This window comes from Azospirillum sp. UFLA03-27 (genome assembly GCF_059803775.1).
Map to the genome: position 1 here is coordinate 1 of NZ_JAUQTX010000021.1, position 41,515 is coordinate 41,515.

A 41,515-nucleotide genomic window follows, 5' to 3' on the forward strand; every position below is an offset into this window, starting at 1 on the left:
GTTATAGTCTCGTGGGCTCGGAGATGTGTATAAGAGACAGTCCTTGCCCAGCACCGGGGCCAACTCCTCCAGCCGCGCCCCGGCGGTGGTGAAGTCACCCTTGTGGAACAGCGCCAGCGCCTGGCACAGCCGGGCATGGTCGCCGCCGCCGCGGTTCAGCCAAGTCTGCGCGCTCTCCAGCGCTTCGGCCGGGCGCTTCTCGGCGAGCATCAGGCAGGCCTGGAACTCCCGGTTGTGATCGATGGCGGGAGCGGCCAAGGCGGGGCTGACGGAGAAGAGCGCCAGCGCGGCCGTGATGAGGTAAGCGTTGCGTCGGTTCATGGCGGCCTTACACTCCGCCATTGCCGCTTCCGACGCAAGGACCCCGCAAGACATGGCTTCACCCCGTCTGTTCGTCTTCGGCCTGGGTTTCACCGCCCGCGTGTTCGCCGACCGGCTGAAGGCCGAGGGCTGGCGGATCGCCGCCACCTGCCGCGGCGAGGACAAGCGCGCCGCCCTGGAGGCGCAGGGCATCGAGGCGTTCCTGTTCGACCGGGGCCGCCCACTGGAGGACGCCCGCGCCGCCCTTGCCGGCACCACCCATCTGCTGGTCAGCGTGCCGCCCGACGAACGGGGCGACCCGGTGCTCGACCAGCACGCCATGGATCTGGCGGACCTGCGGACGCTCGACTGGGCCGGCTATCTTTCCACCACCGGAGTCTACGGCGACACCAAGGGCGACTGGGTGGGCGAGGCGGCGTGGCTGCGCCCGACCGGCGAGCGGCAGAAACGCCGCGTCGAGGCGGAGCGCGGCTGGCTGAACCTCTACCGCCAGTATGGCGTGCCGATGCATCTCTTCCGGCTGGCGGGCATCTACGGGCCGGGGCGCAGCGCGCTGGACAACGTGCGCGACGGCACCGCCCGGCGGGTGGACAAGCCCGGACAGGTGTTCAGCCGCATCCATGTGGAGGACATCGCGGCGACGCTGCGCGCCTCGATGGACAAGCCGACGCTGGGCGCGGTCTACAACGTCGCCGACGACCTGCCCTCCCCCTCCCACGAGGTGGTGAGCTACGCCTGCGGCCTGCTGGGGGTCGAGCCGCCGCCGCTGGTGCCCTTCGAGGAGGCCGGGCTGTCGCCGATGGCCGCCAGCTTCTACACCGACTGCCGCCGGGTGAAGAACGACCGCATCAAGCGCCAGCTCGGCGTGACGTTGACCCACCCGGACTACCGCGCCGGGCTGGACGCGCAATTCGCCGCGGAGAGCGGGCGGTAGAGTCGCGGCGGCGCGAATCGCGCGTCCTCCCGCCCCGGCCGCATTCCCCCTACGGCAGCACCCCGCGGGGGCGTCACGGGCCTCCGGATGGGCCGGAATTGGCGTTTCCGGTGAGCGCCCGACCGCGCCGAACGAATTTGGTTCGGCAAAACCGACGTTGTGGTATCATGCGCGCCCGTTCCGGCCCGCTGGATTGTGGCCGGACCGGCATGGGTACGCCTGCGAATCGCAAAAAACACGACCTGCCGAGACGACGACCAGCATGAACATCATCATCGAACGCGCCGCCCTTCTCCGGTCCCTTGGTCATGTGCAGAGCGTGGTGGAGCGCAGGAACACCATCCCCATTCTGTCCAACGTGCTGCTGCGGGCGAGCGACGGCGAACTGTCGCTCGCCGCCACCGACATGGACCTGGAGATCGTCGAGACGGTCCCGGCCACGGTGACCCGCGCGGGCGGCACCACCGCCCCGGCCCACACGCTGTACGACATCGTGCGCAAGCTGCCGGACGGCAGCCAGGTGGAGCTGGACATCGGCGGCGACGGCACGATCCTGACGCTGCGCGCCGGCCGGTCGCAGTTCAAGCTGTCCTGCCTGCCGGTCGACGATTTCCCGCAGCTCTCCGGCGGCGACCTGCCGCACCGCTTCGACCTGACGGCGGGCGACCTGCGGGCGCTGGTCGACCGCACCCGCTTCGCCATCTCGACCGAAGAGACGCGCTACTACCTCAACGGCATCTACCTGCACGCCGCCAAGGCCAAGGCCGGCGGGTCCGAACTGCCGGTGCTGCGCGCCGTGGCGACCGACGGCCACCGTCTGGCGCGGGTCGAGATGCCGCTGCCGGAGGGGGCCGCCGGCATCCCCGGCGTCATCGTTCCGCGCAAGACCGTGAACGAGATCCGCAAGCTGATCGACGAGGCCGCCGACCGCATCGAGCTGTCGCTGTCGGACAACAAGATCCGCTTTGCCTTCGATTCGGTGGTCGTGACCTCCAAGCTGATCGACGGCACCTTCCCGGATTACGAGCGGGTCATCCCGGTCGGCAACGACAAGACGATGGAGGTGGACGCCAAGCTGTTCGCCGCCGCCGTGGACCGCGTCGCCACCATCTCCACCGAGAAGAGCCGGGCGGTGAAGCTGTCGCTGACCCGCGGCACGCTGACCCTGTCGGCCACCAGCCCCGAGGCCGGCAGCGCCACGGAGGAGCTGGAGGTCAATTACCAGGAAGGCCCCCTGGAAATCGGCTTCAACTCTCGCTATCTGCTTGATATCACGCAGCAGATCGAGGGTGAGGGCGCACGCTTCTCGCTGGCCGACGCCGCGTCGCCGACCATCGTGCGCGACGTCGCCGACCCCACGGCCCTTTACGTGTTGATGCCGATGCGTGTGTGACCGGTCCGGACGGATCGGCGCTTTTCGGGCCGGTGCGCTCCGGACCCCGTGTTTGACGGGGTGCGGCGGCCCGGTCCCCGCATCCCGGATCGGACGCTTTGCTCGACGCCAGACAGACTTCGCCCTGCCCCGCCCCCGTGGTGGACACTCCGGCCGCTTTGGCGGTGACGCGCCTAACCCTGACCCGCTTCCGCGGCTATGACAGCGCGCGCCTGGAGCCCGACCACCGCCCGGTGGTGCTGACCGGGCCGAACGGCGCCGGCAAGACCAACCTGCTCGAAGCGGTCAGCTTCCTCGCCCCCGGACGCGGGCTGCGCGGTGCCAAGCTGGCGGAGGTCGAGCGGATCGGCGGCGGCGCTGGCAATGGCACCAGCGCCGGCTGGGCGGTCGCCGCCGTTCTGGACACCCCCACCGGCCCGGTGGAGATCGGCACCGGCCGCGAGATCGGCCCCCAGGCGGCGTCCGGAGCCGAGCGCGACCGCCGCGTCGTCCGGGTCGACGGCCACCCCGCCAAGGGCCAGACCGTGCTGGCCGAGCATGTCGCCGTCGTCTGGCTGACCCCGCAGATGGACCGGCTGTTCCTGGAGGGCTCCAGCGGGCGCCGCCGCTTCCTCGACCGCCTCGTCTTCGGCTTCGACCCTGCCCATGCCGGGCGGCTCAGCCGCTACGAGCACGCCCTGCGCGAGCGCGCCCGCCTGCTGCGCGAGGGGCATCGCGGCTGGAACGGTGACGAGGGCTGGCTGAGCGGGCTGGAGGACCAGATGGCGACCACCGGAGTCGCCGTGGCCGCCGCCCGCCGCGACGTGGTGCAGCGGCTGCGCGCCGCCTGTGGGCGGGCCGTCGGCCCCTTCCCCGGCGCCGACCTGACGGTGCAGGGCGCGGTGGAACGCTGGCTCGACGACGGTCCGGCGCTGGCCGCCGAGGACGCGCTGCGCCGTTCCTTGCGTGACAGCCGGCGGGCCGATTCGGACAGTGGCGGGGCCACGCTGGGGCCGCACAAGAGCGATCTCGCGGTGCGCCACGCCCAGAAGGACATGCCGGCGGCGCTCTGCTCCACCGGAGAACAGAAGGCGCTGCTGATCGCCATCATGCTGGCCAACGCCCGGCTTCTGGCGGCGGAGCGCGGGGCCGCCCCGCTGCTGCTGCTGGACGAGGTGGCCGCCCATCTGGACCCGCAGCGGCGCGAGGCGCTGTTCGACGAGATCCTGGCGCTGGGCGCCCAGGCCTGGATGACCGGGACCGACGATTCGGTCTTCGGGCCGCTGGGCGGTGCGGCCAAACGCTTCCACATCGAGGATGCGACCGTGACCCCGGCCTAGCGCTCAAAAAAGGGCTCAAAAGCCCGGAAAATCACCGACCGAAGTACGGTATTCCGCCGAAACCCAACGCAGTCTGCTATAGTCGAGCCATGGCACAGGAAGCACTGAAGAACGACCTCCCGCAGCAGGATTACGGCGCGGAATCGATCACCGTCTTGCGCGGGCTGGACGCCGTGCGCAAGCGTCCGGGCATGTACATCGGCGACACCGATGACGGCTCCGGACTGCACCACATGGTCTACGAGGTCGTGGACAACGCGATCGACGAGGCGCTGGCCGGCTACTGCGACGCGGTCGTGGTGCAGCTCAACGCCGACGGGTCGGTCACGGTGCGCGACAACGGGCGCGGCATCCCCACCGACATCCACTCCGAAGAGGGCGTGTCGGCGGCGGAGGTCGTGATGACCCAGCTCCACGCCGGCGGCAAGTTCAACCAGAACTCCTACAAGGTGTCGGGCGGCCTGCACGGCGTGGGCGTGTCGGTGGTGAACGCCCTGTCGGAGACGCTGGAGTTGCGCATCTGGCGCAACGGCCGCGAATGGTTCATGCTTTTCCGCCACGGCGTTGCCGATGCCCGTCTGGCCGATGTCGGCCCGGCCCCGATGGTCGACGACGGCAACGGCGGGCAGAAGCCGCTCTCCGGCACCGAGGTCACCTTCCTGCCGTCCAAGGAAACCTTCACCAACACCGAATTCGACTTCGCGACTCTGGAACACCGGCTGCGCGAGTTGGCCTTCCTGAACTCCGGCGTGCGGCTGGTGCTGACCGATGCCCGCGGGGTGGAGCCGCGGGTCCAGGACCTGCATTACGAAGGCGGGCTGGAAGCCTTCGTGAACTGGCTCGACCGTTCCAAGGTGCCGCTGCACAAGCCGGCGATCTCGATCAAGGCGGAGCGCCCGACCGAGCATGGCGGCGTGGTCACCGTGGAATGCTCGCTCCAGTGGAACGACAGCTACCACGAGACGACGCTCTGCTTCACCAACAACATCCCGCAGAAGGACGGCGGCACCCACCTCGCCGGCTTCCGCGCGGCGCTGACGCGGGCGATCAACAACTACGCCAACGAGTCGGGCATCGCGAAGAAGGAGAAGGTCAACCTCTCCGGCGACGACGCGCGCGAGGGGCTGACCTGCGTGCTGTCGGTGAAGGTCCCCGACCCGAAATTCTCCAGCCAGACCAAGGACAAGCTGGTCTCCTCCGAAGTCCGTCCGGTGGTCGAGGCGGTGGTGGGCGAATGCCTCGCCCAGTATTTCGAGGAGCATCCGGCGGACGCCAAGCGCGTCGTCCAGAAGGTGGTCGAGGCCGCCGCCGCCCGTGAGGCCGCCCGCAAGGCGCGCGAGCTGACCCGGCGCAAGGGTGCGCTCGACATCGCCTCCCTGCCCGGCAAGCTGGCCGACTGCCAGGAGCGCGACCCGGCGCTGTCCGAACTCTTCATCGTGGAGGGCGATTCGGCGGGCGGTTCGGCCAAGCAGGGCCGGTCGCGCCAGTTCCAGGCCATCCTGCCGCTGCGCGGCAAGATCCTGAACGTGGAGCGGGCGCGCTTCGACAAGATGCTGTCCTCGGCCGAGATCGGCACGCTGATCGCGGCGCTGGGCACCGGCATTGGGCGCGACGAGTTCAACCCGGACAAGACGCGCTACCACAAGATCATCATTATGACCGACGCGGACGTGGACGGCAGCCACATCCGCACGCTCCTGCTGACCTTCTTCTTCCGGCAGATGCCGGAGCTGATCGAGCGCGGCTATCTCTACATCGCCCAGCCGCCGCTCTACCGCATCAAGCGCGGCAACGCGAAGGAGCGGTACCTGAAGGACGACCGGGCGCTGGAGGAGTATCTGATCGAGGCGGCGCTGGGCGACCTGTCCGTGCGCCCCGCCGACGGCTCCCTGCTGACCGGCGAGCCGCTGCGCGAGATGGTCGAGCAGGCGCGCGGCGCCCGCCTGCACATCGAGACGCTGGCCCGCAAGGCCGGCAACCTGTCGGTGGTGGAATCGGCGGCGGTGAGCGGCGCCTTGTCGGTCGCGCTGTCGCAGGACACCGCCCAGGCGCAGCAGGCGGCCGAGACGGTCGCCGCCCGGCTGAACACGCTGGACGTGGAAGGCGGCTGGCGCGGCGAGAGCCTGCTCCAGGGCGGTTACGCGCTGGTGCGGACGCGCCGCGGCGTGACCCACCGCCACCATCTGGACGCTGACCTGCTGAAGAGCGCCGAGGCCCGCAAGCTGGACGCCATCGCGGCGGACCTGAAGCGCGTCTACGCCGAGCCGGGCCGTGCCTTCGAGAAGCAGAAGGAGAGCCGCAGCCTGACCGGCCCCGTCGCCCTATTCGACACGGTGATGGAGCTGGGCCGCCGCGGCGTGACGATCCAGCGCTACAAGGGGCTGGGCGAGATGAACCCCGACCAGCTCTGGGAAACCACTTTGGACCCGACCAAGCGCTCGCTGTTGCAGGTGAAGGTCAACCACGCCGATCAGGCGGAGGAGGTCTTTTCCACTCTGATGGGCGACATTGTGGAGCCGCGCCGCGAGTTCATCCAGGAGAACGCCCTGAAGGTCGCCAACCTGGACGTGTAAACGGCTGTTGTTGGCTTCCGGATAACCATCCACACTGAACTATATAGAGGTCAAAAATTGAATTTTTTGGCCTCTTTCTTTTTCTACGTGCGCGCGGCATACGTGTTTAAGGTATATTATCCTATTAAGAATTTCTCAGGTTTCGTGCGCTGGCGCAAGGAATTCTCTGTTCGCGGTCGTCGGCGTGCCGGGAACCGGCCGCTCTTCGGCGCCTCGGGAGCGCCCCCACCTTCAGCCGGTGTGTCGGCAAGCACGCCGAACGGCGGCTCAGGCCGCCAGACCTCCCGCACCCAACCCGCTTTATAGTTGACAAGGAGAAGTCATGCAGTAAATCTTGCATCATTCACAGGATAACCCATGACACTTTTACTTTTCCTTCGACCTAACAGGCAAAATCTAAATAAACGTGCAGGAAATATCTGCTGACTCTGTGATTTCAAAAAATATATTCTTTGACTTCTTTGGCGGGTGCCGACTAGCGTCATGCCATCGAGACGACATCGGAAGCGATCCCGCGTTTAGCACCCGCTGGCAGCCGCCATCTCAGGCCTTGAGCCGAAGCATGGCGCCACACCCCCAGCCCGTGCACCAGCTGGTGAAGGCGCCCGGTTGCCGCTCGCGGTGCCAAGCCCCCCCAAGGGATCGTCCCCGCCACTCGATCGGTCTAACTCAGCTCACCCAGCTCACTTTTCATTCGCAAGGCGCCAGCCTTGCCCCGAGCTAGGTTTTGTCGCCAAAGGGGTTGCATGGGGCTGATCTGATCACATTTGGACCGGGTGCCGATCAGAACCATATTGACCGATGCAATGTGGCATCGGCTCTCCCCCTTGTTGCCGCCGCAGAAGCCCAGAACCGGGCGTCCGTCCCTTGATCACCGGTGTTTCATCGAGGCCATTCTCTGGCTGGCCCGCACCGGGGCACCCTAGCGCGATCCGCCGGAGGACGTGATGAACTGGCGGAGCGCTTGGCGGCGTCTGCAACGCTGGACGGCTGCCGGGATCTGGAGCCGCATCGTTGCGGGACTGCGCGCCATGACGGCGGATGCGGGTTGGGACGCGCACCTGCTCGACAGCAGCGTGATCCGCGCTCACGCCCATGCCGCCGGAGCGCGGCGTGCGTCGGGCGAACAGGCCCTTGGTCGCTCGCGTGGTGGCTTCTCGACCAAGCTGCACCTGCGTGCCGACGCCAAGGGGAGGCCCGTGGCGCTGCATCTGACCGGCGGCGAGCGCCACGACCTGCTTGGCGTCGGTCCGCTCTTCGAACAGGGCTCCCTGCGCACTGGCAAACGCGGTCGGCTGCGCTGGAAGCCCAACGCCGTGATCGCTGACAAGGCGTACTCGGCCATGTGGCTGCTCGAAGCGTTGCGCCGCAAGTGCATCGTGCCGATCATCCCCAACCGTGCCGATCAACCTGCAAATCCGGACTTCGACCACGACGCTTACCGGTGCCGGAACCTCGTCGAGCGGTTGGTCGGAAAGCTGAAACAGTTCCGCCGCGTGGCGACCCGTTACGATAAGCTCGACGCCCACTATCTCGCCTTCGTCCAGATCGCCTCGGTTATGGTCTGGCTACGCAGCTTTGGCGACAGGACCTAGGCAGAGCAAGGACGTGGCGGGCGGCACCGTTCTGCGGATTACGCCGCCAGTGACGCGCCGGCGACCTCGGCCCAGACCTGGAATGCCTGGGCGCGGGCATTGCGATAGTCGGCGACGGAGCGGTGGTCGCGGCGGAGATGGAACAGGTTGACGATCGGATCGTGAATGGCGAGGAAACGCTGGACTTGAGCGGGGTCTTTGAAGCGCTTTCTTTGCCGTTCACGCCGACAGGTGGGTTGGTGGGAGTTCTCGGCCCGATTGTTCAGTCCCTTGTGCTGGCGGTGCTCCACCCTCGGCATGATCGCCCGCTTGGTGGCGGCGTAGGACTTCAGCTTGTCGGTGATCAGCACGCGCGGCGCCCGGCCCTGCTTCCTCAGCAGCTTGCGCAGCAAACGCTTGGCCGCCTTGGCGTCGCGCCCGCCTCCGTCGACCATGGCAACTGAGTGGTCGACAAGTTGACAATGCCGGTTCAGGACGTCTTGTCCGCCGTCTGGCGCCGGTATTCCTCAACCGGCAACCCGCCCATGCCCCAGTTCTCCATGGGAACCTCGTCGATTACGACGAAGGTCGCCGCGTGCGGCTTGTTCAGCACCTCGAACAACAGGTCGCTGACACCCTTGATCAGGGTCGCCTTCTGCTCCGGCGTTGCGCCGGTTGCGCCGGGGCTCGTGCCCTCGCGGGTGATCTGGATGTTCACGTACGGCATCGGGTGTTCCTTTCCGCTTGATGGCGTTACCGCCAGGGCCTTACCAGCGACCGGCGTGCTGGCCGCCGTCGACGTGCAGCGTTTCGCCGGTGACGAAGTTCGCGGAGTCCAGGTAGAGCACCGCGTCCACGATGTCCTGAATCTCGCCCAGGCGGCCGACCGGGTGCAGAGCGGCCAGGAATTCGTGCGTTTCCGGGGCGTGCATCGGCGTCTTGATGATGCCCGGCGACACCGCGTTCACGCGGATGCCCTTGCCGGCGTATTCGATGGCGAGCGAGCGGACCACCGCGTCCAAGCCGCCTTTGGTCAGGGAAGCCAGCGCCGCGGGCACGCTGGCCAGCGGCTGTTCCACCAGCGTGGTGGTGATGTTGACGATGTGCCCGCTGCCCTGGTTCAGCATCTGCGTCGCGACCAGCCGGGACACATGGAAGAAGCCGGTCAGGTTGGTGGCGACGACCCCCGCGTAGTCGGCCGCGGTGTATTCGGTGAAGGGCTTGGCGATGAAGATGCCGGCATTGTTGACCAGCGTGTCGATGCGCCCGAAGCGTTCGCGGGCGGTCTCCACCAAGCGCTTGGCGGTCTCCGGGTCGGCGACGTCGCCGCCGACGGTCACGACGTTCGGGTCGTCGCTGGCCTTGATGGAGCGGGAGTTGGCGACGACCGCGAAACCGCGCTGGCGGAAGCCCGCCACCAGACCCGCACCGATGCCCTGCGACGCGCCGGTGATCAGCGCAACCTTCTGCGTGCTCATGATGGATCCTTTGGGTTCGAACAAGGGTCGTGTGTGGATGGCCCGCCACTCACGGGTCGTTTCACGCCCCTTGGCGTGGATTGAAATGATGAGAATTTCTGTTGTGAGGCGGGAACCGGAGGACCGTCGAAACTCGCGACCGCCCTGTCTTGCCGCTCCGCTTTCGCATTGAAAAATGCGGCAGGACGCGTAGAACGGCAAACGAGCTTTCCTCATCGAATCGACAAGGTGGATTTGTCGATGTCGCGACCGTTGCTGCCCCTCAGCGGGTTCCGCGCCTTCGAGGCCGCCGCCCGCCACCTCAGTTTCGCCCGGGCCGCGGACGAATTGCGCGTCACCCCGGCGGCGATCAGCCATCAGGTGCGGACGCTGGAGGATTATCTCGGCGTGCCGCTGTTCCGACGCAGCGGCCGGCGCGTGCTGCTGACGGAGGCGGGGCAGATCCTGCTGCCGGACCTGCGGCGCAGCTTCGACCTGATGGAGGCCGCAATGGGGCAGGTCAAGCGGCTGGCCGCGGGCGGCATCCTGACGGTCAGCATGTCGCCGTCCTTCGCGGCCAAATGGCTGATGCCGCGCATCGAGCATTTTCGGACGCGCCACCCCGACATCGATCTGCGCATCGACGCGGACGTGCGGCTGGTGGATTTTTCCGCCAACGAGGTGGACATCGTCATCCGCTATGGTCCCGGCTCCTACCCCGGCCTGAAAAGCGTGCTGCTGTTCGAGGAGGAGCTTTTTCCGGTGTGCAGCCCCCGGCTGCTGTCCGGCGCCGTTCCGTTGCAGCGCATCACCGACCTGCGGCAACACACGCTGCTGCACGACGAGACGATCAATTTTGCGGGGCCGATCCCGTCATGGCGGGTCTGGCTGCAAACGGTCGGGCTGGAGCAGGCCGTCGACCTCAACCGGGGACTGCGCTTCAATTCCTCGGTGACGGCGACCCAGGCGGCCGTCGATGGGCATGGGGTGCTGCTGGGGCGCAGCCTGATCGTTGCCGACGATCTCTCGGCCGGGCGGCTGGTCCGCCCCTTTGCGGAGTCCTGCCCGGCGGGGTTCGGCTATTACCTCGTGTATCCGCCCCAGGTCGCGTCGCGAGCGAACGTCCACGCCTTCGTCGACTGGATCATCGAGGAAGCGGCCGGGGAGGAAACCGGCGGAAAGGGGTGACGGGGGGCCGTCACTCCCCTTTGCTCACCTCCAGCAGTGTGTCGCGCAGGTTCGCGACGGCCTTTTGCAGCTTTGCAAACTCATCGGGCGGCAGGCCGGTCTGCTTGACGAGGGTCATGTTCAGGCCCTTCTCACGCAGGCGGCGGCCGGCGTCGGTGAGGCCCACCCGGACCTGACGTTCATCCTCCGGATCGCGCTGCCGGGTGACGTAGCCCATCACCTCCAGCTTCTTGAGGATCGGTGTGAGCGTGTTGGATTCCAGGAACAGCTTTTCGCCAAGCCCCCGAACCGTCAGGTTGTCTTCCTCCCACAACGCCACGATGGTGATGTACTGGAGATAGGTGAGGCCGAGTTCCTCAAGGATTGGCCGGTAGGCCCGCCCGTAGGCGAGGTTGGCTGAATAGATCGCGAAACACAGAAAATCAGCCAGTTTGGGGCTCGCCGGGTCGTCTGGCATCATTGGGGGAGTCATCGTCATCCTCTCCAGCACACGAAAATGTGAAGGGCCTGGAGCTTATATAACTCGCATCCGATGAAATCGTAAGGTTGACTCTCCCGCGCCCTCTGCGTAGATTTCAATCGTATCCGATATGATCGGATACGTCATAAAAATAGCTTTTTCCCGCAAGGACACCACCATGCCCCAGCTGACCAAAGTGATTTACACCGGCCGGACCCACACCTCCGCCGGGGGACGGGACGGCACCGCCCGCAGTGACGACGGCCGCCTGAACATCGCCCTGTCCTCCCCCGGTTCGTCGGGTGGCGGCACCAATCCGGAGCAGCTGTTCGCCGCCGGCTGGTCGGCGTGCTTCATCGGCGCCATGACGTTTGCCGCCCAGAAGATGCAGATCACGCTTCCAGCGGACCTCGCGGTCAACGCGGAGGTGGATCTCGGCACCACCGGCACCGGCTACGGCCTCGCGGCCCGTCTCAACGTCAGCCTGCCGGGGCTCGACCGCGGAACCGCCGAAACCGTGGTGCAGACCGCGCACGGAACCTGCCCCTATTCCCTGGCGACGCGCGGCAATATCGACGTCTCGATCACCGTCGTCTGAGAACGCGCCCACGGTCCAGGATCGAAGACGGTCAAATCGGAACGCTGTCGCGTGAACCGATCCGCAGTTTGAAATCGCATGCGATTTACTCGTTTCCGCTTTCATGCCTCCCTCAGCCCCGTTGCTCCATCCCACCGGAGACAGACAGATGCCCGAGGCCATCAACCGCGACCGCCGCCGTTTTCTGGGCACAGCGGCCATGACTCTTGCCGCAACGCAGATCGGCCTTTCCGGGCCAGCCACCGCGCAGGCCGCCGAAGCGAAGCCGACGACGCGCCCCGTCAAGCCGGGAACGAACACGCCGTTCGGTCCGCTGAAGCAGATCGACGCGGGCGTCCTGAACATCGGCTATGTGGACGCCGGCCCTGCCGATGGCCCTGTGGTCGTCCTGCTGCACGGCTGGCCCTACGACATCCACAGCTTCGTCGACGTCGCGCCCGCGCTGGCATCGGCGGGCTACCGGGTGATCGTGCCCTATCTGCGCGGCTATGGCACGACGCGGTTTTTGTCCGGCGAGACCTTCCGCAACGGTCAGCCGTCGGCGCTCGCCCTCGATACCATCGCGTTGATGGACGCCCTCAGGATCGAGAAGGCAACGCTCGCCGGCTTCGATTGGGGCGCGCGGACCGCCAACATCGTCGCGGCGCTATGGCCGGAGCGGACCAAGGCCATGGTATCGGTCAGCGGCTACCTCATCGGCAACCAGGAGGCCGGCAGGAAGCCGTTGCCGCCGGAGGCCGAACTCGAATGGTGGTATCAGTTCTATTTCGCCACGGACCGCGGCCGGGCCGGCTATGACCAGTACCGGCACGACTTTGCCAAGCTCATCTGGCGGCTCGCCTCGCCGAAGTGGGAGTTCGACGACGCCACGTTCGACCGCTCCGCGGTGGCCTTCGACAACCCCGACCACGTCGCCATCGTCATCCACAATTACCGCTGGCGGCTTGGCCTGGCTCCGGGCGAACCGAAGTATGACGAACTGGAACAGCGGCTTGCCGCAGCTCCGGTGATCGCCGTGCCGACCATCACCATGGAAGGCGACGCCAACGGCGCCCCCCACCCGGACGCCGGCGCCTACGCCACGAAGTTCTCGGGCAAATACGCGCACCGGCTCATCGCCGGCGGCACCGGCCACAACCTGCCCCAGGAAGCCCCGCAGGCCTTCGTGGACGCGGTCGTCGACGCTACCAAGCTCTGACCGGTTCTGGCGCACGCGTTCCCCCCGCCATCACCCCTTCACCGGAGGCGAGCGGCGCAGGCTGCCGCTCCCCCCAAGGAAACGATGATGACCCTTCTGGTTGTTGCCTACCTCGGGGGCATGCTGACCATTGTCAGCCCATGCATCCTGCCGGCTCTTCCCTTCGTCTTTGCGCGCGCGGAAAAGCCGTTCGTCACGAGCACTCTGCCGATGCTGGCCGGCATGGCCATCACCTTCGCCGCGGTCGCGACGCTGGCGGCGGTCGGAGGCGGCTGGGCCGTCCATGCCAATGACCTGGGCCGCCTCGTCGCGCTTGCTCTGCTCGCCGTGTTCGGCGCAGCGCTGGCCTCCCCGCGGGTCGCCGGCATCCTGACACGGCCGGCCGTCGCCTTCGGGAATCGCATCCTGCATACGGCAGGCGAGCCCGGTTCCGCCCCGACCTTCGGCGGATCGCTTCTGATCGGGGTGGCGACCGGGCTGCTCTGGGCACCCTGTGCCGGGCCGATCCTCGGCTTCGTGCTGACCGGTGCGGCCCTGCAGGGCGCCAACGTGCAGACCACGCTTCTCCTCCTGGCCTACGCGGCCGGGGCGGCCACGTCGCTGGCGCTGGCGCTGCTGGTCGGCGGCCGGCTGTTCGGTGCCATGAAGCGGTCGCTCGGCGGCGGAGAATGGGTTCGCCGGGGCCTTGGCGTGGCTGTCATCGCGGGGGTTGCCGCCATCGGGCTTGGCCTCGACACCGGGCTTTTCACCAACCTGTCGAGCACCAACACCGACCGGATCGAGCGCGCCCTGCTCGGCAATTTTGGTTCGGAGGATCAGGAGTTGGGCCAGGAATTTGGAATGAGCATGGTGGCGAGCGACGCCGTGGTCCAGACGGCGGGCAGGCCGTTCCAGAGCGCCCTCCCGGTGAAGGGAACGTTCCCGTCGCTCGACGGAGCGGCAGAGTGGCTGAATTCGGCGCCGCTGTCGACGGAAGCGCTGCGGGGCAAGGTGGTCCTGGTGAATTTCTGGACCTACTCGTGCATCAACTGCATCCGCGCCCTGCCCTATGTCCGCGCGTGGGCGGACAAGTACAAGGATCGGGGGCTTGTTGTGATCGGCGTGCACACGCCCGAGTTCGCTTTTGAACGAAACGTCCAGAACATCCGGAAGGCGCTGACCGATTTCCAGATCGACTATCCGATTGCGGTCGACAGCAATTTCAAGGTCTGGCGCGCCTTTCGGAACAGCTATTGGCCAGCGCTGTACTTTATCGACGCCAAGGGCCGCATCCGGCACCACGCGTTCGGCGAGGGCAACTATCAGGAATCCGAAAAGGCCATCCAGGAGCTTCTGGCGGAAGCCGGCGAACGCAGCGCGTCCAACGACGTCGTGACGCCCGACGCCAAGGGTGCCCAGGCAGCGCCGGACCTTGCCCACATCCGATCCTCAGAAACCTACATCGGTTATCAGCAGGCGTCGAACTTCGCCTCCCCGGAAGGGATGGGCGGCGACCGCGCCCGAACCTACACGACCAAGCCTCTGAGGCTCAACCAGTGGGGCTTGGCCGGCAACTGGACGGTCGGTGCCGACCAAGCGACCCTCAACCAAGCCGGGGGCGGGATCACCTATCGATTCAGCGCGCGTGACCTTCACCTGATCCTTGGGCCAGACGCGGATGGCCAGCCGGTCCGTTTCCAGGTGACCATCGACGGCAAAGTGCCGGGCGAGAACCATGGCGCCGACATCGACGCCGAAGGGCATGGCACCGTCACTCAGACCCGCCTGTACCAACTCGTGCGGCAGAGCCGCGACATCGGGGAGCGCACGTTCGAAGTCCGCTTCCTGGATCCGGGTGTCGCGGCTTTTGCCTTCACCTTTGGCTGAGCGCCGCGCCGATGGAGATCCTGAAGGAGATTTCCGCCATGATGAAACTCGCTATCATCCTCGTCCTCGGGCTGTCGGTCCTGGCAGTCCCTTGCGTCTATGACACCGACCCCCGTGAGCCGTCACCGTTCACGGCCTTCTTCATCCGGAACTGATGGTCCTGCCGCAGCGCTTCGTTGCAGAAGCACCTCCACCTGCCGGTCCATGACCGCGGCGGTCTGCTCATCACGACTGCACCGGAAGCCGGAGACAATACAAAATACAATTTTCCGGCACCATCCCGAACCATCAGCAGCCAATGTAAACCGGCTTGCGTTTTTCCGGCAAAGGCCTGCCGCCCCTCGCGGCGGTCAGCCGTGTCGCGCGACGTTGGCGCCTAAATCATCGGAGGCTGGCGGTGTCGAGGGTTTGGCGAGTATAGGGTCGCCGTTGGCGTCGCGGCCCTCAACCGTATGCTCGACCTTGGACGCCCTGAATCCGTTCGCGTTGCCTGAGCGCCAACGGGGGTGGGGCGATCTCTTGCTCCGCTCACCTCGCTGCAACACGCCGTTGGTAGCGCCAAAGCCAGTCACCTCAGGAGGACGAGACCAATCCCGGTGCCGATCAAAGCACCCGCCCACACCAGATCGAAATTCACCCAGCCACGGCGCAGGATACCGAGCCCGACGGTCTCGAAGACCACCAGCCCCACGATCGCGATTACCACCAGCATGGCCGCCATATGCACCAGGACGACAGCCAGCCCGGCGGCCGCCGACCCGAGTGCGGCAATCATGCCCGTCATCTCGGCTCCCGGTCCACACAGCGACAGCGCCATCAGTTGGGCCGGCGCGAGCATGCCCAGCAGCAGGGGCAGGATCATCAGCCCGGCCCCGTGCGCCGATGCCATCAGGAACGACCACAGCGCCAGCCCGGCAAAACCTGTGCGCATGCCGACCCGCACCCGATGCCGGTAGCCACGCACCAGCCGATAGCCACCAAGGCCGATCAGCACCGTCACCGTGGCCAGCTTCAAGAGATCCGGCGCGATGACCGGTTGGACCATGGTAAAGCCGATCACCACCACCAGCACGGATAGCGCGTGGCCCAGCGCGATGGGCGGCAGCGCCTTGACCACCGCCCCGCAGCGGCCTTCCTGAAGTCCGAGAGCTACGGCGAAGAGCCACCCCATGGCCGGGTTGACTCCGTGAAAGGCGCCGAGGCCGATCAGCGCCAGCCACTGCCACGCATCGCTCATGGATAGCAGTACGAGTCCGAGGACGCGTCGCCGCCTTCCAGCCGGATCTGGTGTCCGCGGAAACCGTCGTCGAACCGCAGGAAGAACCGCTCGTCGATGCTCAGGCCACCCTCCGGGGAGGCGTCGAGCTTGACCATCCAACTCTTGATGCCCTCGGGATAGAACTGCTCATCCCAGCTCCGGTACAGCGAGTTGGTGAAATAGACCCGTTTGCCGTCACGGCTGACCTCGACCATCTGGGGGCCGCCGTTCAGGTCTCCTTCAGCACTTGGATGTCGGCTGCGCCCGACGATCCCGCCCAACCGGACCGAGCCGGTCAGTTTGGGTCGGAAGGGGTCAGAGACGTCGTAGCGTTGCATCTCTCCGGTGCCCCAGCACGACACGTACAGCCAACGGTCGTCCAGCGACAGGTCGATGTCGGTGACCAGCGGCGGCACCGCCTTGAAGCCTTTGAGAATGGGCGGCAGTTGATCTGGATCGGCCGGTTCAGCCGGGATGTCGATGACTTTCCGCATTGCCCACTGTTCACCGTCGCGATGCCACAGCCAGATCGACGAGGAGAGATCCTTCAGATTGACCACAGCGTTCATGAAGCCATGCGCCTTGGTCGGATCGTGCGCCGGGCGCAACTCCAGTGCCAGCTGATACTCCGGACCCAAATCGATGGTCTGCCGGTGCCGGCGGCGGTGCAGGTCCCAGAAGTGGACTCGTCGACCATACTTCGCACCCAGCAGAAGTTCCGGGTTGAGGCCGTCCTCGATCATGTCGGGCGTACCCCATTCGCTGGTGATCATCGTATCCTGGCCGAGATGCCACCAGACGTCGTAAGAGAGGAACTGCGGGCCGCGGTCGATCTCCCATTGGCCGAGCACGTCGAATGTCTCATGGTCGATAAGGAATACACCGCCCGGCCCACCGCCATTGCCCCCGCCGTTGCCGAGCGCGCTGACATAGATGCCCTCGGGACCGCAGTGCAGCGTGTGGGGGCGGGAATAGTTGGCGCGGGAGGCCAGTTGTTCCGGCTCGATCACCTTGGCGATCTTTGGATGGGCTGGGTCCGCCTTGGTGTCCACGATGTGAATGCGCGAGGACCGCAGCCCCGGTACGATGAGGTAGCGGCGCTCGACGTGCGGATGAGGCGCATAAGGGCACAAAGCGGAACTGCAGGCGTTCCAGCCGAAATGATGCAACTCGTCACCGACATTTGGCATGTCGAGGCGGCTGATGATCCGGCCGTACCCCGAAGAGCCGGGATCGACGTCGACGACACCGAGGGCATCCGGGCGGGCGGCGGTGTCCGTGTTCAACATCGCCACATAGGCCAGCCGCTCCGGGGGAGCTTGCATCGCCATACGTGGAGACGGATAGAAGCTGGGATCGGGGGTCCAAGTGGCCATGGAGGAACCTCTCAAGTCGCCACGCGCCTAACAAGGAGGGTATCGCGACACGGAGGTTCGTGATGCGAAGGAAAGGGGCTTGTCGGTTCTTCCATAAGTGGGTTTAGTCATCCCTATTTTGGTTCAGAATAATTGGGATAAACGCATGGTGGTCAGGTGGTGCTGGAACCCTGGCGCGTCTTATGCGCCATCCACATCCATAGGTCCCACGCCGATGGCCTGATCTGCGGGCTCCGTGAACGCGAGGACGGCCTTTCCATACCCATCCGCGCTGCGGACTTGCCGCATCCAGAGGCGTATTTTGGCACCTTCGCACCTTAACTTTCCCATGGAGGGGTGCCATGACCACGTCGGCAGCGAAAACCATCGATTTCAGTGACCTGAAACGAGCCATCGAATGCAGCGATGCCGACACACTGGTCCAGTTTTATACCGATGATGCCGAGATGATCATCGTCGATCGCAACCGTCCGCCCAGCGCGCCGATGACGCTGTTGGGCAAAGAAGAAATCACGGCATTCTGGCGCGATGTCTGCTCCAGGAACATGACGCATCGTGTCGGTCGAGAGGTGATTGGGGCGGACCGCGCCGCCTTCGTTGAGGAGTGCGCCTACCCTGACGGGTGCCATGTGATGTCGGCGATGACCCTCGAGCTGCGCGACGGTCGGATCGCCCGGCATCTTACTGTTCAAGCATGGGATGAGGTCAGCTGCGCGCCTGCTCGAACTTCCTGAAGCCTCCCTCCTATCCCATTGAGGGTTCCGTCAGCTCTACGCCAGGGCTGGCGAGTGGGCACAGGGCGGCCGGCCACCGGCGCGGTTGGTTAGGCGACGGCGAGCATGTCGCGCAGAGCCGCGACTCTCCGGACATAGACGGCCCGTCGCCGGGCGGCCGGGACGTGCTGCTTGCGCTTGGTCGCCGGCCGCAGGACGTTGCGCACCTCATCATGAACGCGGCAGAAGCGGTGAGCGCTGTTCGGCTGGTGGAAGCCGCGCATCGGCCGTGCGCGCCCTTTCAGCCCGCGGTGATGTTGCTCCAAATGGTTGTTTTGCACTTGGGGGCGGTTGAGCGGTCGGCGACGCCGGGCGATGACCGCCAGGTCGTCGGGGCCGAGGGTGTCATGGCGGCTGAGGCTACTGGTGAAGTCAGGGCGCGCGGCGGACTTCCCCCGGCGGCCCAGGCGGCATGGTCACAAACGCTCGGCGTGTAGGCTGAGCCGTCCACCAGTGTCAGCAGGCATGTCATTGCCCATCCTCCCTCAATGGGCCGGCAGGCGCTCCATGGCACCCGGTTTGTCGTGAATCGCCAGCTTGTCCACGATGGTTTCGCTGGCATGGTTCAGGCCGACGATTTCGACCTCGGCCCCTTCCCGGCGGAACTTCAGCACCACCATGTCGAGCGCGGAGACGCTGGAGATGTCCCAGATGTGGGCGCGGCTGACGTCGATGGTGACCGTCTCCAGTGCCTCGCGGAAGTCGAAGGCGGCGGTGAAGCTCTCGGCCGAGGCGAAGAACAGCTGTCCCTCGACGGTGTAGGTGCGTGCGGTGCCGTCATCCGACAGGACGGAGGTGACGCGGAACAGTTGGGCCACCTTGTCGGCGAAGAACAGGCCGGACAGCAGAACGCCGATCAGGACGCCGATGGCGAGATTGTGCGTCGCCACCACACCAACGACGGTCGCCACCATGACGATGCTGGAACTGCGCGGGTGCGTCCTCAGGTTCTTCAGCGAAACCCAGCGGAAGGTGCTGATCGATACCATGATCATGATGGCCACCAGCGCCGGCATGGGGATGAGGCGCACCCAGTCACCCAGCGCGACGATCAGGAACAGCAGGAAGACGCCGGCGCAGAAGGTGGAGAGCCGCCCCCGGCCGCCCGACTTCACATTGATCACCGACTGGCCGATCATCGCGCAGCCGGCCATGCCACCGATGAAGCCGGTGGCGACGTTGGCGATGCCCTGTCCGATGCACTCGCGGTTCTTGTCGCTGCCGGTATCGGTCAGATCATCGACGATGGCAGCCGTCATCAGGGATTCAAGCAGCCCGACCACCGCGATCCCGGCGGAATAGGGCAGGACGATCCACAGTGTCTCGAAGGACAGCGGCACCTGGGGCAGCAGGAAGACCGGTAGGGTTGAGGGCAACTCGCCCATGTCACCCACGGTGCGCACATCGAGGCCGAACGCGACCGACAGCGCAGTCAACACCAGGATGCACACCAGCGGCGATGGGACCGCGCGCGTCACCCGCGGCACCAGATAGATGATGGCGAGGCCGCCAGCGACCATGGCGTAGGTAAGCCAAGTGACACCGATAAGTTCCGGCAACTGAGCCAGGAAGATGAGGATGGCCAGGGCGTTGACGAAGCCGGTCATGACCGATTTCGACACGAAGCGCATGAGGACGCCCAGCCGCAACAGGCCACAGCTGACCTGCAGCACGCCGGCCAGCACGGTCGCGGCCAACAGGTATTGCAGACCATGGTCCTTCACCAGGGTGACCATCAGGACCGCGGTGGCCGCGGTTGCGGCGGAGATCATTCCCGGCCGGCCACCGACGATCGCGATGATCACAGCGATGGAGAAGGAGGCGTAGAGCGCGACTTTGGGATCGACTCCTGCGATGATGGAAAATGCGATGGCCTCCGGGATGAGGGCCAGGGCGACGACCAGCCCGGCAAGCACGTCACCGCGCACGTTGCCGAACCACTCCGTACGGAGTCGTTGCAAATTGAATGTCATGAAGCTCGTGGAAAAGGAGGGGCACGGCGGCTCCAAAGAAGCCAGCCGGCATCACGGCAGGATGTGTGAAGGCGCAACGCCCGCCACATGACGACCATCCCCAGGCGACCCAGCGGGGTCGGAGGACACTAAAGCGGATCGGTCAAGGCGGCGTATTGCGGTGCAGCATGCACCTTCCCTACCAGATCACGCTGATTGGGGCAACCAGGGACATGAAAGGATTACTGTGTTTCGACACTCCGCAGGAGCCCGACCCCGCTTGGGATGTCATCGGACGAAGCCTTCCGTTGCGGTCCGGCATAGCTTGGAGGACAGAGGCTCTTGGTTTGCCCCATTAACGTATAATCACGCCTGTCCTATGGCGCATCCCCATTACGGGCCACACACAATATTAAAATTACAAAGACTATAAAAATGAAATAACCTAACTATTTTTATGGTGCGTTCATCCCAAAATTGTCATTCTGCAACATGCAATCTTCTGATCAATGCTTCATCCGATTGGAGGGGGCATGTCACTAACGAAGATCGCTGTCTTCACAGCCACAATGCAAAACACGGGCGCTGAACTTTGGGTCACCGACGGCACGCCGTTGGGGACGCGCCTTATTGCCGACATCAGACCCGGCGAGGAGGGAAGCGCTCCCCAGGACGCTGTCGTTGCCGGCGGCAAGGTATTCTTCACCGCCGACGACGGCCTGCATGGACGCGAACTCTGGGTCACGGATGGCACCAGCAGCGGGACCCGGATGTTCGACGCTGCGGCCGGTGCCGCATCAGGCACCCCGGACGACCTGACTGTGGTCGGCAACCGGCTGTTCTTCACTGCGGACGATGGGATCCACGGCCGTGAACTGTGGGTGAGCGACGGAACCGCGTCGGGGACGCGGATGGTCGCTGACCTCATGCCGGGGATACAAGGGTCCTCCCCATCGGCGTTGACAGCTGCACACGGCCGGATCTACCTGCACGCAGACGGTGACACTCAGGATGGGATCTGGAGTTCCGATGGCACCGCCGCCGGAACTCTCCTCTTCCATGAGATGGCGCCGCTGCCCTCCTGGTCCTACGGCATAACGCTGGTCAGCATGAATGACGGAGGGGTGGCCTTTCACGAGGGGACGGCGTCCTGGCCTTCCAAGCTCACCTTCGTCAATGCCAACGGCACCGCGACGGCATTTGCGAACCTCATCCCCGACAGCGGGGCCGTCCGCTATTCCTCCTCGCCCGAGGGGATCGTGGTGTCAGTCACGAATGTGATCGACTGGACCGGGAGCATGGAGTGGCCTACCGCCGTCCGTCATTCAACCTTCTGGGTCACCGATGGCACGTCCGAGGGCACGCGCTACCTTGGCGACCTGACCATGCAGGGCTGGGACCTTGAGCGGATCGCCGGCGTGCGTAACGGCCATGTGGTGTTCACAACCGACATGGATACCTACCGGGTGGAACAAGGTTCTGCCTCGCTGATCGGAATTCTGGAAGAGGCTACTGGCAAGGTAAGCTTTCTGCCGAGCCAGGAACTCGCCAACCCGCTCGGATGGCTCGATACGGGACTGCCCGGCGATGATGGAGATCGCCTTCTCTTCTTAGACGAAAGCTATTGGTCGGGCTCGCAACGCCTGCTGGCGAGCGATGGCACACCTGGGGGCACCGCCGAACTTCATCAGAACGATTGGATGTACCAGGACATTGAGATTGCCGGCGGCCGGGCCTTCTTTCTGACGGACCAGAGCGGGGCCAATCCCGCTGCTCTGTGGGTGACCGATGGCACGCCCGAAGGCACACACAAGGTGCAGAACACATCGGGGGGAGGCTTCGGCGACAAGCTCCTCGGGGATCTTGATGGCCACATGCTGGGGTTCGATCGTGATTACGTCGCCAAAACCGATCGGTTCTTCCTGTCCGACGGCACGACGGACGGCACCATCGTACTCGCGGAGCTTCCCCCTGGAATAGGGAACGACTATTGGGATCACACGGCCAAGCTGCTCGGTGTCATCGCAGCACCGGACGGTATCCACCGAGGATCTGAAGGCAACGACACGTTGCTGGGCGGAGATGGTGCGGACCGGATTCATGGATTGGGTGGTGACGACCACATCTTGGCCGGTGCCGGGGACGATCGGTTGAACGGCGGCGCCGGCGCAGACTTCATCGACGGGGCGGAAGGTGCCGATCGCCTTTATGGCATGTCCGGGCGGGATGTCCTCGTGCCGGGGGCTGGGCGGGACATCGTGGATGGTGGTGTCGGCGATGATGTGCTGCTTGCCGAGCGGGACGGCGAGAGCGACCAATTCTTCTTCGCCCCAGGCAGCGGCGCTGATGTGCTGACTGCCCTTGACCCGCTGCTGGACGTCATCATTCTGAAGGGATTCGAGCAGGACATCGGTACGGCGGCATGGCGGGCAGAGCACGTCATCGAATTGGGGGGAAGCGTGCATGTCGATCTCGGAGGCGGAGACAGCATCCTCGTCCTGGACGCGATGGCACAGGACCTCCGCTTTACGGTCATCGACCCAAGCCTCTAACTGGAATGGCCCGAGATCCTTGGCGGTCACACCCGAGATTCTGGCCCGTTCTGGGACCGGATTTCCTGAGACGGGAAAGGGGCGCCGGCTCACATTTGGTGAGACGGAGTGTTGGTGCACGGAGGAGAGCCGGACCGGTTGGCGGGGTCGAACGCGCCGTGTAGAAGGGCGGCCTTTTCGTTCTGACCACCACCGCGGCCGGAGGCGCTTCGCAGGTCGGCCCGTTAATCGAGCAGACCCATGTCGGCGAACGCTGAGGCGCCCTGACCACATGGTGCGGACGACGCGCGAACAAACGGCTCCAGTCGGCAACGCTTGTTGAACAAATCCATCGCGGCCGGTCCGTTGTTTCCTGTTCAAGGCATGGATCCACACAGTCAACCATCAGGAGCAGCCATGGCCATTGCCGAAGGGTGGACGACGACGGTCCGGCGTTGCGGATGTCTGGCGGCCGTTGCCGTCCTGACGGGGTCTTGCGCCAACCCGCAGGCGGAGCTGGCGTTGCGCGCCCCAACGGCCATGGTCGGCATGAGCAAGGGGGATCTCATGGCGTGCGCCGGCGTACCGGAACGCATGACCGCCGGCGGCGACGCCGAGTTCATGGTCTACAGCCGGCAACAGACCCTCATCGACCGCGATGTCGATTGGGAGCCCAATCCATGGCTGGGACCGCGGGGACCGCTGCTCTGGGAGCCCGACGTGACGACCTATGTCCGGACCTACCGGTGCGAGGCCACGGTCGTTCTTCGTGAGGACCGCATCGTCGAGGTCCGCTACAACCAGAACCGCGACGCCACCCTCTGTTACCAGATCGTCGGCAACTGCGTGCGGTAAACGCGCAAGATCAGCGGTGTCGGATTGGGCCGCGCTTCATCCGGCCAAGCCAGAGATCGTCTCGGTCCGCATGCGCACGTTACTCAACATTCAGTATGCCAAGACGCCCGGCCGCAATTAGGTTTTCAGCATTTCCCCGTGACGATGCCGCCTGGACCGTGTTCTGGCGTGAGGAGAGGAGGCACCATGAAGGCTCACCGGCCCGCACCCCGGACCTTGTCACCATTCGCCCGCCCTGATGGGACCTGCGTTGGCCGCCCTCCGGAGGAGGACGATGAGGAGCCCGTCCCCGCCGCGCCAGCGGAACCCGAGGACGCTGCCGTCCAGCCTGCCGAGCCAATGAACCCGGCTTGACCCAAAGCGGGTCTTCTCCGCAATGGGTTGGAGGTGCGCCTCATGCTGCCCGGGCAGCGTGGGCTTTTTGAACCAGGCCAAGGGGAACGCGGATGAGTCCATGACCGACCTGGTGTGATTGGGTAAGCGGGACGAGCGTTCCATCCATTCGGCCGACCGGCACACCAGCATCCAAAGAGACGATCCCCGGCAGCATCCGTTTACAGGGTGTAGGTTGCCGGCTTCGGGCTCGACCATGAGCTGGGGAATGAACCATGCTGTTTCGCGATGTCGGCAAAGATGTGATCGCCATCCCACAGCCGAGCCATGCCTGGTTGTCGGGCCAACTGCTCCGCGCCTGGGGCAATGGGGTCTTCGCTCCGCCCGTACCCTACGAGGAGGTCTGCCTTGGGGCGGAACTGCACGACATCGGTTGGCTGTCCTGGGAAGCCTCCCCGACGCTGAACCCCCGGACCGCGCGCCCGCACAGCTTCCAGGAACTCGGCGCGGCCATCCATACCAGCCTTTGGACGGACGGGGTGCGCCGCGCGCTCGCGTTCGGGCGCTATCCGGCCCTTCTCGTCTCGCTGCACGCCGACACGATCTACGGCAGCTTTTTCGATTTCGCCAAGGCGCCGCCGGAGGATGCCGCGCTGGTTCGCCGCTTCCTGGACGACCAGCACCGCTTCCAACGCGCCTGCATCGAGGCGCTGTCGGGCAACCCGCGTTACACGCCAGCTCTCTCCCCGCCAGCGATCGAGCGCAACCGATTGCTTGTCGCCGCTGTGGACCACATGTCCTTGCAGATCGGATGGGGTCACACCAGCGAAGCGTGCATTCCCAATGTTCCGACCATCGGCGAGGCCCGGACGGAGATCCACCTCCGTTCACCGTCTGGCGACCCGACGGAACTGGCCGTTGATCCTTGGCCCTTCGCTGCCGACCATGTCGAGGTGGTCTGCGAGGGGCGGCTCCTGCGCGGCCGTTTCACCGACGAGCGGGCGATGCGTCAGGCGCTGAACGATGCGGAGCCCGTCACCATCTCAACTGTGTTGAGGCATCCGTAACGTCGGTTTATCCGCTCGGGCTGGAGCCATATAGAGTATTTGGCGTGATGGGTGCGCCGACCCGCAGCAAGTTGCCATCCGGATCAATGTAGCGTTGGTGCACGGAGGCGGTCGGTCGGTCTGTTCGTCCTTTCTGCTGCCAATTACGCCTTGCGAACCGAAACCGGGCGTCCTGCCTCGAGCATGCGGTTCAGGGCGGCGACGCCGATCATGGCCTCGGCTTGCTGGGCGGGCAGTGTCCGGGCGTGCAAGCGGTCACCGAGGATGCCCTTGTCGCGCGCCATAGCCGTTTCGCCACTGGACCGACGGCCGTATTTGACCTTCATCTGCCAGCCCATGCATCCGGTTTCGGCGATCCGCTGGATGTGACGATCGCGCTGTGTCGGGCTGTTGGCAGCGGTGTCTCTGGGCACCGCGGTGGCGCGTGGCGGAATGACCGTATGCTCAAGCAAGGGGCCGACCTGCGAAGCGCCGCCGGCCTCGGTGGTGGTCAGCACCGCACCCACGATGCTCAAGAACGCTGCGTCCACATACAGGTGCAGCTTTCGCCAACGCCGCGGCTGCCGGGCGCCACGCTTGACAGTCGGCCACTCGCCCGCGCCGTAGACCTTCAGGTCGGTGCTGTCGAGAACCAGGTGCACCAGCCCGTCTGGCAGCGCGGCCCGCAGGATCGGTGTCAGTATGGCCGAGCGCCGGCTCACGGTCGTGTGATCGGGCACCGGCAGGTCGAGCCCAAGCAGGTCCAGTAGAGACCGGAGCAGCCCCTCAGTCCGGCGGAGCGGTTGGTGGAACACCACGCGGACCAAAAGGGCGGTTTCTATGGCGAGGCCCGCGTAACGTGCCTGACCACCCGGGATGGTCCGAGGAGCCGCCCGCCAGCCGGCAAGCGCGGCCTCATCGACCCAGAAGGTCAGGCTGCCCCGCCGGCGCAGCCCCGCCTCATAGGACGACCAATTCGTCACCCGGAACGTCATCTCGGGGATGCGGTGGCGATGGGCAGCGTTGTGCTTGAAGGGCATGGCGGGCGCGGTGGTCAGAACGAAAAGGCCGCCCTTCTTCACGGCACGTCCGCCCCGCCAACCGGTCCGGCTCTCCTCTGTGCCCCAACGCCAATCAGATTCTGATCATTCTTTGAGTGAATGAAGCCTCCATTTATCAAATTTTGCGCTAGAAGATTCTCATTCGGAATGAGAGAGCAATATTGACGCCATTGAATTTAAAGACATTCACTTATCATTCTTTGGCTGAAGCACCACGTGCAACGTGAAACGGGCGGAGTCGAAAGGCTCCATCCGTTTTGTATCTCGGACATCCATGGCTTGGGAGTGGGGCATCAATGATCCGCATACGACCGGCAACCCCATGCGATGCCCCCGCCCTGCCGGGGATCGAGCGCAGTTCCGGCGTGATCTTCCGACAATGGGCGGGGCTGGAGTGGATTGCCGACGACGACGTCCAGTCGGAGGAGCGGCATCGCGCCCTGATCGCCGACGGCGTCGCATTCGTCGCTGAATTGGCAGGGTATGGACTCGCCGCCTTTCTGAACGGCACGGTGACTCCCGATGCCCTTCACCTTTGGCAGGTGGCCGTCCGCCACGACCAGCAGGGCCATGGCCTCGGGCGGCAATTGATCGAAACGGCCCAGCGCCACGCCGCCGGCCATGGCATCCCCTCCCTGACCTTGACCACCTTCAGGGCCGTGCCGTGGAACGAACCCTACTATCAGAGGCTTGGCTTCGTCACACTGGATGACGGGCAGCTCGGGGCCCGTCTGCGCGCCGTTCTGGACGCGGAGGAGCGGGCCGGGCTCCCCATCGCACAGCGTTGCGCCATGAGGAAAATGCTCTGATGGCGGCTCGCCGTGCGCCGCTCCGGGGTCCATGAAGAGTGCATGAAATATTTTATCTTCCAACAATTCGCCGGACAGATGCTTGAGTTGGCTGTAATTTTATTGCCTCGCTGCGTTGCACACTCTGCGTATCTGGTATTTGGTATGCCAGTGTAAGGTCGTCTCCATCAGACATGAGGGAGATGCACCATGGCCTACACCACCGCTTCGCACACCGATCACGACGGTCTTCTGTCGGGCATCGTCAAGGGCGTCCGTGAGTTCGTGAGCGCTTGGTTCGAGGCTTCCGCCGCCTATACCGTCTATTGTGAGCTGTCGGCTTTGAGCAGGGCCGAACTGGCCGCGCGTGACCTGCGCCGCGAGGACATCGGCCGCGTCGCCATGGACCTGCCGACGCTGATGCGCGAGTAACCCGTGCACGGTCTTCTCCAAGCCGGGAGAGCGCCGAACGCGTGACGGGTCAGGAGAGTGCCTTTTGCAGCTCCTCCTTGCTCATGCGGGACCGGCCGGGCAGGTTCCGCTGCTTTGCCTTCTCGTAGAGGGCCGCACGGGTCGCGTTCTCGTCGGCATGGTGCCGGAACGGCGCCGTCTTCCGGGCAACGTCGTCCGGCTGCTTGGAGAATTGTCTGCCCTTCTTCGTGTCGGCGCGCTTCTTGTCGCTGGTGCGCCGGTAGTCCGCTTTGGACAGGTGCTCGCGGGCCTGCCGGGGGAGGTAACGTTCCCCCGTTTCCCCGCTCGGCTTGCCGGAGCCCGTGCCCCACTCCTCGTCGGTCCACTGGCTCAGGCTGTTGTCCGCGCTTTTGGACCCCGCGTAGCCGCCGCCGCACCGCTTGTATTCCTGAACGGCCATCTGAGCCTTGCGGGCGGACCACTGGCCGGGCTCGCCGCCCTTGCCGCCTTTCAAGATGCTTGCCTTCACCGTCTCCCACAAATGGGGGTCGGTGCGCTCGGCGCCCGATGCCATGTCGCCCTCCTGCCTGTGACTCACGTCCACAAACAGGCCGACGGAGCGATGGTGCCGCGCCGAGGAGCGTTTCCGCCCCCCGGGACGCGGCGCGATCAGCCGCGCGCCGCCAGCTCCTCGTGGGTGATGCGCTGAAGCCCGCCCTCGGTGCCGACGACATAGACCTCGTCGGCGTTGCGGATGGTCGCCAAGCGGTGGGCGATGACCAGGGTGGTCCGCCCCTCCGCCAATTCCATCAGCGACTTCTGGATCTCCCGCTCGGTCTGGGTGTCGAGCGCGGAGGTCGCCTCGTCGAGGATCAGGATCGGCGGGTTCTTCAGGAACATGCGGGCGATGGTCAGGCGCTGCTTCTGCCCGCCGGACAGCTTCACGCCGCGCTCCCCGATGACGGTGTCCAACCCCTCCGGCAGGGAGGCGATCAGCCCGTCGAGATGGGCCCGCTGCGCCGCCTCCATGATCTCCGCGTCGCCGGCGCCGAGACGGCCGTAGGCGATGTTCTCGCGGATCGTGCCGCCGAACAGGAACACGTCCTGCTGGACGATGCCGATCTGCCGGCGCAGCGAGGCCAGCGTCATGGCGCGGATGTCCAGGCCGTCGATGGTGATGCGTCCCGCCATGACCTCGTAGAAGCGCGGCAGCAGCGAGCAGATCGTCGTCTTGCCGGCACCCGACGGCCCGACGAAAGCGACGGTCGACCCGGCCTTGATCGACAGGTCGATGCCCTTCAGCACCGGGCGCGCCGGGTCGTAGCCGAAGGACACGCCCTCGTAGCGGATGTCGCCCTTCAACGCCGGAGCCGCGATGGCGCCGGGCGCGTCGGCGATGTCCGGCTGGGTGTCGAGCAGCTGGGTGTAGCGGCGGAAGCCGGCGATGCCGCGGGGGTAGGTCTCGATGACCGCGTTGATCTTCTCGATCGGGCGGAAGAAGGTGTTGACCAGCAGCAGGAAGGCGAAGAACCCGCCCTGGGTCAGCTCGCCCACCAGCACGAAATGGGCGCCGGTCAGCATGACGACGATCAGGATCAGCCGCATGCTCATGTAGCTGAGCGTCATCGAGGCCGCCATGATCTTATAGGCGGCGAGCTTGGTGGTGCGGTAGCGGTCGTTGTCCTCGGCGAACAGCTTGCGCTCGTGGTCCTCGTTGGTGAAGGCCTGGACCACGCGCATGCCGCCGACATTCTCCTCGATGCGGACGTTGAAGTCGCCGACGCGGGAATAGAGCGACTGCCAGTTCTTCGTCATCCGCCCGCCGTAGCGGCTGGTCACGAAGGCGATCACCGGAACGATGGCCGCGGTGATCAGCGCCAGCGGCAGATGCACCACCGCCATCAGGATGAAGGCGCCGACGAAGGTCATGACTGCGATCAGCAGGTCCTCGGGGCCGTGGTGCGCCACCTCGCCGATCTCGTCCAGGTCGCGGGTGACCCGCCCGACGAGATGGCCCGTCTTGTTGTTGTCGTAGAAGCTGAAGGAGAGCTTCTGCAGATGGTCGAAGCTCTTGCGGCGCATCTCCGTCTCGATGTTCACGCCGAGCATGTGGCCCCAATAGGTCACGATGGCCATCAGCCCGCCGTTCGCCATGTAGATCGCCAGCAGCGCCACCGTGGCGGCGACGATCAGCGGCCAGTCCTGGGTCGGCAGGAGCTGGTCCACGAAGGCGCGCACGGCCATCGGGAATCCCAACTCCAGCAGGCCCGACAGGACGGCGCAGACGATGTCGAGGACCAGCAGGCCGGTGAAGGGGCGGTAGTAGGAGAGGAAGCGGCGAAGCATGGCTCTTCTCATTGCGGAACGGCAGAAAGGTGAACGGCAGAGGGGTGAACGGCAGAGGGGTGAACGGGACGGTTCACGGGGTGCGGGCGTCGGACCGGCCGAGCAGCCAGACCAGATAGGGGCCGGCGAGCAGCGCGGCAAAAAGACCAAGGGGCAATTGATAGGGGAAAGCGACGGTGCGGGCCAGCCAGTCCGACACCACCATCAGCCCGGCACCGACCAGGACAGCCCCGATCCCCTGCTGAAGCGGGCGGCCCAGCCCGGCCAGCCGGGCGAGATGCGGCGCAATCAGCCCGATGAAGCTCAGCGGCCCGACGAACAGCGCCGCTGCCGCGGTCAGCAGCCCGGCCAGCAGCACCAGCAGGACGCGGCAGCGCCGCACCGGCAACCCGACGGCCCGCGCCGTCACGTCGCCCAGCGGCAGAATCTCCAGCCACTTGGCGGTCAGCGGCAGGGTTGCCAACAGAAGCACCGCCACACCGGCGCAGAACCAGGCGTCGCCCGGACTGGCCTCGTTGGTCGAACCGCTCAGCCAGCGCAGAAGCGCGAAGGCCTGCGGCGTGCCGGTGGCGATGACCGCGGTCAGCACGGCGCTGCACAGGGCGCTCATGGCGATCCCGGCGAGCAAAAGCCGCTCCGGACCGAAGCCGGCGCGCAGCGACAGCGCCAGCATGGCGGCCAGGGTCAGCACCGCCCCCGCCGCCGACGCGGAAAGCTGCACGCCGAAGCCGGGTGCCGCGACGAGGAACAGCGCGGCGGTCAGCCCGACGCCGGCCCCGGTGCCGACGCCGAGGATTTCCGGGCTGGCAAGCGGGTTGGCGGTCACCCTCTGCAACACCATTCCGGCGGCGGCCAGCATCGCCCCCGCCGCCGCGGCGACCGCCACGCGCGGACCGCGCCAGCCCAGCAGCGTGTCGAGCAGCGGGCTGGTGGACAACGTCCAGCCGCCCGGCCCGTAGCCGACCGTGAGCGCGAGGCCCACGGCGACGGCGCCGAGGGCGGCGAACAGGGCGATCAGCCGGTAAGGGTGCGGGCTGCGGCGCGACGGCGCGGGACGGCTGTTCAGCGACGGCCATTCGAACATGCGCAGGCGCGGCAGCAGCCAGAGCAGCAGCGGGCCGCCGAGCAGCGCCGTCGCCGCCCCGGTCGGCACCCGCTCCCCGTCCACCCCGGCCAGAAGCTGCACCAGCCCGTCGGTCAGCCAGAGCAGGAGCGCGCCGATCAGGGGGGCGGCGACCAGCCTCTGGCCCTGGGTCCGCGCGCCGCTGAGATGGGCCAGCGCCGGGGCTGCCAGACCAACGAAGCCGATCACCCCGACCTCCGCCGTCACGCTGGCCGCCAGCCAAACTGCGACCCCGATGACGCCGAAGCGCGTGGCGTTGAGGGCGACGCCGAGGCTGCGGGCGCTGGCGTCGTCCAACCCGAGGATGGCCAGCGGGCGCATCAGCAGAAAGGCAGCACCGATGCCGATCAGCAGCCGGACGGCAATGGTCAGCGTCGACCCCCAGCTCTGCTGGGCCAGCGCCCCGCCGCCCCAGATGAAGATGGAGAAGAGATAGTCGCCATTGGCGAGAATCAGCGCGGCGCTGCCCATCGTCGCGGTCAGGGCGACCATCATGCCGGCCAGCACAACGGCCACCGGCTCCAGCCCGCGCCGCCACGTCATGGCGAGGATCAGCCCGACCGCCGCCAGCCCGCCGGCCAGCGCCACCCCCTCCCGCGCGTGGTCCATCAGCGCCGGGGCGTAGAGCATCCCCAGCGTCAGGGCGAGCTGGGCGCCCGCCGACACGCCGAGCGTCGAGGGCTCGGCCAGCGGGTTGCGCAGCACGCGCTGGAGCAGCAGCCCCGACAGGCCGAGCGCCGCCCCGGCGACCAGCGCCACCGCGATCCGCGGCAGCACGCTGTGATAGAGGATGACACCGTCCAGCCAGGCGGCGTCCGGCGGCAAGGGAATGGATGGCGCCGCGGCGTGCCCGGCGACCTGCCAGACGGACAGCGCGGCGGCGGCCAGCGCCAGCCCGCTCCACAGCAGAATGCGGTTGAATGCCATGCGCTCAGCCATGCCGCGCGCCTTCCAAACGGAGCAGGGCGGCGGTGACGAGGCGGGCGAAGCGCAGGGCGGCCGGAAGCCCGCCGAAATGGTTGACCGGCTCGATCACGCTCACCCGCTTCTGCCGCACCATCGGCAGGGCCTGCCACAGGGCGCTGTCGTCCAGCCCGCGCACCACGTCGGAGGGCAGCGGCGGAACGACGATGGTGATGGCGTCCGGCATGCGGGCCAGCGCCTCGATCCCCAGCGGTGCCGCGGCGCTGTAGCTCGATTGCGACGCCCAGGCGTTGCGCAACCCCAACCGTTGGAGCACCGCGCCGAACATGCTGTCGTCGCCGAAGGCGCGGACATGGCGGGCATCGCCGAAGTTGATCGCCAGAACCGGGCGGCGGACGCCGCCGCGCAGGGAGTTGCCCAGCCGGGCGATCTCCGCGTCGGCCCCGGCGACGAAGGCGCGGGCCTCCGCCTCCCGACCCAACGCCCGGCCGAGGGTCAGCGCCGCTTCGGTGGCGAGCGTGTAGGGCGGCACGCCCGGCTGGTAGATCGGCAGCGACAGGGTTTCCGCCACCCGCTCCAGGCTGGCCCGCTGCCCCTCATAATAGTTGGAGGTGAGGATGAGGTCCGGCCCGGCCAGCGTCAGCGCCTCGTAATTGGGGGTGCCGCGCAGACCGAGGTCGATCACCGAGTCCGGGACCCCCGGCTCGACGACGACCTTGCGAAACTGGATCAGTTCGGTCGCGGCGACCGGCAGGATGCCGAGCGCCAGCGCCGTCTCCAGCCCCGCCCAGTCGATGGCGGCGACCCGCCGCCCGGACGCGGCGTGCCCGAGGCGGGGCAGCAGCGCCGCTCCGGCGGCCAGCCCCAGCGCGTGGCGGCGGGTGATCGTCGCCCGCCCCGTCACAGCACGCAACCGATCGGCTTGCCGGTCACCGGGTGCGGGACGGTCGTCATGGCGAGGCGGTAGATGGCCCCCAGCGTCTCGCCGGTCATGATGGTGTCCGGCGTGCCCTGGGCGATCAGCGCGCCGTTGCGCATGGCCAGGATCTCGTCGCAGACGCTGGCCGCCATGTTGATGTCGTGCAGCACGATGACCGCGCCGATGCCGCGCGCCCGGCTCAGCCGGCGCACCAGCCCCAGCAGTTCCACCTGACTGGCGATGTCCAGCGCCGAGGTCGGCTCGTCGAGCAGCAGGCAGCGCGTGTCCTGTGCCAGCATCATCGCCAGCCAGACGCGCTGCCGCTCGCCGCCCGACAGGCTGTCGACCAGCCGGTCGGCAAAGGAATCCAGGTGGGTTTCGGCGATGGCTTCCGCCACCTTGGCGGCGTCCTCCGCCCCGAAGCGGCCGAGCGCCCCGTGCCAGGGAAAGCGGCCGAGCGCCACCAGCTCCCGCACCGTCATGCCTTCGGCGGGCGGAGTGAATTGTGGCATGTAGGCGACGGTGCGCGCGAAGTCGCGGTCGCCGATCCGCGCGAGGTCCGTCCCCAGGCAGCGGATGCTTCCGCCGCCCGGCGGCTGCTGGCGGGCGAGCAGGCGGATCAGCGTGCTCTTGCCCGACCCGTTGGGGCCGACCAGCCCATAGATCCGCCCCTGCTCCAGCCGGAGCGACAGTCCCGACAGGATCGCCCGTCCGGCAACGGAGAAGCTCACGCCTGCGAGGTCGTAGAGGGGTTGGGTCAGGTCCGGGCTCATCGGTCTTTCTGAATGTTCCTACTGGAAACCCTCTCCCGTCCCGGGAGAGGGGGATTCAAGTCACCACGTCATGTTGACGGTCAGCAGGGCGGTCCGACCCTCGGCGTAGCCGCAGGAGAACTGGGTCTGGCAGCTCGCCACATACTCCTTGTCAAACAGGTTGGTCACGGCGAGATTCACGCCCCAGGCGGCGGGCTTGTAACCGATCCGCACGTCGAAGACGGTGGCGGCGGGGACCTTCAGCGTGTTCTCGTTGTCGGCCCAGGACGAGCCGACGTAGCGCACGCCGCCGCCCACCGACACGCCGTCCAGCGCGTTTTCCCGGAAGGTGTAGTCGAGGAAGGCCGAGCCCTGGACCTGCGGCACGATGTAGGGGGTCTTGCCGATCAGCGCCGGGTTGGCGTCCTTCTTGATGTCGAGGTCGAGCGCGGTGAAGGAAGCCACCGCCTTCAGGTTCGGCGTGATGTTGGCCTTGGCCTCAAGCTCGATGCCGCGCGAATTGACCTCGCCCAGCTGCGTCTCGGCGTTGAAGGGGCCGGTCACCACGTTGGTGCGCGTCAGGTCGAACAGGGCCGCGGTGAAGATGGCGTCCATCCAGGCCGGGCGGTACTTGACGCCGACCTCGACCTGCTGGCCGGTTTCCGGCTTGAACACGCCGGCCACCGCCGACGACCCCAGCACCGGGTTGAAGAAGGTCGAGGCGCTGACATAGGGCGTCACGCCGTTGGCGAACTCGTAGGCCAGACCGGCGCGCCCGCTGAACTTCCCGTCCTTGCCGTCGTAGGCGGGGGTGCCGTCGGCGTCGGTCGAGGCGATGTCGTAGCGACCGTTCAGCGTCACCAGGAAGCCCTGGCCGAAGCGCATCTGGTCCTGGAGATAAACGCCGAGCTGACCCATCGTCAGCTCCTGGTCGATGTAGGAGAAGCGCGGACCCTGCGCGGCGCCGTAGACCGGGTTGGTGGCGCTGATCGGCGTGGCCGAGCCGGACGCCTGCACCTGATCCATCTTGAAGTACTTGTAGTCGACGCCGACCAGCGCCGTGTGGGCGACCGGCCCGGTCTGCCACTTGGATTCGAGCTGGTTGTCGATCAGGAAGGTGTTGACCTTGGTCGTGTGCTCGAAATTGATGCGCGACAGCAGGTTGTCCGGGTCGGTCGGCACCGCCGAGAAGCCGTTGTAGCCGAAGGGATAGACCGTGACCTCGTGGACCCGGCTGTAGCCATAGCGGGCGTTCTGGCGGAAGGTCAGGTCGTTGTCGAAGCGGTGCTCGAACTCGTAGCCGATGGAAGCCTGACGGCGCCGGTACGTGTCGATGTCCGGCTCGGTGAAGTTGGCCTTGCGGTCGATGCGTCCGAAGGAGGCCGGCTTCACCGTGCCGACATAGGGCAGGAAGGCGCCGCCGTTGTGCGTCTCGTCGATGTCGGTGTAGTTGCTCAGCACCGTCAGCGTGCTGCGGTCGTTCGGCAACCACTTGAAACTCGGCGAGATGGTGCCGCGGAAGCCGTCCGCGAAGTCGGTGTAGCTGTCGCCGCCGGCAATGCGGCCGGTCAGCCGGTAGCTCAGCGTCGGGTCGATGGCGCCGCCGATGTCCAGCCCGAGATGGGCGGTGCCGTGCTGGTTGATCCCCGCCTCGACCGAGCGCACCGGCGTGTCGCCGGGCCGCCTGGAGACGTAATTCACCAGACCGCCGGGGTTGCTGCCGCCGTAGAGGACGGAGGAGGCGCCGCGCAGCACCTCGATCCGCTCCAGCGTGTAGCTGTCCACGAACTGGCCGCCGAAGCCGTAGCTGTAGAGCTGGAGCCCGTCCTGGTAGATGCCGGTCTGCGTCGCCTGGAAGCCGCGGATGAAGATCCAGTTGGTGTCGCTGTCCGGGCCGAAGGGCTGGCTGAAGACGCCGGGGGTGTAGCGCAGCGCCTCGTCCACCTTCTGCGCGCCGCGGTCGTCCATCTCCTCGCGCCCGATCACCGAGACGGACTGCGGGACCGCCTCCAGCGGAATGTCGGTCTTGGACCCCGTGGCCGAGTGGCCGGGAACGTAGCCGCGGACCGGGCTGGTCGCGGTGTCGGCGGCCCGGCTGCCCTCCACGGTCACCGGCGCCAGAACCGCCGGGACGGTGGCGTCCTGCGCCTGGGCGAGCGCCGGCACCAGCAGGGCGGCGAGCGCCGTGCTGCTCAAAAGGAGGCGGGTTAGTCGCTTGTTGGAAATATCACTCATCGCAATCGGCCTCGGACTGTATGCGGCATCCGCGAAACGCCTTCGGACCGGCGGGTCCCGAAGCGCCCTCGTTGTTGCGAATGATTAGCATGTGCATCAAGCGGCGCGATTGAACGGTCTTTGGATGGGTTGGACGATCTTCCGGCATTCGTCGCTTCCAGGGTACGTCGGGCGGTGCGCCGGGCGATGCCCCGGCTCAGCCGGTCTGGTTGCGCAGCCACGCGGCGGGCGTGGTGCCGACGATCTGGCGGAAGACGCGCGTCAGGTGCGCCTGATCGGAGAAGCCCGCCGTCACCGCGGCGGCGGCCAGCGTCATGTCCGATCCGGTCAGCAGGCTCTTGGCCCGCTCCACGCGGACCCGCATCTGCCATTTGTGGGGCGGCAGGCCGGTCGAAGCCTTGAAGGCGGTGCAGAAATGGGTGGTGGACAAGCCGGTCAGTTCGGCCAGTTCCTGCAATCGGATGGGACGACTGCAATGCTCCTCGATGTAGTCGGTGACGCGCCTCAACTGGCGCGGCGGCAACTGCCCCCGCTTGCGTTCGGCGACGGGCTCCGCCTGCGCGAGGCCGACGAACAGCGCGGCCATCAGGCTCTCGCCATAGAGGTCGTGCAGGTTCGCCGACGTCCGGCATTCCGCCGCGATCAGGCGGGCCAGCGCAAACAGCCGCTCATCCGCGAAATTCAGCCGCGGCCGTTCCATGCCCCGGACATCCAGCCCGTCCACGAAGCGGCCCCCCAGCACGGACATGTCAAAATGGAGATCGAGATGGGTGAGCCGGCGGACGTTCACCGTGCGCGACCACACGCGCAGGCCGGCGGGCACGTAACTCAGCGGCTCGCGCCGGCTGAGCCGGCCGGCCTCGCCGCGCCCGGGCGAGGCGGTGACATGCAGCCCGCCCTCCCCCACCTGATCGAGGACCACCACCAGCCGCGGGGCTTCGGAGACATACTCGCCCTGGCCGTTCTGATCGCAGGCGACGTTCCAGACGTCGGCGATCATCCCGTTCCAGGCGCGCCACTGAAGGTCCCCGAGGATGGTGAAGCCTTCCGTGCTGCTTTGCATTCTGGGATGGAACGGCATGGATCGGCCTCCCAGCCACCGGATTGAACAGATCCCCGGAATCCTCCCCCGAGCCGCCAGACCTATAGGGCAATATGCAATTGCGAACAAGTCGCATTCTTACTTGGTGCTTTGCCACGCGGGCGAAGTGTGGTGGGGGGGACGGCTGGGTAATGTGTAGATTGACCGGCAGGAGGCGCCGAGGCGTGGGGCAGGGCGTCAAAACGCAAGATTATGGGTGGGCTCTGGGGTCCGGTGATGGCGCTTTTCAGACATTCGGCACCCTCCACTGTCGCCTCCTGCCACCCAATTCCCGCTTGTCAAATGATGCCGCCCCCCGCCGACTCACGGCAAGCGCCATGCACCACCCCGCGCAGCCAGCGGTGGGCCGGGTCGGCGTCTTGCCGAGGATGCCACATCTGCGTCACCACGACCTCATCCAGGGCAATGGGAAGCGGCAGGGTGCGGACCCCGGCCACGCCCGCGGCGACCTGACGCTCGGACACCAGGGCGGTCAGGTCGGAGGCGCGGACGATCGCCAGGGCCGCCGGGAAGCTCGGCACGACCGCCGCCACCTTGCGCGCGAGGCCGAGGGCGGCCAGGGCCTCGTCCATCCGGTCCCGCACCAGCCCGCGCCGCGAGGTCAGCACATGCCCGCAGGCGGCGTACTGTTCCGGCGTCACCGTCCCCAACCGGGTCAGCGGATGGTCCTCCCGCACGGCGGCGACCAGCCGGTCGCGGAGCAGGCTCTGCACCTTCAGCTCCGGCGTGGTTTCCGAATGCACCCCGATGTCGAGGTCGATCAGCCCGTCGCGCAACGCCTGCGCGTCGCGGTTCCCCCGCGGCGCGAAGCGCAGCAGGACGCCGGGGGCTTCGGCGGCGACGCGGCCGACCAGCCGGGCGGCGTAGACCTCGATGAAGCTCTCGCTGGCGCGCAGGGTGAAGCTGCGCTCCAGCCGGGCGATGTCGATGACCTCCGCCGGACGCAGCACCGCGCGGACCTCCTCGGCGAGGCCGGGCACCCGCTCCCGCAGCTGGATGGCCCGCGGCGTCGGGACGAGGCCGCGTCCGGCCCGGACGAGCAGCGGGTCCCCGGTGACCTCGCGCAGGCGCGCCAGGGTGCGGCTCATCGCGGAGTCGCTGAGGCCGAGCCGTCGCGCCGCCTTGACGACGCTGCCCTCCGACAACAGCGCGTCGAGCGCGATGAGCAGGTTGAGGTCGGGATCGGCCATGGAGCGCGAGGCTAACACATGGCGTTCGATGCAGGAATAACCTGCACAGGCGGCGTCTTCCGCCATGCCACGCGGAGAGCGAGATTGATCCAACCCCTGTTGGAGACGCCGATGCCCCGTTCCCCCATCGCCCGAACGCCCGAAACCATGCACCCGAAAGGCCCGCATCCGGACGGGCTGCCCATGCCCCGCCGCGCCGTGGCCGGCGCGTCCGTCATCGCCGCGATCGTGCTCGTCGTGCTCGACGGCGCCATCGCCAACATCGCCCTGCCGACCGTCGCCGGCACCCTCGAGGTTCCGCCCGCCGACACCGTCTGGATCATCACCGCCTACCAACTGGCGCTGGTGATCGCGCTCCTGCCCGTCGGCGCCCTCGGCGAGAGTCTCGGGCACCGCCGGGTGTTCACCGGCGGGGTGCTGCTGTTCACCGCGGCCTCCGCCGGCTGCGCCCTGGCGCCAACGCTGCCCTGGCTGATCGCCGCGCGTTTCGTGCAAGGGCTCGGCGGGGCGGCGGTGATGGCGCTGGGCGTCGCGCTGCTGCGCTTCGTCTATCCGCAGCGGCTGCTCGGCGCCGCCATCGGCTGGAACGCCCTGGCCATCGCGCTGGCCTCGGCAGCAGGGCCGACGATCGGGGCGGGCATCCTCGCCGTCGCCCCCTGGCCCGTCCTGTTCGCGATCAACATCCCGGTCGGGATCGTGGTTCTGGCGACCGCCCGCGCGCTGCCCGCCGTCGCGGGAACCAAGCGCCGCCTCGATCCCGCCAGCGTCGCCCTCAACGCCGGATTCTTCGCCGCCCTGGTGATGGGGGCCGAAACCGTCGCGACGCAGCCCCTGCGCGGCGGCGCGCTGCTGCTGGCCGCGGCGCTCTGCCTTGCCGGGCTGGTCCGTCGCGAAAAGGAACGCGAGGCACCGCTGGTGCCGCTCGATCTGTTGCGGGTGCGCTCCTTCCGCCTGTCGGTGGTCGCCTCCGTCCTCTGCTTCACCGGCCAGATGGCCGCCGCCGTGGCCCTGCCCTTCTACCTGCAGCACGGGCTCGGCCAGGACATCGTCACGGCGGGGCTGTTCCTGGTGCCGTGGCCACTGGCGACCGCCGTCGCCGCACCCATTGCGGGCCGGCTGTCCGACCGGGTGGGAACGGGTTGGCTGTGTGCCGTGGGCGGCCTTCTCCTCGCCGCCGGCCTTGCCCTGACGGCGGTCTGGCCGCTCGGGCAGGACCCGCGGCCGCTGCTGGCCTTCATGGTGATGTGCGGTTTCGGCTTCGGGCTGTTCCAGACGCCCAACAACCGCAACATGCTGCTGACCGTGCCCAAGACGCGCAGCGGCGCCGCCGGAGGGATGCAGGGCACCGCGCGTCTGGTCGGGCAGACCGCCGGCGCGGTGCTCATGACCGTGCTGTTCTCGCTCCTGACCAGCCCGGAGGCGGCGCCGCGCCTCGGCCTCGCCGTGGCCGCCGCCCTCACCCTGGCGGGCGGGCTGACCAGCCTGCTGCGCGTTCCCCCGCGCGGCGCGGCGGAGGCCGTGGAGGCGCCGGCCCCCGGCCGCTGAGCCCGGCCGGTGATCCTTCTCTTCGGGGATCGTCAGCCGCGCCGCGCGGCCTCGATCGCGGCGACGTCGATCTTCGTCATGCCCATCATCGCCGCGAAGGCGCGCCCGGCTTCGTCGCCGCCGGCCGCCAGCGCCTCGGTCAGCACGCGCGGCGTGATCTGCCAGGAGACGCCCCAGCGGTCCTTGCACCAGCCGCAGGCGCTTTCCTGCCCGCCGTTGCCGACGATGGCGTTCCAATAGCGGTCGGTCTCCTCCTGGTCGTCGGTGGCGATCTGGAACGAGAAGGCTTCGTTGTGTTTGAACGTCGGCCCGCCGTTGAGGCCGAGGCAGGGAATGCCGGCGACCGTGAACTGCACCGTCAGCACGTCGCCCGCCTTGCCGGACGGGTAATCGGCGGGCGCGCGGTGGACGGCCCCCACCGCGCTGTCGGGAAAGACCGTGGCGTAGAAGCGGGCCGCGGCCTCCGCGTCCGTGTCGTACCAGAGGCAGATGGTGTTTTTGGCGGTCGTCATGGCGTGTCCCTTCCCTGTCGGTGCGTTGCCGATGCGCGTGAGGATACGCCGCCGCCCTTGTTGACGGGAAGGTTGCAATCCCTTTCGCAGAGGTGGCGCATGAGCGACCCGAAGAAGCCGGACGACACCGCCGTCCATCCCCCGCGCAGCTACGACCCCGACAGCCAAAAGCCGGCGAGCGACCGTGACGAGGCCGCGTCCGGCACGCCGGGAACCGGCGAGGACATCGACCCCAGGACCGGCGAGACCTTCACCGAGGGCATCGGCGGCGCCTGACCGCCCTTATCGCCCAGGCATTATCGTCCGGCGGCTAAAGCCTGCATGGTCACGCGGGCGGCGCTGGCGATGTGCTCGTCGTAGAGCTGGCGCGTGCGCACCGTGTCGCGGGCGGTCATCGCCTCGAATATCTCGCGGATTTCGCGGATCGTGTTGGGCAGCCGCCCCGGCTCGGCCAGCGACACCCCGCGCAGCAGCTGAATGCGGTTGTGCAGCGCCTTGAGGATCTGCGCCATCGTCGGGTTGCCGCAGCCGGCGATCAGCGTGTCGTAGAACATGGTCTTCGCCGTGCGGATGCGCGACGGCACGCCTTCCGCCGCCGCCGCCTCGAAGGCCGCCATGGCGTCGGCGAGGATCGCCCACTGCTCCGGCTTGGCCTGGGCGATGAACTCCGCCGCCGCCAGGCTCTCCAGCGCCCCGCGCACCTGATAGATCTGCCGGACATCCTCCGCCGTCAGGGTCACCACCTCCAGCCCGCGCTGGGGCACGTTGTGGACCAGCCCCTCCGCCTCCAGCTGGCGCAGGGCCTCCCGCAGGATCGGGCGGCTGACCTGCAGCGTCTCGCACAGCTCGCGCTCGACCAGCCGGTCGCCGGGCGAATAGCGCCCGTCGGCGATGGCCGCGCGCAACAGGTCGATCACCTGCTGGCGCAGGGGAGCGGCGACGCGGACAATATTTATCGGCAAATTTGACATAAAATTTCTCTTCTTGTCAGACAGTATGACGATATGCTTGCGCCACACTACCACCTTCGATTAGCATACGTATCAACGACGGTCCAAGGCGGCGGCCCAGAGGGCCAAACGCCACACCCACCACACCATACCATCACCTCGCACACAGGAGGCAGGCGTGCAGCGGAGTGCACAAGCGAGCGCCGTTTCAAAAAGCGCCGGCGAGCCTGAGGCCGCGTCCGACCCCAACCGGCAGAGGCGCCGCGAGCGGCTGCTTCAAATCGGCACGCTGGTCCTGCTGCTCGCCGTCTGGGAATTCGCGGCGCGCGACGCGAACAAGCTGCTGGTCGCGGTGCCCAGCGACATCGCCGTGGCGACCTGGGAGCTGCTGCTGAACGGCGAGCTGCTCTCGGCGACGCTGGACAGCATGTCGACCTTCGTCCTGGGCTTCGTCATCGCCTCGGTCATCGGCATCGTGGTCGGCTTCGCGATGGGCACGAACCGCACGGTGGAGGTGATCCTCGATCCCTACATCAACGCGCTCTACGCCATGCCGCTGGTGGCGCTGATCCCCATCCTGATGCTGTGGGTGGGCATCGGCTTCCTGGCCAAGATCACGATCATTATCCTGTTCGCGGTCTTCCCGGTGATC

General features: G+C 66.9%; 36 protein-coding genes and 2 pseudogenes. 18 read left to right on the plus strand and 20 right to left on the minus strand.

The window, feature by feature from the left end:
* Nucleotides 1-321 (minus strand): annotated as a pseudogene (locus tag Q4I23_RS05280) (hypothetical protein); the annotation flags it as partial.
* 52 nt (nucleotides 322-373) lie between these two features.
* Here Q4I23_RS05280 and Q4I23_RS05285 point away from each other — a divergent pair.
* The 5 genes and pseudogenes from Q4I23_RS05285 to Q4I23_RS05305 all read left to right on the plus strand — a co-directional run bounded on the left by Q4I23_RS05285 (nucleotide 374) and on the right by Q4I23_RS05305 (nucleotide 8,135).
* Nucleotides 374-1,255: an SDR family oxidoreductase gene (locus Q4I23_RS05285; RefSeq protein WP_454017432.1), complete on the plus strand. Its 882-nt coding sequence runs from the start codon at nucleotides 374-376 to the stop codon at nucleotides 1,253-1,255.
* 262 nt (nucleotides 1,256-1,517) lie between these two features.
* On the plus strand, nucleotides 1,518-2,648 hold the full coding sequence (gene dnaN / locus Q4I23_RS05290; RefSeq protein ID WP_035677532.1) for a DNA polymerase III subunit beta: 1,131 nt from the start codon (nucleotides 1,518-1,520) through the stop codon (nucleotides 2,646-2,648).
* A gap of 98 nt (nucleotides 2,649-2,746) precedes the next feature.
* On the plus strand, nucleotides 2,747-3,967 hold the full coding sequence (gene recF / locus Q4I23_RS05295) for a DNA replication/repair protein RecF (RefSeq protein WP_454017431.1): 1,221 nt from the start codon (nucleotides 2,747-2,749) through the stop codon (nucleotides 3,965-3,967).
* Between the two features lie 89 nt (nucleotides 3,968-4,056).
* Nucleotides 4,057-6,540 carry a DNA topoisomerase (ATP-hydrolyzing) subunit B gene (gene gyrB / locus Q4I23_RS05300; RefSeq protein WP_498525504.1) on the plus strand — a complete coding sequence of 828 codons (2,484 nt, stop codon included), beginning with the start codon at nucleotides 4,057-4,059 and terminating at the stop codon, nucleotides 6,538-6,540.
* A gap of 806 nt (nucleotides 6,541-7,346) precedes the next feature.
* A pseudogene (locus Q4I23_RS05305) lies at nucleotides 7,347-8,135 on the plus strand (IS5 family transposase).
* A gap of 38 nt (nucleotides 8,136-8,173) precedes the next feature.
* On the opposite strand, the gene Q4I23_RS05310 reads toward Q4I23_RS05305, so the two are convergent.
* Genes Q4I23_RS05310 through Q4I23_RS05320 form a run of 3 tightly spaced genes read right to left on the minus strand, consistent with a single transcriptional unit; the run spans nucleotide 8,174 to nucleotide 9,592 of the window.
* The gene (locus tag Q4I23_RS05310) at nucleotides 8,174-8,569 is read right to left on the minus strand and encodes a DDE-type integrase/transposase/recombinase (protein ID WP_498525505.1); all 396 of its coding nucleotides are present in this window, start codon (nucleotides 8,567-8,569) and stop codon (nucleotides 8,174-8,176) included.
* Nucleotides 8,570-8,604: 35 nt separating this feature from the next.
* On the minus strand, nucleotides 8,605-8,841 hold the full coding sequence (locus Q4I23_RS05315) for a tautomerase family protein (RefSeq protein ID WP_454017428.1): 237 nt from the start codon (nucleotides 8,839-8,841) through the stop codon (nucleotides 8,605-8,607).
* 40 nt (nucleotides 8,842-8,881) lie between these two features.
* Nucleotides 8,882-9,592, minus strand: coding sequence for an SDR family NAD(P)-dependent oxidoreductase (locus tag Q4I23_RS05320; protein WP_454017427.1), 711 nt, complete (start codon nucleotides 9,590-9,592; stop codon nucleotides 8,882-8,884).
* 240 nt (nucleotides 9,593-9,832) lie between these two features.
* On the opposite strand from Q4I23_RS05320, the gene Q4I23_RS05325 reads away from it, so the two are divergent.
* Nucleotides 9,833-10,759, plus strand: a complete 927-nt coding sequence (locus tag Q4I23_RS05325; protein WP_498525506.1) for a transcriptional regulator GcvA — start codon at nucleotides 9,833-9,835, stop codon at nucleotides 10,757-10,759.
* Nucleotides 10,760-10,769: 10 nt separating this feature from the next.
* Here the strand turns inward: Q4I23_RS05325 and Q4I23_RS05330 are convergent, their stop codons facing one another.
* Nucleotides 10,770-11,219, minus strand: a complete 450-nt coding sequence (locus Q4I23_RS05330; RefSeq protein WP_498525507.1) for a MarR family winged helix-turn-helix transcriptional regulator — start codon at nucleotides 11,217-11,219, stop codon at nucleotides 10,770-10,772.
* A 178-nt stretch (nucleotides 11,220-11,397) separates the two neighbouring features.
* On the opposite strand from Q4I23_RS05330, the gene Q4I23_RS05335 reads away from it, so the two are divergent.
* The 3 genes from Q4I23_RS05335 (at nucleotide 11,398) to Q4I23_RS05345 (ending at nucleotide 14,881) form a co-directional block, all read left to right on the plus strand.
* Nucleotides 11,398-11,817 carry an organic hydroperoxide resistance protein gene (locus tag Q4I23_RS05335; protein WP_498525508.1) on the plus strand — a complete coding sequence of 140 codons (420 nt, stop codon included), beginning with the start codon at nucleotides 11,398-11,400 and terminating at the stop codon, nucleotides 11,815-11,817.
* A 148-nt stretch (nucleotides 11,818-11,965) separates the two neighbouring features.
* Complete coding sequence (locus Q4I23_RS05340) at nucleotides 11,966-13,015, plus strand: alpha/beta fold hydrolase (protein WP_498525509.1); 1,050 nt, start codon at nucleotides 11,966-11,968, stop codon at nucleotides 13,013-13,015.
* An 84-nt stretch (nucleotides 13,016-13,099) separates the two neighbouring features.
* On the plus strand, nucleotides 13,100-14,881 hold the full coding sequence (locus tag Q4I23_RS05345; RefSeq protein ID WP_498525510.1) for a cytochrome c biogenesis protein DipZ: 1,782 nt from the start codon (nucleotides 13,100-13,102) through the stop codon (nucleotides 14,879-14,881).
* Nucleotides 14,882-15,449: 568 nt separating this feature from the next.
* Here Q4I23_RS05345 and Q4I23_RS05350 read toward each other — a convergent pair.
* Both Q4I23_RS05350 and Q4I23_RS05355 read right to left on the minus strand, forming a co-directional pair.
* Nucleotides 15,450-16,118, minus strand: a complete 669-nt coding sequence (locus Q4I23_RS05350) for a hypothetical protein (protein ID WP_498525511.1) — start codon at nucleotides 16,116-16,118, stop codon at nucleotides 15,450-15,452.
* A complete protein-coding gene (locus tag Q4I23_RS05355; RefSeq protein ID WP_454017420.1) occupies nucleotides 16,115-17,515 on the minus strand; it encodes a selenium-binding protein SBP56-related protein in 1,401 nt (466 codons plus the stop codon). Before Q4I23_RS05355 ends, Q4I23_RS05350 begins: the two co-directional genes overlap by 4 nt.
* A gap of 341 nt (nucleotides 17,516-17,856) precedes the next feature.
* On the opposite strand from Q4I23_RS05355, the gene Q4I23_RS05360 reads away from it, so the two are divergent.
* Nucleotides 17,857-18,249 (plus strand): nuclear transport factor 2 family protein, encoded by a 393-nt coding sequence (locus Q4I23_RS05360; RefSeq protein WP_237905541.1) that lies wholly within the window; start codon nucleotides 17,857-17,859, stop codon nucleotides 18,247-18,249.
* A gap of 89 nt (nucleotides 18,250-18,338) precedes the next feature.
* On the opposite strand, the gene Q4I23_RS05365 is transcribed toward Q4I23_RS05360, so the two are convergent.
* Both Q4I23_RS05365 and Q4I23_RS05370 read right to left on the minus strand, forming a co-directional pair.
* Nucleotides 18,339-18,512, minus strand: a complete 174-nt coding sequence (locus Q4I23_RS05365) for a hypothetical protein (RefSeq protein ID WP_498525512.1) — start codon at nucleotides 18,510-18,512, stop codon at nucleotides 18,339-18,341.
* A 261-nt stretch (nucleotides 18,513-18,773) separates the two neighbouring features.
* Nucleotides 18,774-20,261 (minus strand): SulP family inorganic anion transporter, encoded by a 1,488-nt coding sequence (locus tag Q4I23_RS05370; protein WP_498525513.1) that lies wholly within the window; start codon nucleotides 20,259-20,261, stop codon nucleotides 18,774-18,776.
* 512 nt (nucleotides 20,262-20,773) lie between these two features.
* Here Q4I23_RS05370 and Q4I23_RS05375 point away from each other — a divergent pair.
* The 3 genes from Q4I23_RS05375 to Q4I23_RS05385 all read left to right on the plus strand — a co-directional run bounded on the left by Q4I23_RS05375 (nucleotide 20,774) and on the right by Q4I23_RS05385 (nucleotide 25,026).
* Nucleotides 20,774-22,792: an ELWxxDGT repeat protein gene (locus Q4I23_RS05375; protein ID WP_498525514.1), complete on the plus strand. Its 2,019-nt coding sequence runs from the start codon at nucleotides 20,774-20,776 to the stop codon at nucleotides 22,790-22,792.
* 396 nt (nucleotides 22,793-23,188) lie between these two features.
* On the plus strand, nucleotides 23,189-23,626 hold the full coding sequence (locus Q4I23_RS05380) for a hypothetical protein (protein WP_498525515.1): 438 nt from the start codon (nucleotides 23,189-23,191) through the stop codon (nucleotides 23,624-23,626).
* 608 nt (nucleotides 23,627-24,234) lie between these two features.
* A complete protein-coding gene (locus Q4I23_RS05385; protein WP_498525516.1) occupies nucleotides 24,235-25,026 on the plus strand; it encodes a DUF3891 family protein in 792 nt (263 codons plus the stop codon).
* A 143-nt stretch (nucleotides 25,027-25,169) separates the two neighbouring features.
* Here Q4I23_RS05385 and Q4I23_RS05390 read toward each other — a convergent pair whose 3' ends face one another.
* Complete coding sequence (locus Q4I23_RS05390; RefSeq protein ID WP_498525528.1) at nucleotides 25,170-26,045, minus strand: IS5 family transposase; 876 nt, start codon at nucleotides 26,043-26,045, stop codon at nucleotides 25,170-25,172.
* Nucleotides 26,046-26,362: 317 nt separating this feature from the next.
* On the opposite strand from Q4I23_RS05390, the gene Q4I23_RS05395 reads away from it, so the two are divergent.
* Nucleotides 26,363-26,875 (plus strand): GNAT family N-acetyltransferase, encoded by a 513-nt coding sequence (locus Q4I23_RS05395; protein WP_498525517.1) that lies wholly within the window; start codon nucleotides 26,363-26,365, stop codon nucleotides 26,873-26,875.
* Nucleotides 26,876-27,064: 189 nt separating this feature from the next.
* On the plus strand, nucleotides 27,065-27,286 hold the full coding sequence (locus tag Q4I23_RS05400; protein WP_237905535.1) for a hypothetical protein: 222 nt from the start codon (nucleotides 27,065-27,067) through the stop codon (nucleotides 27,284-27,286).
* Between the two features lie 49 nt (nucleotides 27,287-27,335).
* Here Q4I23_RS05400 and Q4I23_RS05405 read toward each other — a convergent pair whose 3' ends face one another.
* The 8 genes from Q4I23_RS05405 to Q4I23_RS05440 all read right to left on the minus strand — a co-directional run bounded on the left by Q4I23_RS05405 (nucleotide 27,336) and on the right by Q4I23_RS05440 (nucleotide 37,856).
* A complete protein-coding gene (locus tag Q4I23_RS05405) occupies nucleotides 27,336-27,839 on the minus strand; it encodes a DUF5872 domain-containing protein (protein WP_498525518.1) in 504 nt (167 codons plus the stop codon).
* Between the two features lie 95 nt (nucleotides 27,840-27,934).
* Nucleotides 27,935-29,611 carry an ABC transporter ATP-binding protein gene (locus Q4I23_RS05410; protein WP_498525519.1) on the minus strand — a complete coding sequence of 559 codons (1,677 nt, stop codon included), beginning with the start codon at nucleotides 29,609-29,611 and terminating at the stop codon, nucleotides 27,935-27,937.
* A 73-nt stretch (nucleotides 29,612-29,684) separates the two neighbouring features.
* A complete protein-coding gene (gene fhuB, locus Q4I23_RS05415) occupies nucleotides 29,685-31,673 on the minus strand; it encodes a Fe(3+)-hydroxamate ABC transporter permease FhuB (RefSeq protein WP_498525520.1) in 1,989 nt (662 codons plus the stop codon).
* Nucleotides 31,666-32,562 carry an iron-siderophore ABC transporter substrate-binding protein gene (locus Q4I23_RS05420; protein ID WP_498525529.1) on the minus strand — a complete coding sequence of 299 codons (897 nt, stop codon included), beginning with the start codon at nucleotides 32,560-32,562 and terminating at the stop codon, nucleotides 31,666-31,668. Before Q4I23_RS05420 ends, fhuB begins: the two co-directional genes overlap by 8 nt.
* A complete protein-coding gene (locus Q4I23_RS05425; RefSeq protein ID WP_498525521.1) occupies nucleotides 32,559-33,350 on the minus strand; it encodes an ABC transporter ATP-binding protein in 792 nt (263 codons plus the stop codon). Before Q4I23_RS05425 ends, Q4I23_RS05420 begins: the two co-directional genes overlap by 4 nt.
* Nucleotides 33,351-33,410: 60 nt before the next feature.
* Entirely contained in the window at nucleotides 33,411-35,564 is a 2,154-nt protein-coding gene (locus Q4I23_RS05430) for a TonB-dependent siderophore receptor (protein WP_498525522.1), read from the minus strand.
* Nucleotides 35,565-35,760: 196 nt separating this feature from the next.
* Nucleotides 35,761-36,645, minus strand: a complete 885-nt coding sequence (locus tag Q4I23_RS05435) for an AraC family transcriptional regulator (protein ID WP_498525523.1) — start codon at nucleotides 36,643-36,645, stop codon at nucleotides 35,761-35,763.
* Nucleotides 36,646-36,944: 299 nt separating this feature from the next.
* Nucleotides 36,945-37,856 carry a LysR family transcriptional regulator gene (locus Q4I23_RS05440; protein WP_454017407.1) on the minus strand — a complete coding sequence of 304 codons (912 nt, stop codon included), beginning with the start codon at nucleotides 37,854-37,856 and terminating at the stop codon, nucleotides 36,945-36,947.
* 111 nt (nucleotides 37,857-37,967) lie between these two features.
* Between Q4I23_RS05440 and Q4I23_RS05445 the strand changes: the two genes are divergently transcribed.
* Nucleotides 37,968-39,401, plus strand: a complete 1,434-nt coding sequence (locus tag Q4I23_RS05445; RefSeq protein WP_498525524.1) for an MFS transporter — start codon at nucleotides 37,968-37,970, stop codon at nucleotides 39,399-39,401.
* Between the two features lie 32 nt (nucleotides 39,402-39,433).
* On the opposite strand, the gene Q4I23_RS05450 is transcribed toward Q4I23_RS05445, so the two are convergent.
* Nucleotides 39,434-39,913 (minus strand): VOC family protein, encoded by a 480-nt coding sequence (locus Q4I23_RS05450; RefSeq protein WP_498525525.1) that lies wholly within the window; start codon nucleotides 39,911-39,913, stop codon nucleotides 39,434-39,436.
* A gap of 99 nt (nucleotides 39,914-40,012) precedes the next feature.
* Here Q4I23_RS05450 and Q4I23_RS05455 point away from each other — a divergent pair, with 99 nt between their 5' ends.
* Entirely contained in the window at nucleotides 40,013-40,189 is a 177-nt protein-coding gene (locus tag Q4I23_RS05455; protein WP_498525526.1) for a hypothetical protein, read from the plus strand.
* 20 nt (nucleotides 40,190-40,209) lie between these two features.
* Here the strand turns inward: Q4I23_RS05455 and Q4I23_RS05460 are convergent, their stop codons facing one another.
* On the minus strand, nucleotides 40,210-40,884 hold the full coding sequence (locus Q4I23_RS05460) for a GntR family transcriptional regulator (protein ID WP_454017404.1): 675 nt from the start codon (nucleotides 40,882-40,884) through the stop codon (nucleotides 40,210-40,212).
* Nucleotides 40,885-41,041: 157 nt separating this feature from the next.
* Here Q4I23_RS05460 and Q4I23_RS05465 point away from each other — a divergent pair.
* Nucleotides 41,042-41,515 (plus strand): ABC transporter permease (locus tag Q4I23_RS05465; protein ID WP_498525527.1); only part of this gene is annotated, 474 nt, incomplete at its 3' end.

Bases quoted from the DNA above. Each gene is read 5' to 3' on its own strand.
- Q4I23_RS05380 (WP_498525515.1), top strand. From the start codon at position 23,189: ATGGCCATTGCCGAAGGGTGGACGACGACGGTCCGGCGTTGCGGATGT.
- Q4I23_RS05400 (WP_237905535.1), top strand. From the start codon at position 27,065: ATGGCCTACACCACCGCTTCGCACACCGATCACGACGGTCTTCTGTCG.
- Q4I23_RS05375 (WP_498525514.1), top strand. From the start codon at position 20,774: ATGTCACTAACGAAGATCGCTGTCTTCACAGCCACAATGCAAAACACG.
- Q4I23_RS05435 (WP_498525523.1), bottom strand. From the start codon at position 36,645: ATGCCGTTCCATCCCAGAATGCAAAGCAGCACGGAAGGCTTCACCATC.
- Q4I23_RS05330 (WP_498525507.1), bottom strand. From the start codon at position 11,219: ATGATGCCAGACGACCCGGCGAGCCCCAAACTGGCTGATTTTCTGTGT.
- Q4I23_RS05395 (WP_498525517.1), top strand. From the start codon at position 26,363: ATGATCCGCATACGACCGGCAACCCCATGCGATGCCCCCGCCCTGCCG.
- Q4I23_RS05335 (WP_498525508.1), top strand. From the start codon at position 11,398: ATGCCCCAGCTGACCAAAGTGATTTACACCGGCCGGACCCACACCTCC.
- Q4I23_RS05345 (WP_498525510.1), top strand. From the start codon at position 13,100: ATGATGACCCTTCTGGTTGTTGCCTACCTCGGGGGCATGCTGACCATT.
- Q4I23_RS05285 (WP_454017432.1), top strand. From the start codon at position 374: ATGGCTTCACCCCGTCTGTTCGTCTTCGGCCTGGGTTTCACCGCCCGC.
- fhuB (WP_498525520.1), bottom strand. From the start codon at position 31,673: ATGGCTGAGCGCATGGCATTCAACCGCATTCTGCTGTGGAGCGGGCTG.
- Q4I23_RS05315 (WP_454017428.1), bottom strand. From the start codon at position 8,841: ATGCCGTACGTGAACATCCAGATCACCCGCGAGGGCACGAGCCCCGGC.
- Q4I23_RS05455 (WP_498525526.1), top strand. From the start codon at position 40,013: ATGAGCGACCCGAAGAAGCCGGACGACACCGCCGTCCATCCCCCGCGC.
- dnaN (WP_035677532.1), top strand. From the start codon at position 1,518: ATGAACATCATCATCGAACGCGCCGCCCTTCTCCGGTCCCTTGGTCAT.
- Q4I23_RS05350 (WP_498525511.1), bottom strand. From the start codon at position 16,118: ATGAGCGATGCGTGGCAGTGGCTGGCGCTGATCGGCCTCGGCGCCTTT.
- gyrB (WP_498525504.1), top strand. From the start codon at position 4,057: ATGGCACAGGAAGCACTGAAGAACGACCTCCCGCAGCAGGATTACGGC.
- Q4I23_RS05425 (WP_498525521.1), bottom strand. From the start codon at position 33,350: ATGAGCCCGGACCTGACCCAACCCCTCTACGACCTCGCAGGCGTGAGC.
- Q4I23_RS05365 (WP_498525512.1), bottom strand. From the start codon at position 18,512: ATGCGCGGCTTCCACCAGCCGAACAGCGCTCACCGCTTCTGCCGCGTT.
- Q4I23_RS05390 (WP_498525528.1), bottom strand. From the start codon at position 26,045: ATGCCCTTCAAGCACAACGCTGCCCATCGCCACCGCATCCCCGAGATG.
- Q4I23_RS05410 (WP_498525519.1), bottom strand. From the start codon at position 29,611: ATGCTTCGCCGCTTCCTCTCCTACTACCGCCCCTTCACCGGCCTGCTG.
- Q4I23_RS05310 (WP_498525505.1), bottom strand. From the start codon at position 8,569: ATGGTCGACGGAGGCGGGCGCGACGCCAAGGCGGCCAAGCGTTTGCTG.
- Q4I23_RS05385 (WP_498525516.1), top strand. From the start codon at position 24,235: ATGCTGTTTCGCGATGTCGGCAAAGATGTGATCGCCATCCCACAGCCG.
- Q4I23_RS05450 (WP_498525525.1), bottom strand. From the start codon at position 39,913: ATGACGACCGCCAAAAACACCATCTGCCTCTGGTACGACACGGACGCG.
- Q4I23_RS05445 (WP_498525524.1), top strand. From the start codon at position 37,968: ATGCCCCGTTCCCCCATCGCCCGAACGCCCGAAACCATGCACCCGAAA.
- Q4I23_RS05360 (WP_237905541.1), top strand. From the start codon at position 17,857: ATGACCACGTCGGCAGCGAAAACCATCGATTTCAGTGACCTGAAACGA.
- Q4I23_RS05355 (WP_454017420.1), bottom strand. From the start codon at position 17,515: ATGGCCACTTGGACCCCCGATCCCAGCTTCTATCCGTCTCCACGTATG.
- Q4I23_RS05430 (WP_498525522.1), bottom strand. From the start codon at position 35,564: ATGAGTGATATTTCCAACAAGCGACTAACCCGCCTCCTTTTGAGCAGC.
- Q4I23_RS05440 (WP_454017407.1), bottom strand. From the start codon at position 37,856: ATGGCCGATCCCGACCTCAACCTGCTCATCGCGCTCGACGCGCTGTTG.
- Q4I23_RS05320 (WP_454017427.1), bottom strand. From the start codon at position 9,592: ATGAGCACGCAGAAGGTTGCGCTGATCACCGGCGCGTCGCAGGGCATC.
- Q4I23_RS05370 (WP_498525513.1), bottom strand. From the start codon at position 20,261: ATGACATTCAATTTGCAACGACTCCGTACGGAGTGGTTCGGCAACGTG.
- Q4I23_RS05325 (WP_498525506.1), top strand. From the start codon at position 9,833: ATGTCGCGACCGTTGCTGCCCCTCAGCGGGTTCCGCGCCTTCGAGGCC.
- Q4I23_RS05405 (WP_498525518.1), bottom strand. From the start codon at position 27,839: ATGGCATCGGGCGCCGAGCGCACCGACCCCCATTTGTGGGAGACGGTG.
- Q4I23_RS05340 (WP_498525509.1), top strand. From the start codon at position 11,966: ATGCCCGAGGCCATCAACCGCGACCGCCGCCGTTTTCTGGGCACAGCG.
- Q4I23_RS05460 (WP_454017404.1), bottom strand. From the start codon at position 40,884: ATGTCAAATTTGCCGATAAATATTGTCCGCGTCGCCGCTCCCCTGCGC.